The organism is Enterococcus sp. S53 (assembly GCF_016516865.1).
Taxonomy (GTDB): Bacteria; Bacillota; Bacilli; order Lactobacillales; family Enterococcaceae; genus Enterococcus_D; species Enterococcus_D innesii.
In genome coordinates, this window is record NZ_JACVUH010000019.1 from 1 (window position 1) to 47,133 (window position 47,133).

Below are 47,133 nucleotides of genomic sequence, written 5' to 3' on the forward strand. Positions count from 1 at the left end.
GAGCCTTAGAGCCCCAACGGGTTTTTAATGAAGTTATTTCACTGCGTCTTTAAGAGCTTTACCTGGTTTGAATGCAGGTACTTTGCTAGCAGGGATCTTGATTTCTTCACCAGTTTGTGGGTTGCGTCCTTTGCGTTCTGCACGAGAACGAACTTCAAAGTTACCAAAGCCGATCAATTGAACTTTTTCACCGTTAGCTAAAGCGTCTTGAATTGTTGAGAATACAGCGTCTACTGCTGCAGTTGCGTCTTTCTTAGTTAAGTCAGTAGCTGCTGCAACTTTTTCGATTAATTCTGCTTTATTTGCCATGGATGGTTTCACCTCCTGATATTTTTTTTGATGTCATGCATCAACAAAAATCTTGAGTGGTCCAAGGTTTTTGTCAAATATTGATTACCATCAATATTCTGATATAACGTTATCATAAGAACCTTGTAATATCAAGGATTTTAACGTTTTTAGGGGGTTTTTTTTTGGTTTTTTCCCATTTTGCTAGAAAAGGACAGATTTCTTTGTAAAAAGAAACAAAGTATGATAAAATCTCTATTTTCTTCTGCGAGGAATGATCCGAATCGGCGTTCCTTCAAAAGTGAATGCCTTGCGGATTTGATTTTCTAAGAAACGTGCATAAGAGAAATGCATCAGTTCTTCTTCGTTGACAAAAATAACAAAAGTTGGCGGTTTGACAGCTACTTGCGTCGCATAAAAAATCTTCAAACGTTTGCCTTTGTCTGTTGGTGTTGGGTTGATCGCCACAGCGTCCATAATGACGTCATTCAACAACGCAGATGGAATACGCATGTTTTGATTCATGCTGACTTCTTCAATCAATTGCGGCAGCTTATTCAAGCGCTGCTTCGTCACTGCGGAAACAAAAATGATTGGCGCGTAATCCAAATATTGGAATTCATCTCTGATCTCTTCTTCAAAATCACGCATCGTATTCGTTTCTTTTTTCAATGTATCCCATTTATTGACAACAATAATGATTCCACGGCCTGCCTCATGGGCATAGCCAGCGATCCGTTTGTCTTGCTCGCGAATTCCTTCTTCGGCGTTCAAGACCATCAAGACGACGTCTGAGCGTTCAATGGCCCGCATTGCTCGCATGACACTGTATTTTTCAGTAGATTCGTAGACCTTCCCTTTTTTACGCATGCCGGCGGTATCGATCATGGTAAATTCTTGACCGCTTTCGCTAGTAAAATGGGTATCGATCGCATCACGAGTCGTTCCTTCGATATCTGAAACGATCACTCGCTCTTTTCCAAGAATCGCATTGATCAAAGAGGATTTCCCGACGTTTGGTCGACCGATCAAACTAAACTTGATGATGGAATCGTCTTCTTCTTCCGCTTCATTGGTGAAGTGTTTGACTGCTTCATCAAGAACATCACCGATCCCTAATCCATGACTTCCTGAGATCGGGTATGGATCGCCCAGACCTAAACCATAGAATTCATAGATATCGTTACGCATCTCGGGATTATCAACTTTGTTGACCGCTAAAATCACGGGTTTGTTGCTTTTGTATAACAAACGAGCCACAAGCTCGTCCGCATCTGTTACTCCTTCACGAGCACTCGTAATAAAAACAATGACATCTGCTTCATCGATGGCGATTTCTGCTTGATGCTTGATTTGATCCATAAACGGCTCATCACTTAAATCGATCCCACCTGTATCGATTACGCTAAACTCACGGCCTAGCCATTCACCAGTGGCATAAATACGATCTCTGGTCACTCCTGGAGTATCCTCAACGATCGAAATTCGTTCTCCAGCTATCCGGTTGAAAATGGTCGATTTCCCCACATTCGGACGTCCAACGATCGCTATTGTTGGATTTGACATTTTTTACCCTCCATTTAAAAAAGCAGTCCTTGTACGCTGCTTCTTGTATTCAATCTTACTTAGTTTACCTAAAGCCATGGAAAGTTGCAAGCTTTCCCAGCAAACAAAAAATCAGCTTATAACAAATTCAAACATCGAATCGTTATAAGCTGATGGCATACAATTACTCTTCGTCGCTGTCTTTTAAGGCATCGCCTAAGATATCACCCATGGTAAACCCGGTTGATTCTTCTGGCAATTGATAATCATCCTCTGAAACTTCTTGTGTTTCATTGGTGTTTTCGGCTTTTTCTAATGCTTTGATACTTAATGCAATTCGATGTTCTGAAGGGTTCACTTCGAGCACTTTCACTTGCACTTCATCGCCTTCTTGTAAGACTTCATGTGGTGTCGCAATGTGTTTATGGGAGATTTGTGAAATATGGATCAGCCCTTCAACACCTGGGAAGACTTCCACAAACGCACCGAAGCTTGTCAAACGTTTAACAGTCCCAGTTAAGACACTGCCAACAGCCGCTTGTTCTTCGATATTGGTCCAAGGTCCAGGCAATGTGTCTTTGATTGAAAGAGACACACGTTCTTTGTCTGCATCAACAGATAAGATACGGACGTTGACGGTATCGCCAACAGACAAAACGTCACTCGGTTTGCCCACATGCCCATGCGAAATTTCAGAGACATGGACAAGTCCATCGATGCCGCCTAGGTCTACGAAGGCACCAAAATCAGTCAAACGAGCTACTTTTCCTTCTACTTCTTGTCCTTCATATAAATCAGCTAATAATGCTTCTTTTTGTTTTGCTTTTTCTGCTTCAACAACAGCTTTATGAGAAAGGATCAAGCGGTTTTCAGAAGGCTCGATCTCAACGATTTTAAAGGTCAATGTTTTCCCTTTGTAATCTTCAAAATCCGCAACAAAATGATCTTCGACCATTGATGCCGGAACAAAACCACGAACACCTACATCAACCACTAACCCGCCTTTAACGACGTTGGTGACTGGTGCTTCGATGATTTTTCCTTCTTGGAAATCTTTTTCGATATCTTCCCAAACTTTTTTCGCATCTAAGCGACGTTTAGAAAGGAGATAGCTGCCGTTTTCTTTGTCTTTACCAATTGCTGAAATCACAACTAATTCTAAGACATCCCCTACTTTGACTGCTTCGTTGATGTCTTCAACAGGTAAAGTCGATAATTCTTTTGCAGGAACAACGCCTTCAACGCCGGCGCCTTCGATCCCTACGATCGCTTGTTTATCCTCAATGGCCAATACCTCGCCTTTAACGATATCTCCAACTTTTACTTCTTGGAAATTGTCTAAAGCGGCTTCCATTGATTCATTTCCACTCTCAACCTGATTATTTTCAAATTCTGTCATCTCTCATGTCCTCCTAACCAACAATTCTGCAATAATTGCACTACATCTTTTAGTTTAAAATAGAATGAAAAAAAAATAAAGCGATTTCTCTTATTTTCCTAAAAAACTACGGTTTTTTCGTTGAAAAAGTCTTTTCACGTCTGTTTTCTTGCTTGCTTTCATCTTTTTCGTAGGAAAAATAAAAAAACAATGGGGAACACCCACTGTTTTCGTTAGTTGATCTTTTCTTGGATCGTTTTTTTGATTGCTTCTACGACTTGCTTGATCGTTAAACCGGAGGTGTCGATTCGAACGGCATCTGTTGCTTGTTTCAGAGGGGAGACTTCCCGATGGGAATCCAAATAATCTCTTTGCTGGATCTCTTCTTTCAAGGTCTCATAATCGGTACCGATCCCTTTTTGCTGATTTTCTTTGAAACGGCGCTGCGCCCGTTCTTCCACACTTGCTACAAGAAAAATCTTGACTTCTGCTTGTGGTAAAACCGCCGTACCAATATCGCGGCCATCCATCACGACACCGCCATCTTTAGCGATCATCTGCTGTTGTTGGACGAGTTTTTCGCGGATCGCAGGGTATGCAGACACCTTCGAAACTGCGTTGGTTACTTCTGGCTGACGGATCGCTTCTGTGACTTGCTCTCCTCCTGCAAAGACCTCTTGACCGTGTTCAGTCGGTTCAAAAGTGATGGGGTATTGATCGATCAAAGCAGCGATCGCCGCTTCATCCTCTAATGAACAGCCGCTTTTTAAGGCCAAATATGTGATGCTGCGATACATGGCACCGGTATCTGTATAAATAAACCCTAAATCATTGGCGATGATTTTTGCCACTGTGCTTTTTCCCGATGACGCAGGACCATCAATAGCGATGTTGATTTTTTTCATTTTTCTTACTCCTCGTTTCCCAACGATGTGTATTCCTTCATCGTTTCTGCTTATCGTTCACCTTGGCTTCTTCCTACCAAGAAAAAAAACCGCCAAAGCGGTTTTTTATTTAATTCGTAATGTGTCGCCAGGGTATAGCATGTAGTTGTTTGGATCAATCCCATTTAATTGATATAGGGTTTCAACTGAGATGCCTGTACGGGCTGCCACTTGTTCAGGACCTTCACCTGCTTGCACCGTCGTATATTCCTCGGTACCAGTCGCTCCTTGCCCTTGATTATTTTGCGTAGTGTCTTGACCTGCATTGTTTTCTTGTTGAGCCGGCTCACTACTACTTGATGGCGTCGTTGAAGCTGGTGCAGAACTGCTACTGCTTGATGAAGAACTTGATTCACTTGTTGACGAACTTGTCTCACTTGTCGATTCAGTAGTGGATGATTCCGTTGTTGATGACTCGGTTGTCGAAGATTCTGTCGTACTTTCTACTGTACTGCTTGAACTTGCTGCGGTCGGGGCATCACTGTTATGATTCAATACCCAAATACCGGCACCAACCGGAATTGCCACGATCAAGAAAAGCAAAACTAAAACGATCGTCAAAAAGAGTGAATTCCCACGCTTTTGTTTTCTTTGTTGGGATCTTGATGCAGAATCATCGTATTCTGTATCATAGATTGGTTGTTCCCACGGTTCTTGATTTTCTGAATTGTAGTCATTGTCTTTCTTGCTCACTCGTATTCCCTCCTAGTTTCCTTCCGATGTATTATACCATAGGTAAATAAAAACTGTCCTGCAAAATACGATTCAATTTATATCTTTAAAAATTTTTATTAAACGTTCTTGCCAATGAAGGATGACTTTTTTTTCTAAAAGCTCTTCTTCTACTGCCAATTCGATCCCGTCATTGTCGCAACAATAAGGATTCTGTTGCACTTCTTCTCCAAAATGCGCCAATAAAAACTGACGGCGGCAACCGGTAAAATGAATATAAGCCAACATTTTTTGTAATTGTTCTTGCTTTTGCTGTTCGTTTTGTTTTAGCGTTTCCAGCCAAAACGCAGCCCCCAACTCCTTCATCTTCTGCTGCCATTTTTCTTGCAGCGGTGTCAAGGGTTCTTTCCTCTTTTCCTGAGCCATTCGTTCTAAAGCACGGCGTTCTTCTTTGTTTTCTCGCTGAAAGAAGTAGTGGATCTGCTCATCGTGTTCCTGATAAAGCAAGATCGCACTGCTTTGTTTGCCATCGCGGCCTGCTCGACCGATTTCCTGACTGTAGTTTTCCAGCGAATCAGGCAAGTCATAATGGATCACAAAACGAATATCTTCTTTATTGATCCCCATCCCAAACGCATTGGTTGCGACGAGCAATTTTAATTTATTCTGAGAAAACTGCTGCTGCAACGTTTTTCTTTGATCACTCGCTAAACCACCATGATAATAACCTACCGTATAGCGCTGACGCAGTTTATTATAGACTTCTTCGACTTTGCTTCTTGTGGAACAGTAAATGATCCCAGCCCCGCCTAAGCGGCTGAGATAGTCTGCTAATGCCGCATCTTTGTCTGTTGTTTGCTCTACGAACAAGCCGATATTGCTGCGGTTCATCGAATAACGATAGACATTGGCGTTCTTTGCTAACAACACTTGCCGAATATCTGCTTCGACTGGTGCCGTAGCAGTAGCCGTCAAAGCTAATGTGACGGGTGTCTTCAAGCGTTTTTTTACTTCACCAAGCTGCAAGTACTCTGGTCGAAAATCAATGCCCCATTGGGAAACACAATGAGCTTCATCCACCACGAGCATAGCGATCTTTGCTTGTTCGAGTTGTTGCAAAATGGCTTCTTGCACGATCATTTCTGGACTTAAAAACAAAAATTTGTACTTCTGCAAGTGCTGCATCACATAGTGACGATCGGCAAGGTCCAGTTGACTATTAAATGCAATCGCGCGTTTTTCCCCTTGCTTTTGTAAGCCATAGACTTGATCTTCCATTAAAGAAACAAGCGGTGAGATAATGATCACGATGCCATCTATGAGGTACCCTGGCAGCTGATAACAGAGACTTTTGCCATTCCCGGTAGGCAGAATCGCTAACGTATCTTGCTGCGCTAAAACACTTTCGATGACTTCTTTTTGTCCTTGACGAAATGTTTTGAAGCCAAAGTACTGATTCAGTGCGTTTTCTAACATCGAATCCCCCGTTTCTGAGCAATCTGTAACAAACGGATCGTCAAAAAATCTGTCGCCAGAAGTTCCTGTAATTCTTGATAGCTGTTTTTCCAAGAAGTTGCTGGCAGCTTATTCAGCAACGCTGTATCAAAGCGCTGATACGGAAATGTCGGATCAAGCAGTGCCCATTCAATCAAATGATCATTAACGGTTCCTCGTTTGATCCTTCTTTTTTCCATGATCTGCTCAACAGAAGCTCCTTGCAAGAATAATGCACGACTTTCCAGCATACTTTGATTCAGATTCCTATTTAGAAAAGGCGATAATCCTTGAAACAGTACCATCTGCGGCTCTTTTTCGACCAGGGCTAAAAATTGATGGATCGCAGCTCCTACATAAAGATTGTCCCAAGGCTTACCTTGTACAGATTCTGGCAAAAGTTGGAAAAACGCCTGCCCAAGAAGATCAGGACCAGATAAGGTGCCCGCTAAAAAATCTGCAACTTCTGCGGGAAGCTGGTCAAAAACTGCCGAAAGTTCTCGATGAGTGATCTTTTTGATTTCAGGGTATTGATGGATCAGTCGACGCACAGGTTCTGTATATAAGGGCGTGTTCTCAACAGGAATATACTGATTGGTCACCCCTTGATATGCAGCTGCTTGAACCAGCAGTCGGACAAAACGCCAAGCCTCCTCCGTCGTTCGTCCATACCGAAAATAATCCATCTGATGCAACAACATTTCTCTGGACTGCTCATAATTTGCAACGGTCCTTTTGAGCAGCAGACCATCTGAATCCCGACTTAACATCCCTTGTTGGATCAAGTCAGCGATCGTCTGTTGATACTCCCTCTCATTCAACTGTGGCATCGCTTGAAAAAAACCTAAGCGATCATAAAAAAAGGCATAACTCAAAACAGAGCTAGTACGCTTTCCAATGAGAATTTGATAAAGTGTCGATGGGCGTAGCTTGTCAGTATCAGAAAACAGCGCTAAAATAAAAGAATCCATATCTTCCCTCCAGAAAGGACTAAAAAATGTCACAACGCTGTAAAATTGTTCCTGAGCGCTGCATTGCTTGTGGCCTATGTGCGATCTATGCCCCCGAGATCTTCGATTATGATGAAGATGGGATCGTTTTATTTGCCCAAGAACCGAGTGCTCGGCAACAGTTTATCATAGAAGAACAACAAGAAAAAGTCAAAACTGCTTATCGCAAATGCCCTACCCGTGCGATTATCATGGAAAAATAAAAAAGCCGACCTGCCATTGACAGACCTTTCGTCTGCAACAGCAAGTCGGCTCATTTTTTATTTTCCTATAGCAGAATGATGGGGCTGCTTACGAGCCAACCATGGCAGCAGCTTGGCATGTAGTGCTAAAAAGACGGCACTGACGATTGCGCCTTTAACCAAATTGAAAGGTAAGATCCCGATCGCCACATATTGCGGCAAAGACATTCCTAAAAATTGATCAGCTGTGACCCCGAAAAAGCGTAGGTAAAGCGGTGTGATCACAAATAGGTTCGCCACACTCATAAAAATCGTTACCGACAAGATACCGCTGATGACACCAACCATTTTATTTTTGGTGTGGATACCTTTGCGGAAAAAGTAGTACATTGGTAAAGTAAAGGCACATGATGCTAAAAAGCTTGCCGTATCCCCCACCATATCAGCAGGTGAAAAACCAGATAAGAACAAATGTAGGACCGAACGAATGAAGGCAGTCACTACCCCACTCCAAGGACCAAATAAAAACATCATGATCATGACGGGAATATCACTAAAATCGATCTTTAAAAAGCTGAATGCCGGAAAAATTGGAAAAGCGATAAATTGCAAAATTGTTCCCATAGCAGCACACATGGCGATTGTCACCATTTTTCTTGTTTTGTTGTTCATCAGTATAAATCCTCCTAAGTTCAGGATTCCTCTTCAAACGAACCTATTAAATTTCCTCGGCTTTCTTGTCGGCGCCAGACAAAAAATGCCCTCTTTTTTCCACAGGGAAAAAAGAGGGCATTCGAAATAGCCATAAGCAAATCAAATACGCTCTATCTTCTTTATCCAGACTGTACTGTCGGTATCGGAATTTCACCGATTCAGCTATTTCCGAAGAAATAGGTCGTGGACTATAACCACCGGTCGGGAATTGCACCCTGCCCCTGAAGACGAACCTTTATTCTATTTATTACATGTTCTATTATACACAAAATCTAAAAATTAACAATAGTTACGTTTTCAGATACTTTTCAACTATTTTGCACTATTTTTCAGCTGGCTGACTTCTTTCTTCGACAATTCTCGGTATTCCCCTGGACGAAGACCTTTCAGATCTAACGGACCATAGTTTTCCCGTTTTAATTTTTGCACAGGCAAACCAACTGCTTTTAGCATGTTTTTGACTTGATGGTTGCGACCTTCGTGGATCGTCAATTGCACAATACTAGATTGCGCTGTTTGGTCTGTCGATAAGATTTCAAAGCGAGCAGGTGCCGTCTTACGGCCTTCGATCCGAATCCCTTTTGTCAATGGGAGCAGCTGCTTTTTATCCGCAATGCCTTTGACCTTGGCAACATACACTTTGTCGACTTCGTGTTTTGGATGCATCAGTGTCTGTGATAATTCCCCATCATTTGTCAGGAGCAGTAAACCGGAGGTATCATAGTCCAAGCGTCCGACTGGATACACTCGTTCAGGGACTTCAGCAAAATAATCCAAAACGACTTTGCGCTTTTTATCATCCGTAACAGCTGAGATCACGCCACGAGGTTTGTAGAACAAATAATAGACGTGTTGTTCTTGTTCGATCGGTACGCCATCAACTTCAACGACGTCTTTTGAACTGACTTGGACCCCTAATTCTTTGATTACTTGTCCATTAACTCGCACTCGGCCTTCGGTTATCAATCCTTCAGCTTTTCTTCTTGAGGTGATGCCGGCATGGGCAATCACTTTTTGCAAACGTTCCATCTTCATTCTCCTTCTGTTTCTGCTTGTTTGTAGCGGTCGTAAAAAAGATCAAACGGTGCATCTTCTTCAAGTTCATCTTCCATTGATTGGATGTCAGGCAATTCAGCCAAACTTTTTAAGCCAAAATAATCCATAAAGTATTCCGTCGTACCGTATAAGATCGCTCGTCCTGGTCCGTCCACGCGGCCCTTTTCTTCAATCAGCCGTTTTGCCACCAGTTTTTGAACCGAGCCGCTGGATTGGACGCCGCGAATCTCTTCTACTTCCATCCGAGTGATCGGTTGCTTGTAAGCAATGATCGACAAAGTTTCCAAAGCCGCTTGCGACAATGAACTGCCCATCGGTGATTCGGCATATTTCTTCAATAAAGGGGCAAATTGTTTCTTAGTGGTTAAGATAAAATGATTGCCGACTTCTAGAATATGCAACGCAGTATGTTCATTTTCTTCATATTGCTGATTTAATTCCTGCAAATGCTGATAGACACTGGCAGTATTACTTTTGACTAAATAACTTAGTTCTTCAAGTCCGATCCCCTCATCACCGACGACGAATAAGATCGCTTCTAATTCACTATATTTACTCATCTTCTTTACCTGTTGGATAGAGCAGAATCGACGCATAATTGTCTGTTTGCTCTACTCGAATCGTTCCTTTTTTCATTAATTCTAATAGTGCCATAAAGGTTACCACAACTTCTGTTTTATTGTAAGAGGTAAAAAACGAATCGAAGCTGCGGCCTTTTTTGGCACTGACATGCTGCATCTCCAACTGAATCGCCGCCATCTTTTCATCGATGGTGCTTTCATCAGGAGAAATCTTGGTTTCTAGTACTTGGCGATTTTTCTTTTTCTCGACCATTTTTTGAAAAGCCAAAAAGAGATCGACCGTGTTGAATTGATTGGCTCTTAATTGATCTTCTTCCTCTTTGTATTCATCGACATCCATTGGATCTTTCGTGTAATACAAACTGCGCTCTTCCGCTTTTTCTGAAAGCTGTTCAGCTGCGTACTTAAATTTCCGGTATTCTAGCAGTTGTGCCACCAGCATATCCCGCGGATCTTCTTCGTACTCTTCGACTTCAGCAATCAATTCTTGTTTAGGCAATAGCATCTGGCTTTTGATCGCCATCAAAGTCGCCGCCATAACTAAATATTCTCCAGCGACTTCTAATTCTAAAATTTTCATGGCATGGATGTACTGCATGTATTGTTCGGTGATGGTAGCAACTGGAATATCATAAACATCGATCTCCAGTTTTTTGATCAAATGAAGCAGCAAATCCAGCGGTCCTTCAAAGACAGCCAATTTTATTTTGATTTCTTCCATTCCATCCTCGATTTCTAGGCGCGCGGAAAGTGCTGCTTGTACACTTCCGTCATCCGTTTCTTCGTTATATGCGTGTAAATTTGAGTGGTCGAGATATCTGCGTGTCCTAGCAACTCTTGAACCGTTCGCAGATCTGCCCCGTTTTCTAATAGATGGGTCGCAAAACTATGGCGCAACGTATGGGGAGTCACATTCTTGGTGATCCCAGCTTGTCGAACCAAGGCCTTTAAATTTTTCCAGATTCCTTGACGAGACAGTTGCGTGCCGTGGTTGTTCACAAACAGATGGCTTTCATCTGGCGTTTTTCTCGTCAAATACGGACGCGCATCGCTGAGATAGGTTTCGATCCATTGAATCGCTAGATCCCCTAATGGAACGATCCGTTCTTTGTCGCCTTTCCCGGTTGTTTGCAGCAACCCCATACTTAAATGCAAATCGTTTAATTTCAAACCGATCAACTCGCTGACACGTAAGCCCGTTGCATACATCACTTCCAAAATCGCTCGGTCACGGATGCCCAACACCGCTCGCGTATCCGGTGTTTCGATCAACCGCTCCACTTCTTGTAAACTCAAGGTATCAGGCAGCTTCTGCTGTTTTTTCGGGGAATCAATATGCTGCATTGGATCATGATCGGTAAACCGTTCTTGACGCAAAAATTGATGGAATCTTCGCAAACTAGAGACCATCCGAATCACGGTCGCCGAGGATTTTCCCGCTTCTTGCAGACTTTGCAAAAAAGACAAAACGATCACTCGGTCGACCTGCTGCCACTGAGTGACTTGTTTTTTTTGTAAAAACGCAAGATACTGTTGCAGATCTCGTTGGTAGCTGGCACGGGTATTTTGGGATAGCCCGCGCTCAATGGTCAAATAATGAAGATAATCAATGATTTGTTCGTTCATGGGGCTCCCTCTACTTTCAGCTTTTTTATCATATCAAATTCTGGCTCGTTAAGATAGTAGCTTGCCAATAAAAAAGAGGCACCTACCCATATCGTTTGCCCAAGGAAACACCCGAATCATAGCAGATTTTTCGGTTTCTTTCAAATTGGAAAAAATAGCGCTCTTCCTATTGGAAACCATCTGACTATCATTCGGGTGATAACAAACGTTTATTTAAAATTGCCAAAGTACAATTACTCGGCTTTGCTTTGGCATTTTTGGCAGACACCATGAAATGTCAACCGATGATCCTTTACTAAAAAATGGTACTTTTGTTCAACGATCTCTTCGACACTGCCCAGCAAATCCTCTTCAACCTCTTCAATATTGCCGCATTCCAAACACAACAAGTGATGATGAAAGTGTTTGGCACCTTCTTTGCGTAGATCATAGCGAGCGACACCGTCATTAAAGCTGACTTTATCGACGATTTTCAAATCCGTTAAGATCTCCAACGTTCGATAGACGGTTGCCAAGCCAATCTCAGAATTTTTTTTTCTCACAAAAAAGAAAATCTCTTCGGCGGATAAATGGTCTTTCTCATTTTCTAATAAGACCAATAACGTCGCTTCTCGCTGAGGAGTTAATTTAAACCCCGACTCGTGCAATTGTTTCTTGGTCTTTTTTAATGCTGCTGTTGTGTTCATAGTTGCCTCCGTATGCCGTTAATTTATAACGATTCTAATCTGAGTGAGAATCACTCAAGACAAACATTGTAATCATTATAAATTAGAACGATAAAAGAAACAAGTATTCTCAATTAGGTTTTTTGATAAGAATCGTAAAGCCGTCTTTTTGCTCAATCAAACGCTGTTTCATTAAGGTTCCTAATGCCCGTTTAAATTGGCCTTTACTAATACCAAATGTTTGTAAAATCTCTTCCGGTGCTGATTTGTCGGTGAAAGGAATTTTGTTCTCAGGTGCTCGTTCTAAAAAGGTTAGAACCATGGCGGCATCATTTGAGATCGCTTCGTGGGCTCTTGGTTTCAATGAAAGGTTCAAGACACCATCTGGACGAATCCCAATCACTCGCCCTTTGACCACTTCCCCAAGGCGCGGCTCTTGATACCGTTCTGATGGATGGACGAAGCCAATATAAAAATCATCCGTCAGCAAGTAAGTACCCGCTAACTTCAAACGGTACACGGTACCTGTAACATCTTGATTCTTCATTTGCTCCGTACCATTTTTGCTCAATGCCTTAAAAATTTTCTCGTCTGCTAATGAAGCCCAAATACGCTCTTTGTCATCGACCCGCAAGCTGACCATCAAGCGGTCCCCTTTTTTAGGCCAAAGTTCCCGCATCGTTGGCAATTCATCTAATGAAACCACCATATCTTTGTCTTTTAAACCGATATCGACGAAAACGCCTAAGTCGCGACGGCTTCCTGTGACTGTACCAAAGGCATAATGCCCTTTGCGGCTTTTCGGAATGTTCGTAGTGAGCACATTTTCTTGCTTTTGATTTTGATAGCCAAACCCTTCGACTGCTTCACCTAAATGATGCTCGCCTTCTTCCTTGGCTAGTCGGAAGGTAACCCCGCCTTTTTGAACAAAATAATTTTGTTCATTTTCATCAATGATCAATCCGCTAAATACGGATGCTAATAAGTCTTTCATCTATTCTCTCCTTCTTCATAAAAACTGCCCGTTGCTATACAAAGAAACGCAGCAGTGCCATAGCAATAACGCCTGTAATAACGATCTTCATCAAATCTTTGGTATAATACCCCACCAACAATGCTGGGATACAGGCAACAGCTTCTTTGACTTTCAAGAGGGGAAATTGCCCTTCACGAAAGATCAACAAATTTTGCACCAACAATGCCGCCAAAATACACAAAGGTAAATAACTCAAAAAGATGGTGAAGGACTTCGGAAAGACCAGCTTTTTAGAAAATAAAAAAGGAACGATCCGCGGAATCCATGTAACCAACCCACATGCTAGCATTAGTATAACAAAATTAGTCATGATGTGTCACCGTCCCAACCAAACAACCTGCCAAGGTCGCCGCAATTACCGCAATCTCAGCTGTCGAAAAACGCATAAATAAAATTAATGTCCCCACAACTGCCCCTAGTACTAAGAGGGTTTGCTGGGTTTTCTTCTTAAGCGGTCGCTCTACTTGAAATAAAAAAAGACCAACAAACATGGCTACCAAGGCAAAATCTAAGCCTAACGCTTCCGGATCTGGAATAAACGAGCCTAATAATCCGCCTAAGAAGGTCGCGAAGATCCAACTCAAATAAGCCATCACGTTCAACCCGTGGGTCCATTTCGCTGTGATTGGTTTGTCTTGTTGCAGTGCTGTCGTCAAAACACCATAAGATTCATCGGTCAAAAGCGTCCCAATCCCAATAGCAGAAAGCAAAGGTGTCTTTTTAAAATAGGAAGCTACTGACAAGCTCATCAAAAAGTGTCGTAAATTCACTAAAAAAACTGTTGCGACGATCGTCATGAAGGGTGCTTGAATCGCTAGTAACGCGCAAATGATAAATTGGGCACTGCCAGCATAGACAATAATAGACATTAAAATAATTTCTAAAATAGACAACCCAACGCCTTTTCCCACAACCCCCATCGCAAAACCAATGCCCAGATACCCAAGAATCGTTGGTACACAAGCAATGACTCCATCTTCAAACCGATCATATCTTTCCATTTTCTGCACAAAAAACCCCTCCTTGTTAGAACGATTATCTTTCATCATATCGAAAACAGGGAGGGGAAACAAGAGTTTTTCACATGTGCATGTAATTACTCTGAAATTTTGCTAGTGACTCAGGGGATTTAGCGAACGGTGTGATCGTTCCCATTGCCTCTGAAATAGCCGGTTTTGGCGTTTACCGTAAATAAGTATAGCGGGAAGGCTGAATCGTCCGTTCCTTTGAGCAAGCTACCTTGGGCATTTGTCGCATAAAAATTGTAATAGCCTTCACCATTGACGATTCGCACACGTTCAAAAGTATAGCCGCCTTCCACCACATAACCACGGGCAATCGCTGTGGCGATGATTTTTTCTTGGACGCCATCCGCCCACACCCAAGCACTATTGTTCACATCATCCAAATCACTTTGACGAGCTGGAATGATTGGTTGATTGTTAGTATTTGTTGGCGTATTTGGCGAAAGGACATACTCTTCTTCAGAAGTACTTTGCGCTGGTGCCGCAGCGCTTGAAGAACCACCGCTCGAAGCTGAAGAATTGTTCTCAGAAGCCGCTGCTTGTGCTGCTTGTTCGGCTTGTTGTTGCGCCGCTGCTTGTTGGGTAGCTGTTTCACGCTTCGTCAAGGCAGTATCGACTTTACGCAGTTCAGTCGTAAGACTTTCCACCAATGAATCGATTGACAATGCTTGGACTTTTTTCATTAAAGCATTGTAGTTCTCGCGGGTGACACTTGCCGGAGCTTCCCCATCACCACTTAAAGCCACCATGCTCTTCACTGCATTTTGAACTTCCTCGATCGCGCTGAACTCTTTTTGTCCCATGTCGATGGCTTGATTGATCAACTCATCAAAGGCATCCCCGTTCTCACGCTTCGCCATTGTGACAGCAGCAGCTTCTTTCAAGGGGACTTCTTCCAACTGATCCCCCACAACGGCAGGACTGCTGAAATAGCTGTTGATCTCTGTTAAAGCCGCTAGTTTGTCAGCGATCGTCTCTGCTTCTTGTGACAAGGCATCGTATCGTTCGTGGTCTTGAAAATCTGCCAACTGATTCGTCACAGCCGCCAACTGTTCTGCTGTTTTGTCGCTTTTAATGAACACACGCTCATCATCTGTATAAAAATCATTCAGCTCATTTTCGATCTGATCTAACGTGCGGTTCTCTTGTGCCAGTTGCGTTTGTCGGGCAGTTTCTTGTTGCTGTTGTTGATAGTAATACGCCCAACCACCACCTGCTGCCACTAATAGACAAGCCGCTGTAATGTAGAGTGCTTTACGAGGGCTCTTCTTGTTTTCGGTAGAAACAGGTGTTTTTTCTTCAGCAGTCGCCTTTTGCGGTGTTTCCTCCGCTATGGTGATTGGTTCAGGAATTGGATCGATGACTGGCTCTGGCTGCTTCCCAGCTTCTTCAATAACTGGCTCCATCACTGCTTCCTCTTCACTTGCCGGCAGAGATTCCTCGCTGGCTTGCACCTGACTTTCTGCTACAGCAGAGGATAGATCAACAGCGGTTTCTTCTGCTTCCAAAGCTGCAGCTGCCTTGGCTTCTTCATCAAGTTTGTGCTGCCGGATATAAGCAGCCAAAATCTCAGAGTCATGCTGATCATCCGTATTTAATGCATCGGTCTCATTTACTTCTTCGCTGGCTGATGTTGTTTGGTCTTCTTTAGACCCAGAGTTTTCCGCCGTTTCTGGTTCTTTTTTGGACTCTGATTCAAGTGCTACTTTTTGCTTATCGGGAAGGGCCTCCTGCTGAGCAAGGTCGATCGTTTCTTCATTCGAGGACGGCCGATCACCTAAATGCTCCTCCATTTTTCCGATCGGAACATTTTTAAAGTCAGACCAGCGAATATCATCGTTTTTATTTTGTAGCTCTTCTGGCGTAACGGAAGAGTCAGATGCTGGTTCCTGTTGGTTCTCCTTTGCTTCCTTCCATTGAAACCCGCAATTGGGACAAACGGATGTTTCTTCTATTGCTTGAAATCCACATTCAGGACATGTCTTCTTCATTGATTCAAACTGACTCCTTTTGTTTTTTGCAATTCCTTTTTATGGAGCAGTAACCTACCAGATCAAACGCTTGATGCGCCCACTGCTCCCTATTTCAAAGACCGACAAATAATAGGTCTTCTTCGCATTTCTTTTTAATTACTCAATTATGCAGATGCACAAAATTAAATTTATCACATTCTAAGCAATTAGCCAACACTTGCTTGGTTACGTTTTTATTAAGTTCTTTACTGATCCTGTGAAGAGATGACAGAACGAGAACAAAAAAGACTTTCCAAAGAGGACCTTTGGAAAGTCGATAAAACCTTGATTATTCTAAGAAATCTTTCAATTGTTTTGAACGAGATGGATGGCGTAGTTTCCGTAACGCTTTTGCTTCGATCTGACGAATCCGTTCTCTCGTTACCCCAAAGACTTTGCCGACTTCTTCTAATGTCCGAGTACGACCATCATCGATTCCGAAACGCAAGCGTAGCACGTTTTCTTCACGGTCAGTCAAGGTATCCAGTACATCTTCTAATTGTTCTTTCAAAAGCTCATAAGCCGCATGCTCTGCTGGACTTGTGGCATCTTGGTCTTCAATAAAATCACCTAGATGAGAATCATCTTCTTCACCGATCGGTGTTTCTAATGAAACAGGTTCTTGAGCGATCTTCAAGATTTCACGAACTTTTTCCGTCGGCAGATCCATTTCTGCACCGATTTCTTCCGGTGTCGGTTCGCGTCCTAAGTCTTGCAATAATTGCCGTTGGATACGAATCAATTTGTTGATGGTTTCTACCATATGCACTGGGATCCGAATGGTGCGGGCTTGGTCAGCGATGGCACGGGTGATTGCTTGACGGATCCACCAGGTCGCATACGTCGAGAATTTGAACCCTTTGCGGTAGTCGAATTTCTCAACGGCTTTCATCAACCCCATGTTTCCTTCTTGGATCAAATCAAGGAATTGCATTCCTCGACCTACATAACGTTTGGCAATACTAACGACCAAACGTAGGTTGGCTTCTGCCAAACGCTGTTTTGCTTCTTGGTCGCCTTCTTCGATTTTCAGTGCAAGAGCCACTTCTTCTTCTGCGGTCAATAGTGGCACCCGACCGATTTCTTTCAAGTACATCCGAACGGGATCATTGATTTTCACACCAGTCGGTGCAGACAGATCTTCTTGAGGTTGGGTTTCTTGTCGTTTTTCATTACTCTTTAAACTATGGACTGAAGGCTCTCCATTTTCATCCACGACACTGATGCCTGAATCCTCCAGTTTTTGAATTAGTTTGTCCATTGCATCAGCATCCAAAGTATACGGCGTTGCTAAACGATTCGTAATGTCATCGTAAACAACTTGCCCCTTTGTTTTGTTTTCTCGGATGTATTCGGCAACTGCTTTGTCATACGTTTTTTTTGTTTCTTCTGCCATGAAAGAAAGCCCCTTTCAGTTCGCTATTTAGCTTGTTTCAACCGTTTGGTCAAATCAATGATTTCGATCGCTAGTTCAAGTTCTAATTGCTGGTTTCCTTTTTGTCTTGCTTCTTGCTGCTGGATTCGTTTTTCATTGATTTCTTCAGCAATGCCCGACTTTTGAAAGACCTGCAGAATGTCCTGAAATTCTTGTTCAGTCCCTTCCTCAGAAGCTTTAAGATCTGCAATATCGATCACCATTTTTTTCATTGAATCTTCTTTTAAAAAATCTAAGAACTTTGCTAAAACAAAGTGTTCTTCTGTTTCCATATACGCATCAAACAGCAGATACAGCTGTTGATAACGATCGTGGATAAAGGATATACCACTCGCTCGAAAGCGATGATTTAATGTACTGTCATGAAACAAACGGTACAATAATAATTCTTGTGCTTTTTCTACCTGTGTTTTGGGCTGCTGCCGCGTTGGCGGCGTAAAGACCACAGGATTATCTGCTGGCGGTGGTGGCGCTATATCTTGCATCGGCCGCTGTTCTTGCCGATTTTGCTTGAGTTGCTGCTGCAGGGTTTCACGACTCAAATTGAACTCTGTAGACAGCTGGGTCAAATAACGGTCTTGCTCCAACAAAGAATCCACACGCTGCAATTCATTTAACACAACTTGGACATAGTCCAATTGTTCTTTCTCATTGGCTAAATTGCGATTCGTCCGATGATAATCCATTTTGAATGCAAAAACCGTTTCTTTGCCGTGGACAGCTAATTTATAAAAAGCTTCTGTCCCATATTTGCGCAAATACTCATCTGGGTCCATCCGTTCCGGTACTCGAACCACCGATAGTTTCAAACGGCTATTGTTTTGCAAAAGATCGATCCCACGGTTCGTTGCTTCAACCCCTGCACTATCTCCATCGTAACAAAGAATCACTTCTTGTGCCACTCGTTCGATATGGGCGATCTGCTGATTGGTTAAGCTGGTTCCCATTGAGGCGATCCCATTTTCGATTCCTGCCTGCCAAGCGGCGATCACGTCCATAAATCCTTCAAATAAATACACTTGGCCATCTTTGCGCATCGCACGGCGTGCTTTGTCAAAGTTGAAGAGAACCTCGCGCTTGTTGAAAAGGATCGTTTCAGGACTATTTAAATATTTCGGCTGGTCTTGATCACCAACTTTTTCGCTTGCCAGCCAACGACCAGAAAAACCAATCGTTTTTCCTTGAGGATTACGAATCGGAAACATGATTCGTTGGTAAAAGCGATCCGCCAATGAACCATCGTTTCGTTGAACAAAGAGCCCTGTATCAGGAAAAAATTCAGCTTTGGCTTGTTCATTCAAAAAGACTTTCTCCAAAAACGAGCGTTCGTTCGGCGCAAAACCAATATTGAATTCTTCAATCAATGCCATCGTCAATCCGCGATCCAACAAATAATCAAGCGCTTCTTGTCCAGCAGCCGTATTCACCAACATGTGATGATAGACCTCGGCGGCTTTTTCATGCAGCGCAATCAGTTGACTCGTTTGTGAGGTCGCCTCATTGATACCTTCTGACTGTTGATATTGCGGATCAAGAGGAATATCGTTCATTTCTGCTACTTTGACGACTGCTTCAGGAAAACTGATGCCTTCAAGCTCTTGTAAAAAACCGTAAACATTTCCCCCACGACCACAACCAAAACAATGAAAAATTTGTTTGTCTTCTGCAACGGAAAAAGAAGGTGATTTTTCATTATGAAAGGGACACAAACCAAAATAATTCTTTCCGGATTTCTTTAACTGGACATACTGTCCCACGATATCAACAATATTGCTGCGTTCGCGAATATCGTCAATGATCGTTTGAGGAATTCGTGCCATCCACTCACCTCCATTTGGTAAGTATTCATCGTTTACTAGGTAAAAAAACGCACTAATAGGTATCAGTGCGAAGAATAATTAGACAGAATCACTCATAATGATTTTACCATATTCTATTTGTATTTCAAGCTTTTTTGCTTGCGTTGTTTCTTGACGATCAAGAAAAAAACCGCGCCGTAACGTCGATTTTCCACCGGTTCATTTTTATTAGATCCGCATAGAACATATTGCCGCCATTGTGATACAAATGACCGCCATTATAAAAGACCGATTGGATGCCCCAATAACGATAGGTTTGTTCTGTATCATTGCCTAACAACGGGGATAAAACCTCTCTGGAGTATGTTTCAGCTAATTCTAAGGTGTTCACGCCACCCCGTTCAGCGACATAATCAATATAATCTGTCCCAAAATTATAAGCCTGGACCGCGGTCCAAAGATCACAATTCATTTGCTCTGCTTTTTCGATCAACTCGGCTAAATAAGAAACCCCTTGTTCGATGCTTTGTTCTGGCGTATCAAATTGATTTTGTTTTCCATATACACTTTCAGAACTTTGCATCGGGTCATTGCCTTGTCCTTTTGACTCCGTCAGCATGATACTCATTGCTAAAGACTGATATTCAGAGATGTCGTGGGCTTGTGTCTGCTGTGCGATTTCCTCTTCATACGCATAGACAGCTTTCAATGCCGTGTAATTCCGATAGCCCCAAACCCCTGCTCCGATCAGCAGCAGCAAGAGCGCAAGCTTCAGTACAAATCCTAGGAAACGTCGAATTTTTCTCATCAAATACATCCCATCTTTTCTAAGTCAGAATCTATCGTACTATGAAATGAACAGGCTGACTAGAATTTTTTCTCTCCTAAAAAATCCTTAATAAAATCACAAGATTATTTAGAAAAAAACAAGCAATCCTAAGCTGATGGAGGGATTGTTGATAGTTTGACATGAAAAAGGAAACAGTGCTCCTTCAGATAAAGGAAGCACTGTTTCACTGATTTTTATTTTTCGATCGTGGTCACGATACCAGAACCAACTGTTCGTCCACCTTCACGAATGGAGAAGGTCGTTCCATTTTCCACAGCGATTGGATGGATCAATTCCACATCGATCGTTACGTTGTCACCAGGCATAACCATTTCCGTTCCTTCTGGTAAAACGATATTCCCAGTTACGTCCGTTGTACGGAAGTAAAATTGTGGGCGATAGTTATTAAAGAATGGGGTATGGCGACCGCCTTCTTCCTTTGTCAACACATAGACTTCTGCTTGGAATTTCGTATGTGGTGTGATGGAACCTGGTTTTGCTAACACTTGTCCCCGTTCAATTTCATCACGGATGATTCCCCGTAATAATACCCCTACATTATCACCAGCTTCGCCAAAGTCCATCGTTTTACGGAACATTTCTACTCCTGTTACGACTGCTTTTTGTGTTTCAGGTTTGATTCCGACGATTTCTACTTCATCACCGACTTTTACTGTTCCGCGATCGATCCGACCAGAAGCAACGGTTCCCCGTCCAGTAATTGAAAAGACATCTTCGATTGGCAACAATAATGGTTTGTCAGTATCTCGTTCAGGTGTTGGGATATATTCATCTACCGTATCCATCAGCGTTAAGATCGCTGCTTCTGCTTCTGGATCACCTTCCAAGGCTTTTAAAGCAGAGCCTTTGATCACAGGAATGTCATCCCCTGGAAAATCATATTCAGTCAGCAATTCTCTGACTTCCATTTCAACTAAATCGATCAACTCATCATCATCGACAAGGTCCGTTTTATTCAAAAAGACGATCAAATGTTTCACACCTACTTGACGAGAAAGCAAAATATGTTCCCGTGTTTGTGGCATTGGGCCATCTGTCGCTGATACGACCAAGATTGCGCCGTCCATTTGGGCAGCCCCTGTAATCATATTTTTCACATAGTCCGCATGTCCTGGTGCATCGATATGGGCATAGTGCCGTTTTTCTGTTTCATATTCTACATGGGCAGTATTGATAGTGATACCACGTTCGCGTTCCTCAGGAGCCGCGTCGATACTTGCGTAATCTTGCGGATTGGCAAGCCCTTTTTTCCCAAGAACTGTGGTAATAGCAGCAGTCAAGGTTGTTTTCCCATGGTCAACGTGTCCAATTGTTCCGATGTTGACATGGGGTTTGCTACGATCATAATGTTGTTTTGCCATATTGTTTCCCTCCTAGAGAAAGTTGAGTCGCTGTTTGACTCGAATCATATTTTTGCGATTTACGCTTCCAAATTCATAAGCCTTAACTTATTTTTTGTAAGTTTAAATCTACTCTTATTATAGGTCAAAATTAGTCAAAGTCAAGTCAGAGGACTCAGCTCCCAATCCCTAAGAATTTCTTTGCTTTTTAGCGATCTATTGGACGTAGGACAATTTTTATGAATAATAGAAGATGAGGTGAGAGATGTGAAGAAAATCATGGCAGCGCTGGTTTTTACAGCAATTTTCCTTGGGGGCTGTTTTGCTACTTATCATTATTACTATGGTGGAAATGAGTACTATACAGTCATCACGGATGCCGGCGAGCACGATACAGAAATTAGTGATAACGGGGTTGCCGAAGATGTCTACCGTTACACACAAGACGCTTACAGTTCCTCTGGAGAAGTCAAAAGGGTCAAAATGAATGAGCACCGTTCCGCTCCTTTAAGAGAAGGTGCCTATTTAAAATTATTGGTCAATCCTAATAAAGGTGTTCTGAGCTGGGAAGAAGTTTCTGAAGAAGACGTTCCTAAAGCCGCCCTTGAGAAACTGACCGATCAATAATTGCTGATATTGATCAAAGATATCCAGAAAAAAGCAGAGACTCCTCATTTCTTAAAGAGGAATCTCTGCTTTTTTTTGTTGTTCTATGTTGTTAGCTCCGTATCATCCCCACAGAAGCCTCTTCTCCTACATCCGATTAATTACTTCTTCTACATTTTTGATCGTTACAGAAATCGTTCCGTCTGGGTTATTGATAAATTCAATCAAATTTGGATCTCGGTAGACATCCAAAGGAACGATCAATTCGATCCCGTTAGATAATTTCAGTTTTTGTTTCCCAAATTTTTTCTCCGAAATCTCACGGACATCCCGCATCATTGGCGCCTGATTGACGAATCCTTTTTCAGCCACTTCTTCTTGAAAAGAAAGCTGAGCGGTAATATTGTCTTTAAAGACTTTTTGCGCTACTTCGCTGACATCGATATGACCAGATTCTTCGATCGTGTCGTAGACCGCTTCTTTTAAATCGGCAACAACGTTATAGGTAGGTGTTTCAAACTTCTGCCCAATTTTTTCCGCCACTTTTTTGATGACTTTGACGTTTTCTTCTAACGAAGGAATCGGTTCGGCATCAATGACTTTCGTTGAAAAGTAAGCATATTTTTCCCCTGAAAAGCTATATTTCTTTTCAATCAGTTCAAAGTCTAAGCTCTCCACATCAATTGTGATCCCTTCATCGGCCTTTTGGGTTTTACCTGCTAGTAAAGCACGATGCAAAATCAAATTGTTTTCGATCCCAGCTTCCCCATTATCAATAAAATGCGTATAGCCGTCTTGATAGTTGACCTTCAAAAATGCCAACTGCATTCTTGTATCAAATTCATACAAGACGACAAAGGCATCCGCACTTGGTGCATCTTCACTTTCCTTGTAGGCTTCATACCACCGTTGGACGATCGCTTCACTGGCTGCGACAAAATCATCAGGTGCTTGTTTGACCAGTTGAGCGATCGTTGATGTTTCGAGTAAACGCCCTGTTTTGGTTTGCGGTGTTGCAAGTTTCTGTATTTTTTTCGTCAAATAATCACGAATGTATTCCGTTGTTAAATCAAGTTCAACTTGTGAAAAAACCGGATCGCCTGTTTGACGGTCAATAATGTGTAAAATCGCATGTTTCAAATAAATATCCATTGGTTACGCTCCTTATCCATTTGTCTAGTGTACAAAAAAAATAGGCGAACTGACAAGAGTCAAACGTCATTTTTCTTGTTGGACACTTCCTTTTTGAAAGATGCATTCATTGGAAAATCCGTCTTCGTCTGCTAAACTAAAGGTATCACAGAAAACGGAGGAATGAACATGAACAGCTATACGTTATCAAACAATGTGACCATCCCTGAGCTAGGCTTTGGCACATGGCAAACACCAGACGGCGACGTTGCCGTAGCATCAGTCAAAAAAGCACTGGAAGTAGGTTACCGCCATATTGATACAGCACAAGGCTATAAAAATGAAGCCAGTGTTGGTCAAGCGATCAAAGAAAGTGGCATTCCCCGCGAAGAGCTTTTCTTGACTACAAAATTGTGGAATGCAAACCATTCCTATGATCTTGTGATGTCTTCTTTTGAAGAGTCCTTAGAAAAACTACAAACAGACTATATCGATCTTTTCTTAATCCATTGGCCAAACCCAGTAGCCTTTCGTGACAACTGGCAAACAGCGAATGCAGAAACATGGCGCGCTTTTGAAGAATTGTATCAAGCAGGCAAAATCAAAGCGATCGGCGTCAGCAACTTCTTACCACATCATTTTGAAGAATTGAAAAAAACAGCGACCATCTTCCCAATGGTCAATCAGATTTTCCTTGCACCTGGCGAGTTACAAGAAGAAGTCGTGACCTATTGCCAAGAACACGATGTATTGCTTGAAGCATATAGCCCATTAGGTACCGGGAAGATATTTGATGTACCAGAAATGAAAGCATTAGCTGAAAAGCATCAAAAATCAATCGCTCAAGTTGCATTACGCTGGTCTTTACAACATGGTTTCTTGCCATTACCAAAATCAGTCACACCAAGTCGGATCGAAGAAAACATCCATGTCTTTGATTTTGAGCTATCTGAAGAAGACATCAAAACGATCGATCAATTAGATGGCGTCGTTGGGAAAGCGACCAATCCAGATACGACAGGGTTTTAATTTTACTCTCTATAAGGAGAAGCCTATGAAGACAACTGATTTGATTCACCTCTCCCCTGCTGTTCAAAAAGCCTTACATGCTGATTTTGTTTTTCTTGTATGGCCAGACAAAGTCCAACATTTTCCGGCACGTCAATGGTCAACCAGCGACCATCAGCAGATGCTAGCTGAGAAACTCACTGGAGAGATACGCTTTTTTCTTTGGGAAAACTACTTAGTCGCCACTGGAGACAAGGAGCTTTTGATCCTGATGCCTAAGTACCATCAAATCAATGATCTAGTAGAAACGCCAGCGCCGCTTCTTTAGCAGCGCTGGCGTTTTTTCAGGAAGTATATAATTTTTTTTGTATTTTTCATGAGAATCACTGTTCTTTTCTGCAAATTTTCCTTATAATCGATAGTGATCGAGAGGAGAAGATTATGAAAAAGAAACAATTAGCAAAATTGAAACAACAATTCCGCCCGTCTTATGAAACAGCTCGACAACAGTTGTTTACAGCGATCGAGCGCAAAACAGCAGATAAGTTCGACCTTCCGACAACTGTTTATATCAATCCTAAAAATCACGAGGAATTATTGATTGAATTGTTGAAGGAAACACCAAAAGAACAAAAAATCGCTGTTCCTTTAGATGAGAACTTCAAAATCGTCGTGAAACGAATCCAACGCTTAGAAGCTGGCTTACTTGATCGTTTCAGCGATAACTTAGTCGATGAAATCGCCGCCTACTGGTTGCCGACCAATACACAAGTAAGTGCGACGCCTGCTTCCGCTCCTGTCACAGAAACAGCAGAAGTGAAGGAAGAATCAACACCAACCGAAACGGCTGCACCAACTAAAGAAGTAGAAAAATCAGAGGAATCAACGGCTGATGATTCTGACGAATCCATGACTTTTTCAGCATTTGCCGAAAAAATCGCAGCATTCCCTAAATTTTCTGCAAAACAATCTTCAGGAGAAACGATCGTAATCGAAGCTTCCCCGAAAGAAGATCGTGTTCTAGCAACAATTTCTGAAACAGAAAGTGATACTTTTACTATCGAAACCGCGCTAGAACGCAAATACAAAGTAAAATTAGAAGTCATTCCATTGATCGAGGCGTATGCCCATACGGCGATTACTGAACGATAAACAAAAGGTTCTCTAGGAATTTCCCTAGAGAACCTTTTTTAATTGCGTATTTCTGTTAAATATTTACGGGCTTGCTCTTGATTCATTTGACTCGCCGCTCGCAGCTTAGCTGCCAGCTGCTCGATCTCGTTTCCTTTTGCCCCAACTGAAATAGCTAATGAACGGGCTTGCATGCTCATATGGCCTTGCTGAATCCCTTCTGAAACCAATGCCCGCAAAGCTGCCAGATTCTGAACCAACCCGACACTTGCCGCCAGCGAAGCTAACTCACTCGCCGTTTCAACACCAGTCAGTGCCAAAGCCGCTTGGGCTTTCGGCAATACTTTCGTCGCCCCCCCGACCGTGGCGATCGCCAACGGGAGTGTAATACTGCCGATCAGTCGGTCTTCAGCGATTTTCCAAGAAGTTAAGCCTTGCACCCGACCGTTACGTGCGGCATACCCATGACAAGCAGCGGAAAGTGCGCGGGTATCATTGCCGGTAGCCAAAATCAGTGCTTCGACACCATTCATGATCCCTTTGTTATGGGTAGTCGCTCGATACGGATCAATCTTAGCGAAATCAGCTGCATGAACGATTTTTGTTGCGACTTGTCTGCCATTTCCGGTCTTGCTCAGTTTATCAAAAGGTACGGAGCAAGTGGCTGTCACTAACGATTCCGTAGCAAGATTACTTAAAATACTAAAGAGAATTTCTTCTTCTGGGAACCACTTCCGAAAGAGGTCGGCTACTCCTTCTAAAATCGAATTAATGATGTTGGCGCCCATGGCATCTTTGACATCAACCAACAAATCGATTGAAACATAGGCTGTTGCTAATTCAGATTCTGTTGGGGAGAAGTTCCGACCAATCACTCGTCGCAGTCCTCCGCCGCGTTTTACGATCGAGGGATATGCCTCGTTCGCCACTGCAAAAATCGTTGCTTGCTCTGTATTGACTTTTGCCAAAATGGCATCTGGGTCTTGAACACCCATAAAGACGATCTGTCCTCGAAGCAAACGTTCTTGGCTAGTTGTTGTAATGGGACCAGCCATTTTGGCACCGTTGCTCATCGCTGCAACCACAGAGGGTTCTTCTGTGGCTAACGGGACATTGTATAACTTGCCATTTACCTGCAGATTCAACCCCACGCCTAAGGGGATTTCCACTTCACTGATCTGGTTTTCGATCAAGTGATTGGCGGTTTCCTTGTCTAATGCCATTTCTTGAAAAACCAAGGATTCGGTTGCCGTGATCGCCCCTTGTGCTTCGAGAAAGGCTAGCCGTTCGTTAGGCGTAAGGGCGTAGAACTTTTTTTTTTCTGTTTTTTCTGATGCTGACTCCTTATGAAAATCAGTTTGACTTGATGCGACCAAAGGGTTTTCTAACAGCATCGCTAGCCCTAACCCACCACCGACACATAAAGAGGCGATCCCATAGCGCTCTTGGGTGTCTTTTAGCTGATAAGCGACCGTCGTTGCGATCCGAGCGCCAGTCGCGCCAATCGCATGGCCAAGAGAAATGCCCCCGCCGTAACGGTTGACTTTCTTGGGATCCAAACCAAGTTCACGTTCTACTACAATTGAGGAAGCTGCAAAGGCTTCATTGATTTCAAAAATACCGATCTCTTCAATCGACAGTGCTTGCTTTTTCAGCAAAGTATCGATTGCTTTGATTGGTGAGATTCCCATGATCTCTGGAGCAAAGCCAACTTCAACAATCTCTTTAATCACTGCCAGATAAGGAATCTGATGCTCCTCACAGTAGCTTTTTGAGGCGATCAAGACCATGGCAGCCCCATCATTGATGGTTGAGGCATTCCCAGCAGTCACCGTACCGTCCTTTTTGAAAACCGTTTTAAGTTCAGCTAATTTTTCGACCGTCGTAGCGGCGCGAATGCCTTCATCCTGTAAAACGGTCCCTGACTTTTCAGTCAAAGGTACGATCTCTTGCTCAAATTTCTTTTCTGCTTGTGCCTTGGCAGCTTTCATTTGGGAGTGGTAGGCAAATTCATCTTGTTCTTGTCGAGTGATGCCGTATCTTTCTGCAACAGTTTCAGCCGTTAAGCCCATCGGTTTGCTGCTAAAAGCATCCGTTAAGCCATCATGCATCATTGTTGATATTGGGGCTGAATACTGATCTTCTGCCTTGTTATAATAACTGAAAAGCGGCGCATTCGTCATACTTTCAATCCCACCAGTCAAAACGACGGATGCCTTGTTTAACTGAATTTGCTCCATGCCCATTAGAATCGCTTTCATTCCCGAACCGCAAACTTCGTTGATCGTTGAGGCTGGGATATCTGAAGAAAGTCCACTTTGCAGGGAAACTTGACGGCTTGGATTTTGACCACTGCCTGCTTGTAGGACATTTCCGATAATCACTTGTGCGATATGTTCTTTTGCTTGTTGGTTTCTTGCCAACAAGGCTTTTGCAGCAACTGTTCCTAATTCTACTGCTGAATATTCTTTTAATGACCCATGGTATTTGCCAATTGGCGTTCTTATTGCGTCGATAATGACAACTTCTTCCACGTACGTCACCTCCTCTTGAAATATATCATTAAATCCTCCAAAAAAGAATACCCCACATCAGCTTGCTGCGCCCTTTTCTACTTTCTTTAATAAAGTTTAAATTCTAATCAATTCTTTTTCATTTTTTTCAAAAAATATGATACCTTAGAACGTGTAGCCTACTAAGTACGTAGAACATAAAGGAGCGACGGAATGAACGTTGGTATTGATAAAATAAATTTTTATGTCCCCCCCTATTTTATAGATATGGTTGATCTAGCTCACGCCCGAGAGGTCGACCCAAATAAATTTACGATCGGGATCGGTCAAGATCAAATGGCGGTCAATAAAAAAACACAAGATATCGTCACCTTTGCCATGCATGCGGCAAAAGATATCCTCACAAAAGAAGATTTACAAGCAATTGATATGGTGATCGTCGGCACAGAATCCGGCATCGATGAATCAAAAGCTTCGGCAGTGGTTTTGCATCGCCTATTAGGTATCCAACCATTTGCCCGCTCCTTTGAAATCAAAGAAGCGTGTTATGGCGCAACAGCAGGCTTGCAGTTTGCTAAAGCCCACGTACAAGCCAATCCAAAAAGCAAAGTGTTGGTGGTGGCTTCAGACATCGCCCGTTATGGCTTAGCCTCCGGTGGAGAGCCAACTCAAGGCGTAGGTGCAGTTGCCATGTTGATCTCTGCAGATCCAGCGATTTTGCAGCTTGATAACGATAACTTGATGTTAACACAAGACATTTATGATTTTTGGCGTCCGGTTGGCCATCAATATCCAATGGTAGATGGCCACTTGTCAAATGCCGTTTATATCGATTCCTTCAAACAAGTTTGGCAAGCCCATTGCGAAAAAAATCAACGCACAGCAAAAGATTACGCTGCATTGAGCTTCCATATTCCTTATACAAAAATGGGTAAAAAAGCCTTGTTGGCTGTTTTTGCTGAAGAAGAAGAAACGCAACAAGAACGCCTGATGGCTCGCTATGAAGAATCGATCGTTTACAGCCGTCGTACCGGCAACTTGTATACGGGTTCATTGTACCTAGGCTTGATCTCTTTATTGGAAAATTCCTCCAGCTTGCAAGCCAATGATCGGATAGGACTGTTTAGTTACGGCTCAGGAGCGGTTGCTGAATTTTTCAGCGGCATATTGGTACCTGGCTATGAAAAACAGTTAGCACAAGCTGCTCACCAAACGTTACTTGATGCCCGGCAAAAACTAACGATCGCTGAATACGAAGCAATGTTCAATGAGACCATCGATATTGATCAAGATCAATCCTTTGAGGATGATCTGCTTTACAGTATTCGTGAAATCAAAAATACCATTCGTTATTATAAAGAAGAAAACGAGTGATCCTAAGAAAAACTTTGTTTATTTTCAAGCAAAAAAAGCTTGATAGAACAAAGTTTTTTCTTTTGTTCAATAAAATTGAAACAAATCTGCATTTTCAGTCTTTTTTCAGATTGTTATTCAAATATTTTCAGATAATTCAGGAAAAACATTTGACAGTCTGTTTTTTTTTGTCTATACTAAAATCAATTCAAGTTTGGAGGAACATTTATGTTAAAAACGACCGTATCCCCACAACTGAATATCTTTTACTTTAGCTACTTTAGATAGTTTGTATTCATATCACATTATGGATGCAAACCCCAAAACAAGTTTTGTTTGTATCTATGATGGCTAAAGCATTTTAACTTGAACTTGCAGCCATGTAGAAAATCTTCTAAATGGTTGCCAATATACGTTCACGCTTAGTATAGGATCGAATCCATTTAGACGATTGTCTGAATGGATTTTTTTGTTCAGGTAAACCCCAATAAAAAAAAGAAACGTTTATAGGAGGAGTTACAATGAAAATGAAAAAATGGATCACAACTGGGTTACTTACGGCTTCCTTGCTGGCATTAGCAGCTTGTGGCGAATCAAACAATGCTTCGGAGGAAAACGATGGAACAAAAACAGTCGGTGTTTTACAACTTGTGGAACACGGCTCCTTGAATGCCGCCTATGAAGGGTTCAAAGAAGGCTTAGCAGAAGCGGGCTACACAGAAGGTGAAAACCTGACGATCGAATACCAAAATGCCCAAAATAGCCAAGATAATTTAAAAAGTATGAGTGAACGCTTAGTGAATGCCGATCCTGATCTTCTATTAGGCATCGCTACCCCTGCTGCTGTTTCATTGGCAAATGAAACTACGGATATCCCAATCGTGGTTACTGCAGTTACTGACTTAGTTGGAGCAAAATTAGCAGATTCAAATGAAGAACCCGGTCGCAACATCACAGGTACTTCAGACATGGTGCCTATCGAGCAGCAGATCAATTTGCTGTTAAGTATCGTCCCTGACGCCAAAACGATTGGCATCATGTATAACGCAGGAGAAGCTAATTCAAAAATCCAAGCAGACTTGGCAGAAGAAGCCTTAAGAGCTGCTGGGGTTGATGTTAAAGTATTGACAGCCAATACGACCAATGACGTGCAGCAAGTGACCACTAGCCTGGCAAAAGACGTCGATGGCATTTATGTCCCAACAGACAATACTTTTGCCTCTGCTTCAGCAATCGTTGGTGAAGTGGCCAAAGAGACCAAAACACCGATCGTCGCAGGTTCCGTGGAACAAGTAGACGATGGCGCCCTAGCAACTTATGGTATTGACTATAAATCACTTGGTATTCAAACAGGGAAACTAGCAGCGAAAATTTTGGATGGTGATGCACAACCAGCAACCACGCCTGTTGAAACAGCAGAAAATTTAGAGTTAGTCGTCAATGAAGAAATGGCTGCTGCTTTAGGAATTGATCCTGCCAGCATCACTGCTCCAGAATAACCATACTAATTTAGATTTGAGGAAAACATATGAATTTAGTCGACACGTTCTTGCTATTACTACAATCTGCCACCTCTCAAGGGATCCTTTGGGCATTGCTGGCGATCGGGGTATTTTTGACCTTCCGTATTCTGGATATTGCTGATTTAACTGCAGAAGGAAGTTTTCCCTTGGGTGCAGGGATCGCAGCAATCAGTATCACGAATGGCGTCTCCCCCATATTAGCCAGCTTGATGGGCTTTGGGGGCGGCATGTTAGCTGGCTTGGTATCTGGTCTACTGCATACAAAACTAAAGATCCCAGCCTTGTTGGCCGGGATCATCACGATGACTGGGCTTTATTCCATCACGAATCGTGTAATGGGTGCTCCCAACATTGCCCTATTAGGACAAGACACGGTCTTCACCCAATTTCAAGCCATGGGTCTAACCAAAAACAATGCCGTGATTCTTGCGGGCTTTCTCTTCGCAGCTGTCGTCATTTTGTGCTTGTTCCTTTTTTTCCGTACAGAGATTGGCTTAGCATTGCGAGCGACGGGCGACAATTTAGCTATGAGTGAAGCCAACGGTATCAACACCGATAACATGAAGATCATCGGTTACATGATCTCTAACGGCTGTATTGCCCTCTCAGGTGCTCTTTTAGCCCAAAACAACGGTTTTGCTGACCTAAACTCCGGAATCGGTACGATCGTCATCGGCTTGGCATCGATCATTATTGCAGAAGTTTTATTTGCCAATAAATCTTTGCTGTTACGGTTGATCACCATCGTGATCGGAGCGATCGTTTATCGCTTTATCCTGGCCGTCGTTTTCGAGTTCAATGTCGAAGCCAATGATATCAAACTGGCATCCGCAATCGTCTTAGTCATCTGCCTCTCGTTACCGCAGCTTCGTTCAAAACTAGGACTTAAAAAGATGCTGCCAAAAACCAAAGGAGGCCAATCCTAATGACTTCAGTCTTAACAATCGAAAATCTACACCAAACCTTTGAAAAAGGAACGATCAATGAGAACCATGTCTTGCGAGGCATTGACCTGACGATGAATGCCGGTGATTTTATTACGATCATCGGTGGCAATGGTGCCGGAAAATCGACCCTTTTAAACAGTATTGCAGGAACGATCCCAACAGAACAAGGAAAAATCACCTTAGATGGAAAAGACATCACCCGTTTATCCGTTACGAAACGTTCAAAGGATATTAGCCGAGTCTTTCAAGATCCACGTATGGGGACAGCCGTTCGTTTGACTGTTGAAGAAAACTTAGCACTGGCTTACAAACGTGGCCAAGTCCGAGGGTTTGCAACAGGCGTCAAAGCGAAAAACCGCGCGTTTTTCCAAGAGAAATTAGCCAGCCTAAACTTAGGCTTAGAAAATCGACTTTCTGCCGAGATCGGTTTGTTATCAGGCGGACAGCGTCAAGCGATTACCCTCTTGATGGCGACATTGCAACAACCTAAATTGATTTTATTAGATGAACATACCGCTGCCCTAGATCCAAAAACCTCGTTGACTGTCATGGCATTGACCGATCAATTGATTCGTTCACAACAGTTGACGGCCTTCATGGTTACTCATGATATGGAAGATGCCATTCGCTATGGCAATCGCCTGATCATGCTTCATCAAGGCAAGATCGTCGTGGACATTGCCGGTGAGCAAAAGCAACATTTAACCGTCCCTGAATTGATGGAAATGTTCCATCAAAATAGCGGTGCTGAATTAAAAGATGACCAACTGCTACTACGCTCTTAACAAGCAAAAAGACACGTAGAAAGGAATCCCCTTCTACGTGTCTTTTTTTGATTTTTCCAAGTGATTTGCAAAAGCCTCACTTTGCTTCATTTTCCGCAATGATATCTGTGACCTTCATCAAGCGGGTCAATGTTGCTCGTTCGTCTTCTGCCAGATTGCTTTCGATGTATTGAATGGTTTCCGTCAGTTTGGGAATCGTCATATACTCTAACGCATTGACTCTTCGTCTCGTCCGCTCAATCTCATTGGCCATCAGTTGACAGGTTTTCTCGATCTCTGCCAATTGCAGCATTACTGGCAGCATTTGGTCGAGATGAGACAATGAGAGATCCAGCTCACTGGTGGTACTTACAAAACCATAGGAAAAGTCATCATCAGAGCTTTCTTCTTCGTAAACAGGATTTAACACTGGCACATCCATATTCATGATGGTCCGACTTTGTACATCTAGTGTCACTTTATTTAAAGGGATCATAAATGCTTCTTGCAAAACGACATCGGGAATACTACTAGAAGCCAGCACATACTCTTCCATCCCTGCTTGCAGCGCAGTTTCCATTTTTTTACGAAGTTCCTGGTTTTTCTTTACTAGCTGAATGAATTGGCGCACCAGCTCATCTTGCTTGTCTTTCAATAATTTGTGACCACGGGTTGCCGTCGTCAGCCGTTTTTTCAAACGACTTAGTTCCATCCGAGTTGGATTGACATTTAAGATCGCCATTAAGAACTCACATCCTCGTCCGTTGGGTAATAGGCGTCGATAAATTCTTCTTTGATACGGCTCAACTCTTGTTTTGGCAAGGTAGCTAATAGCTTCCAGCCTAAATCTAACGTTTCTTCAATCGTCCGGTTGGTCTCAAATCCCTGGTTGACATACTCTTTTTCGAAAAGATCAGCAAAACGCGCGTACTTTTTATCAAGATCAGACAAGGCAGACTCTCCTAAAACGATCGATAACTCTTTGGCAGCTTTCCCATCGGAATAGGCGGCATAAATTTGATTCATCGTTGCCGCATGATCGGCACGGGTCTTACCTTCTCCCGTTCCTTTGTCCTTCAACCGGGAAAGACTTGGCAAAATATCCACTGGCGGGTTGATATTGCGTTTGTAAAGGTCCCGCGACAAAATGATTTGTCCTTCCGTGATATAGCCGGTCAAATCAGGAATTGGGTGGGTTTTATCGCCATCAGGCATCGTTAAGATTGGAATCTGTGTGACCGAGCCTTCTTTGCCCATCAAACGTCCTGCACGTTCATACAACGTCGCTAAATTGGTGTAAAGATAGCCTGGGTAGCCACGACGTCCCGGAACTTCTCGGCGAGCAGCGGAGATTTCTCGCAATGCTTCGCAATAGTTCGTCATATCGGTCATGATCACTAAAACGTGCATGCCTTTTTCAAAAGCCAAATACTCTGCTGCGGTCAATGCCATCTTAGGGGTAGCGATCCGTTCGATTGCCGGGTCATTGGCAAGGTTCATAAACAAAACAGAACGGTCTAACGCACCGGTTTTACGAAATTCATCTACGAAAAATTCTGCTTCTTCAAATGGAATTCCGATAGCTGCAAAGACGATCGCGAAATTACCTTCTTGGCTGGGTACGGTTGCTTGTCGCGCAATTTGAGCAGCGATCTCTTTATGAGGCAAACCGGAGGCGGAAAAGATTGGTAGTTTTTGTCCACGAACTAGGGTATTTAAATGATCGATGGTTGAGATTCCCGTTTGGATAAATTCATCCGGGAAGTCCCGTGCCATTGGATTGATGGCTTCACCATTTACATCGATGCGTTTTTCTGGCAAGATTCTCGGGCCATTATCTTTGGGTTTTCCTAAACCATCAAACACTCGACCCATCATATCTAGAGAAACCCCCAAAGTCAAACCAGTTCCTAGAAATCTTGCTTTACTTTCTTCGGCACTCAAGTTGCTAGTACCTTCAAAGACTTGGACAACGGCATTGTCATCACTGACTTCCAGTACTTGTCCTTGACGGATCTCACCTGTGTCCATGCGGACTTCGACGAGTTCATCAAATTTAACGCCTCTGACGTTCTCAACCACCATTAAGGGGCCGGCGATTTCGGAAACTGTACGATATTCTTTTAACATCAATGAACACCTCCAGTTTCAATGATTCGTTGTAACATTTCTTTGATGTCATGCTTGATCGTATCCAAGTGGGTCAATTCTTCTTCAGGAATGTATTTGCTGCGGGCGATGCGCTCACGCAGATCAACCGTTCCTTTGGTGATCTCATCTAAGTAAGCACCTAGCTGCAGTGCACGTTGCGCTTGTTCATTAAAGTAAAGAATATTCTCTAACATTTTGAACTGCTTATTACGAGATGTATACGTGTCAACGTCATCAAAGGCGTTTTGCTGCAAGTAATCTTGTCTCAAAGAACGGGCTGTCATCATCGTCAAACGGTCTCTTTGAGAAAGAGAATCCATCCCTACCAATTGAACGATCTCTTCTAAACGGCTTTCTTCTTGGAGAATCGCCATTGATTCATTGACTAGCTCCGACCAGCGATCGCCTAATAATTGATCTAAATAAGAATTGATTTGATCTTCATAAAGGGAATAGGAATTCATCCAGTTGATGGAGGGAAAATGCCGTTTTTGCGCCAGCATGCTATCCAATGCCCAGAAAACTTTCACGATTCGTAAGGTATTTTGGGTGACTGGTTCTGAGATGTCTCCACCAGCAGGTGAAACCGCGCCAATTGCGGTAATGCTTCCTTCCCGAGGCTGCGTGCCTAATGAATGGAAACGCCCTGCTCGCTCATAGTATTCCGCAATTCGACTTCCAAGATAAGCCGGATAACCTTCATCTCCGGGAATCTCTTGCAATCGTCCACTCATTTCCCGCAGCGCTTCTGCCCAACGTGATGTTGAGTCTGCCATGATGGCCACACTATAGCCCATGTCACGGTAATATTCTGCAATCGTGATTCCTGTATAGATTGAGGCTTCCCGAGCAGCAACTGGCATATTCGACGTATTGGCGATCAAGACCGTTCGTTCCATGATCGACTTGCCGGTATTTGGGTCGATCAGTTCAGGAAATTCATTCATAACATCCCGCATTTCATTGCCTCGCTCGCCACAGCCGACATAGACAACGATATCCACATCTGACCATTTAGCAATTTGGTGCTGAACGACCGTTTTTCCGGCACCAAATGGTCCGGGAACGGCAGCTGAGCCGCCTTTTGCTACTGGAAAATAGGTGTCGATGACGCGCTGTCCAGTGACCAACGGTTCGCCTGGATTTAACTTAGCAGTAACGGGACGTGGTTGACGAACTGGCCATTTCTGAACCATCGTCAAGGATTTTTCCCCCTCAATGGTTTCTATAACACAGATCACTTCAGTAATCGCAAAATTCCCTACCATGATTTCTTTGACGGTTCCTTCATAGTTTGGTGGAACCATGATTTTATGCTCGATCACCGACGTTTCTTGTACTGAACCTAAAATGTCGCCGCCTTGTACGGTATCACCGACTTGTACTTGAGGGACAAAGGTCCATTTCTTTTGGCGATTCAGTGGATCGATGGTGACCCCTCGTTCCAAAAAATCACTTTCTGTTTGCGACATAAACGTATCTAATGGTCGTTGGATCCCATCAAACATCTGAGTCAACAAACCTGGTGCTAGTTCGACAGACAATGGTGCGCCTGTCGTTTCCACGGGTTCGCCTGGTCCGATTCCCGCTGTTTCTTCGTATACTTGGATCGAAACCAGCCCTTTTTTGATCTCAATGATCTCACCGATAAGGCCCTTGTCACTGACTTTGCAGATTTCATGGATTTTTGCGCCACTCAATCCTGAGGCGGTGACCAGTGGTCCCGATACTTTTTCAATTGTGCCAAATGCCACATTTATTCCTCCTAGCTGGCTGACTTGTCTGTTATGAATCTAAAATATTCATTCCTACCGCTTTTTCCACATTTTGCTGAATGCGTGCCATACCGATTCCTAGACTACCTGTACTACTTGGAATCGGAATGATTGCTGGTGTCGGTACTTCTTCATAGCGGCGAACGATCGGTTCTAATTGTTCGATCAGTCGCTCAGTCAAAAAGATCACCCCATAGGCTTCAGCCATTTCTTCTAGTTGTTGGGCGGCTTCATCCAAATCGCTGACTGGAAAGATGTCGATCCCCAGCCCTTTGAAAGGCAAGATCGAGTTCTTACCACCCATCATTGCTATTTTTTTATGCATAACTATCACGCACCCGACTTCTTAAAATCTCTTCCGGCACCTTATTGATTTTCCCAATCAGGAGAATTCGCAAGTTCTTGCTTTCAATTTCCTTGGCGTACAAGTACCCTGCCAATGCTGAAGGGCCAAAAGGAACAATTTTATGTTCTTTGAGCTTCGCCATCAGAAAATTGTCTTTGCGTATATCAAAGGTATTCAAGGTCTTCTTCTCTACCAACTCTTCATAGCTGTGATTGATCAGTTCTTTATAAGGAGTTCCTTGCAAATATGCCACAAATGCCTCAAGAGAAGTCGTGATCTCAGCTAACAGTTCTTTTGCAGGTAGGTTCCCATGATCGGCTAAAACTGCGCTGATAAAGCCGCGCTTGCGTTTCATCGCGTAACTGCGCAACGTTGTTGAAATGTTGAAGATATCGATCTGTCGACGAATCAAGCTTTGCAGCAAATCGTCGTCGTATTCTTTGCCGATCGTCCACAATTGCTCCCAATAATGGTTATCAAAGATGATATCGATCGATTGGACCTCATGGTAGTTCTCAATATAAGAGAAGACTTCTTCCACACAATCAACCATCTCTTTGGCAACAAGATTGCTTTTTCTGGTCTTGACCAGATCCTTAAGGACGGAAAGCGGCTGGGTGCCGATTGGGACAAGGTATTCAGAAAAATCTTCCTGCATATACGCCGCTTTTACCAAGACTTTCAGATTTTGATAGTCATATTTCAAAGCAAAGAAATCAACGATCGCTTTTTCCGGTGTCAGCTGATACATCGTGTCGTATACCCGTTTCAACTCCGCCATCAACACATCTTCAAAGTCGTGTACACGATCATCCTCGTTGATGAAGTCACCATAAACCGTTTCTTGCAACATACTGTAGATTTCCTCTGCGCTAGCAGCCGAGAGCATCCGCTCATAGCGGCTGCGATCGAATAATTGCGATTCATACGTCCGAATTCTCGTATTTAAGGTATTGTATTTGATGTCATTCATCTGTTTGCACCTGCTTACTGTTCAAAAATCAATTGCAGTAACGTATTGCTTAACTCTTCTTTGTTGGCTTCTAGCAGCGCATCAAAAGTAAAATTCAACTCAATCGCTTCTTGTCGCAACAAAAAGCCGCCCTTACGAGGGATCGTTTTATTTACCAGTTTCAGCTGAACATCTGGAACCGATGCTTGCAACTTAGTGAAGAGTTCCTCATCTACTAAATGGCGGGTCTTCTCACCTAAAAGCAACTCAACCTCACCAGTTAACCGTGCATTCGCCAAGCCTTTAGCGATAAACGCATAAAATGCTGCTTGATCCATTGTATTTAAACGAGTCAGAGCCTCAGAAAACAGCTCATCTAAGACAGACTGCTTTGCTGCCAAGACCTTGTTTCTTGATTGGATATGCACATCTGAGATTTCCAAATACATCGCCGCACGTTTTTCTTTTTCGTAGAAAGCTAGTCGTTCGTTCAGCTCTTTTTCTAATTGCGTTCGCTTTAAGTTTTCTTGATTTTCACTTTCTTTTTTTGCTTCTTTGATTTGCAACTGGTATTTCTTTTCCGCATCAGCGGTTATTTTGTCAGTTAAACGTGTAATATCAGACATTCACTTTCCCTCCTCTTAATTCAAGACAAGCAAGAAGGAAATTACGAACCCTAAAATACAATACGTTTCCATCATCGCTACTAAGATAATTCCTTTGGTCACATGTTCTGGTTTTTTGGCTAAAATCTGCATCGCAGCACTTGCGGCACGTCCTTGCCATTTTCCGGCTACGATTGCTGTTAATGCGATTGGCAATGAAGCAATAAACAAGTACAATCCGCGATCGAATGAGAGCGAACCGCTGATCTGACCAAAGATCATAAAGGAAATTACGAACCCGTATAATCCCTGAGTACTAGACAGCAATTCCAAGATCAACGCTTGCCCGAATTTCTCTGGCTGCTCAGAGATCAAGCCTGACGCTGCTTCACTGGTCATCCCAACACCGATCGTTGATCCGATACCGCCGCAAATCGTTGCGGTCGCCACACCTAAAGCTGCAAAAACAATTCCACCATTTTCGTAAAAGAAACTAATCCAATTTTCCATTATTGTCCTCCTGTAACTTCTCTTCTGAGATGATCTCTACATAGTTTTCATTTGATTTGAAGGGGGCAAAAGCACGTCCGCCCCCCGTAAAGAATTTTCCAAAATACTCTAAATACTGCAAACGGATACCATGAACATACGCACTAAGGTAACTTAAGAAAATATTTAGGCCATGCAATGCCACAAATAATAAGATACCAACGGTAAACCGGGCTGCCGGCGGTAGGTAGCTGATGATCAAATTGAAGGCTGAGGCGATACTTCCGCCGGCAACCCCTAACGCCATCAGACGGGTGTAACTGATCAAGTCACCAACATAATTGGTCACATCCATCAATCCGTACAATCCAGAACCGATTTTTCCAGCTAAGGTCTTTCCTTCTAAACTGCCTCCGATCGCCACTGCTAAAAGACTGGCAGCGATCATCACGATCCCAATCGTTAGCAACGGTGTATCAGGGAAAAGCAGCATTCCTGCGGCAACAAAAACCACACTGATCAAAAAGACGATCCACGAACCGGCTTGGAACATCGCAGCCAGTTTCTGGTCTTTTTTCTTCCATAAAATATAAAATTTTAGCGCCAATCCAAACATGATCTGAATGTACCCAAAGATCACGGATAAGACTAAGATCTGATTGACATCATCCTGGGCAGACAACAGTTGGAATGAGAATTCAAATCCGAAGAAGTTGCCATAGATCAAGCCCCAGATAATCGTAGGGATCGAGCACAACTGAAAGAGGGTCAAATTTTGTTCCAGCCCTTTGCTGAGGTGAAACAGCTTTTTCCCCAGGAATGTCGCCAGAAACAAGAGCAACCCATAGCCAAAATCGGCAACCATCATCCCGAATGCCACCATATAAAAAGGCGCCATAAATGGTGTCGGATCTAACTCATCATATTGCGGCAAGCTGTACATCCGAACAAGTCCTTCAAAAGGTTTGATCCAACGTGCGTTTTCTAATAAAATCGGCACATCAGCGATCTCTTTTTCCGTCACTTCTTGGTATTCGAGGTAATAGTTATCCGTGGTTCCTTTTTTGATACGTTTTTCTAATTCGGCCGCCCCATCAACAGGAACCCAGCCAGAAATCGAGACCGCATGAGTTGAACGTAAAAGCATTTTATTGCTTTTTAAACGGGTGATCGCTCCATCTAAATATTCGGCAACGATCCGCAACGTTTCTTGCTCGTTTGTCATTGCGCGAAGAGCGGCTTTGATCTCTTTTTCTTCATCAATTAGACGTTGGGATTTTTCTTTCATCGTTTGCAGATCTTCTTCTGGAATGCCCTCATAAGGGTAGATGTATTGCTCAAAGGCTGCTTTCTTTAGAAGAGTAGTTACTTTTTCTTTTACATCTTTATGGAAAAGCACCAACAAGTAAGTTGTCGTTTGTGATTGATAAATGGTTTCGACATAGACAAGCGGCAGCTTTTCACTGTTGGTCGTAAAGTCAGCCATTTCAGAAGTAGGAATCGATCCTAACATGCCACCTGATTTTTTTAATTCTTTTAAAACAGCCGGCCGTTCTTTGAAGTACTTCCAGATCGACAGCTCTGCTTCTTGTGCTAATACATCGCGTTTTTCTTGATCAATCAAGCGAAGACGTTTGTCTTGTTTACGAAGGGTTTGGCATAATTCTTGCCAAGGATAGGTGTGGGCTGTTTCAGCCAATTCTTGAAGGGTATATTTTTTGATTGGTTGCCGCAGTTGTGCCAGCATTCCTTTTTTGGGTACATATTCTTCTAAAAAATTTAAGCTCCAGTTGACTTGACCAAACTGGTTCTCCATTTCTTCTTCAGACTGTTCCTCGCGAACCGGTGCTAAAACACCCGTCGTTTCTTCAGAATCATAATATTTTTCCGAAGAAAGCAGTTCTACGCCTTGAAAGTCTTGCAGCTGCTCTAAAACAGCTTCTTTCTGATCGTAAAAGGTCAACAGACTGAACTTTTGCATTTTTGCAATTGCCATTTATGTCACAACCTTATTTATTATTATTGCTAATGCTTCTTCTTTTAACTCATTAGGAATCGTTCTTAGTGTTTCTACTTCTGCTTTCGTTTTAGCCATGAGCGGTTCTTTTGATTGTACCAACTCAGCTGCGATTTTTTGATTGATTGCTTCTTTTTGTTGGGCCTCTTTTTCTGCCAACTCTTTTTTAAACGCCTTCAACCGTTCTTCGCGTGCTTGTGCCAAATGTTTTTTTTCTGCTTCTGCTTCTTTATTTTTATTTTCCGCAAATTGCTCTGCTTCTTGTAATAATCGAATGGCATCTACTGTCATTTTCTCACCTGCTTTCACTTTTTTTCCGCAAAAAAAACCACTACAAATCAAGCATATGGCATTCGCTGATCGTAGGGTGTCAAAAATCAATAAGTGGCAAATACCTTCACCTATTTCCGTTTTCTAATATAACCGTAACATAAATCTAGCGATAGAACAAGGTTCCTAGCGTTTTTTTATAGTCTTTACATACAAAAGTCACAAAAATTACACATTTTCACAAAAAGAAATCCTTTTCAATTTAAAGTGGGTTAAATGAGGACAAAAAAGGAAGATTAGAAATAGAATTCCGTTTCAAATCTTCCTTTTATTTTTTTCTCTTCCATTTCTTAACTTCCATAATTTCAAAGCAAGTTGCCGTATTTTTAAATAACAAAGAACTGTCCTACTCACGAATAAACGGCATACTCATACAGCGGGGACCCCCACGTCCGCGAACCAATTCGCTGCCTGAGATCTCATTCAACTTAACGCCAGCCTCTTTTAACAGCCGGTTGGTAATAGTGTTGCGGTCATAGACCACGACCTCCCCTGGGGCGATCGCCAGTGTATTGGAGCCATCATTCCATTGCTCTCTAGCTGCTGCTGCCAAATCGTCGCCACCACAGCGGATCAGGAGCACTTCAGGCAGATCTAAATAACGACAAAGAATATTTTCCAATGTATCTTTTTCCTCAAATACCCGAACACTGTCCTTGTGTTTAGTGATGGAATACAGCGAAAGTTCTCCCTCGATTTCTGGATGAATCGTGAACTTATCATGATCCACCATCGTAAAGACCGTATCTAAATGCATAAATTTTCGTTCCTCGCCGATATTAAAGGCCAAGATATGTTCAAAACTCGGTTCTGTGGCAAAAATCGTTTCGGCAATTTTTTCGATTGAGGCAACTTCGGTTCGTTGAGAAATCCCGATCGCCACGATTTTATCAGATAAAATCAGCTGATCGCCGCCTTCCATCCGCGTCGTTTCGTCCCGATGATACAAAAAGTTCGTCTCATTGCGGGCAAACATCGGGTGGTGCGTGAAAATTTGTTTTCCGTAGAGGGTTTCCCGTCTTCTCGTTGCAGAATACATTCGATTCAAGGAAACACTATGACCAATCGTTGCAAAAGGATCTCGTGTGAAGTACAAGTTAGGCATTGGATCAATCAAGAAAGGATATTCTGTTTCAACGATTGCCGTTAAGTTACTGGCTTTTGAAATTTCTACCTCACTTTTTTTCAAGCCCGCCATCGTATGATCGATAAAGGCGCGATTATCTTCGATCGAAAGGTAAAAATTGCGTACTTCGTTGCGAATCTCTTCATCAAGGATCGTAGTTTCATTTAAATAGTCTTCTAAAAAGGCCTCTTTGGCACCAGTTTTTGTCAATGTTTCAGCAGCTAGATCCTCCAAATAAAGAACTTCCACTCCTCTGTTTCTTAACGTCTCGGCAAAAAAATCATGCTCTTTTTGCGCTTGGTCTAGAAAAGGAATATCATCGAACAACAAGCGATCAAGATAATCCGGCATCAAGTTTTCCAATTCTGCGCCTGGACGATGCAGCAGCACCCGTTTTAAAGGGGCAATCTCAGAAAAGATTTGTATTGGCTGGTTCATGGACGTGTCTCTCCTTTTTTGCATTTTTTGTAGAATAACTTATGTCATTCCTTTTTCATGACTTCTCATCACATAATTATTCATTTCTTTGTCTCATAGTGTTCTTCTGCTAATGTTTAAAAGTTTTTTGGATCTGTTGGTTATAAACATGCATTTTTTTATAAAGAAACGATCAATAAAAAAACAACTAATTAGAGAGATAAAGTTTAGATGTTTTAATTTACCGCCTTTTTCAATTGTATATTTTTGTTAAAAAAACAGCAAGACAAAAGAACTGTTGGCCGATAGACGCTGCTCTGAAAATGGATTGAACTATCTTTGTTTTTTTGGATCATTTCATGATTTTCAAATGGTACCGCTATCAAACAGATGAATATTTGCTATGATTCAAGTATCTTGATGCTAAAGAAGCGTCTATAAAGGAGCGATTTGATGAAAATGCAACGTCATCTTTACTATGGTGCCGACTACAATCCTGAACAATGGTCTAAAGAAGTCATTCTTGAAGATATGCGCTTAATGAAAGAAGCAGGTGTGAACTATGTAAGTATCAATATTTTTGGCTGGGTCAATCTGCAGCCAGATGAATCCACCTATGATTTTGACTTTCTGGACTGGTTGATGGATCTTTTATATGAAAACAATATCATGATCGACCTAGCCAATGGAACGGCTTCGCCTCCCGCTTGGCTTGTTCAAAAACATCCTGAGATGCTGCCTATGACCATTCATGGCAATCGACTGGTTCATGGGGCGCGCCAGCACTACTGTCCGACTTCCCCTATCTATCGTCAATATGCCGCCGATTTGTCTGAAGCAGTCGCAAACCGTTATGCTAATCATCCAGGGCTGGTCATGTGGCATATCAATAATGAATATACCTGTCACATCCACGAGTGTTATTGCGATCATTGTCGGAAAAGATTTCAGACATGGTTAACAGAAAAATATCAGACGATCGCTGGATTGAATGATGCTTGGTCAACGAAGTTTTGGAGTCAATCCTATGGCAGCTGGGAGGAAATTTTTTTACCTGAGGCAATGCCAACCTTCAAAAATCCTGCGCAGCAATTAGACTATCGTCGGTTTCTTTCCGACATGAATCTGGAACTTTATCAACTCGAAAAGGCGGCGATTGCAAAATATTCGCAAGGCATCCCTTATATGACCAATCTTATGGGCTTACACAAATACGTGGATGGATTTAAATGGGCCCCTGAAATGGATGTGGTCAGCTGGAATTCGTATCCGAATCCCTTTGAAAAAATTCCTTACCCGCAATTTCTTGCTAACGATTTAACCCGCAGCTTGAAGAAAAAGCCTTTCTTGATCATGGAGCAAGCCACCAGCGCCGTTAATTGGCGGCAAATTAATGGGGCAAAAACACCCAACCAGTTGCGTCTTTGGAGTTATGAAGCGCTCGCTCATGGCGCTGATGGTATCATGTTCTTCCAATGGCGACAGTCTCGTGGCGGTGCGGAAAAATTTCATAGTGCGATGGTGCCTCACGGAGATCCTCAGTCAAGCCGTATCTTTCGTGAATGTGCACAATTAGGCAACGAATTTTCGCAACTGTCGGAAATCGTTGGGACGCGCTTCTTGGCTGATGTCGCGGTTGTCTTCGACTGGGAAAATTGGTGGGCGCTGGAATTGGATGCCAAACCAAGCACCTTAAAGTACATTCATCAGTTACGCAGCCTGTATGCCGCGCTAAGGGCGTTAAATCTGAGCGTAGACTTTGTCCATCCTTCCGAATCCCTAGACGGCTATCCTTTAGTGATCGCTCCGAATCTCTATTCAGCACCCGAAGCCTTCGGCAAGAAGATCCATGATTACGTGCGACAAGGTGGCATCTTCTTGACGAATTTCTTTAGTGGGATCGTCAATGAATATGACCAAGTCTATCTTGGTGGCTATCCAGGCTTGTTTAGAGACACCTTAGGGATCATTGTAGAAGAGTTTTACCCAATGAAAGCCGCTACCCATCACCAAATTGACTTTCAAGGCCGTCGGTACGACAATTCTCTATGGGAGGAAGTCATTCATCTAAATGGTGCTGAAGCTTTAGCAACCTTCCAATCCGGTTATTTGTCCGATAAGCCAGCCATTACTATGAATCAGATCGACGATGGGTATGCGTATTACATGGGAACAGAATTGTCTCTTGAAGGCGTGACCACATTTTTAGCGACCATTTTAGAAAAACACAAAATAACGACTCATGCCCAGCACTTCTTGGCTGCTCCTACTGGAGTCTCTATTACCTGCCGCAAAGGTGATGGCTATACACTCGTCTTTCTCTTAAACCACACCGAGCAGACAACAGAAGTGAAGCTGAAAGCCGCTGGAGTAGACCTTCTTACTAAAGAAACCAAACAATTGGCAGTTCTGAAACCAAAAGAAGTCGCCGTTCTTAAGTATATTGATTGATCTAAGGAAAGAACCTCCATGAAGCGATCGCTTCATGGAGGTTCTTTTTATAGTCGTTACTAGATTCAAGAAGATTCATTAGACAAACGATAGGCATTTTCTATACAAGAGGCTATCTTTTGTCTTAGCTTTCCATCTCTTTTTTCTGAATAGTGATACTCTGGATTACTCCAATGGGATTTGTCATACAGCCAAACAGGCATTTTTTTCGCTTCGTCGGTTTCCCATTCATAACGAGGAAAAAGATGTGCATGAAGAAAGTTATCGGTATTTCCTAATAGTTCATAATTGATTCTCAATGGAGAACAAGCCTGTATCATAGCATCTCCTAAAAGAGTCATATCAGTTAAGAAAACCTGTCGCTCATTTAAATCTAGATCATTTAAAGAAGCCACCTCTCTTTTAGGTAATAATACACAATATCCAGGAAGAAATTGGACATCGCCATAAACAGCAAAACTGCCAGGCAATTCTTTGATCACCATTGGATTTGTCCCATCTATCGCCGATTTGATTCTATTCTCATACCATTTCAATTTGATCACCCTCTTTCCTGTTCCTTGCAGCTATTCATGTAAAAACTATAAAAGATTAAGGGAAGGCTTTCAATAGTAACAAAACAAAAAAAATCTTTGCTATATAAGTTGTCCTCCAAAATCGTATTTGTAGACTTTTATAAACAAAAAAATGTATCAATCTTATAAAAGACTGATACATCAATGATACCGGCGGCCGGGGTCGAACCGGCACGCCCTCAACGGGCACTGGATTTTGAGTCCAGCGCGTCTGCCAATTCCGCCACGCCGGCATGTTGAAAGGTTAGTATTTAGTACTAAGGCGGTAACCGGATTTGAACCGGTGATGAAGGTTTTGCAGACCTCTGCCTTACCACTTGGCTATACCGCCATTATACTATTGTTGCAATCTACAATCAAGTGAAGATTGTACTGGGGTAGCTGGATTCGAACCAACGCATGACGGAGTCAAAGTCCGTTGCCTTACCGCTTGGCTATACCCCAAAAATGAAAGGGCGAGTGATGGGAATCGAACCCACGAATGCCGGAGCCACAATCCGGTGCGTTAACCACTTCGCCACACCCGCCGTGATAAGAAACTGTTAAATATATAATGGCAGGGGCAGCAGGAATTGAACCCACACTAACGGTTTTGGAGACCGCTGTTCTACCTTTAAACTATGCCCCTATGAATGGAGGAGAGTGGATTCGAACCACTGAACCCTAAGGAACGGATTTACAGTCCGTCGCGTTTAGCCACTTCGCTACTCCTCCATGGTGGCGCGGGACAGAATCGAACTGCCGACACATGGAGCTTCAATCCATTGCTCTACCAACTGAGCTACCGAGCCATATAAGAAAATATAAGTTTTACAAAATTAATGAAACGGTCTGGACGGGACTCGAACCCGCGACCTCCTGCGTGACAGGCAGGCATTCTAACCAACTGAACTACCAAACCGTAATGGGGGTTAACGGGATCGAACCGCTGACCCTCTGCTTGTAAGGCAGATGCTCTCCCAGCTGAGCTAAACCCCCGAAGGTTGTTCATTAAATTGTAATGATCCGTACGGGATTCGAACCCGTGTTACCGCCGTGAAAGGGCGGTGTCTTAACCACTTGACCAACGGACCTAAGTTTAAAACGGAGAGTAAGGGATTCGAACCCTTGAGACAGCGATAGCCATCTACATGATTTCCAATCATGCTCCTTCGGCCACTCGGACAACTCTCCAGCCTAAAAGAAGCTCATTACTCTTGCTTGTTTTCTCTTATTAGAGAACTCCGGCAGTAGGACTCGAACCTACGACATCATGATTAACAGTCATGCGC

General features: G+C 42.8%; 44 protein-coding genes, 11 tRNA genes and 1 riboswitch. Of the genes, 10 read left to right on the top strand and 45 right to left on the bottom strand.

Features of this window, described 5'->3' with window-relative positions; translation table 11 throughout:
* Positions 1-33: 33 nt before the first annotated feature.
* The 7 genes from IAE45_RS16365 to IAE45_RS16395 all read right to left on the bottom strand — a co-directional run bounded on the left by IAE45_RS16365 (position 34) and on the right by IAE45_RS16395 (position 7,292).
* On the bottom strand, positions 34-309 hold the full coding sequence (locus IAE45_RS16365; RefSeq protein ID WP_003126821.1) for an HU family DNA-binding protein: 276 nt from the start codon (positions 307-309) through the stop codon (positions 34-36).
* 234 nt (positions 310-543) lie between these two features.
* The gene (gene der / locus IAE45_RS16370; protein ID WP_200127301.1) at positions 544-1,854 is read right to left on the bottom strand and encodes a ribosome biogenesis GTPase Der; all 1,311 of its coding nucleotides are present in this window, start codon (positions 1,852-1,854) and stop codon (positions 544-546) included.
* Positions 1,855-2,017: 163 nt separating this feature from the next.
* Positions 2,018-3,232 carry a 30S ribosomal protein S1 gene (gene rpsA, locus IAE45_RS16375; protein ID WP_005229333.1) on the bottom strand — a complete coding sequence of 405 codons (1,215 nt, stop codon included), beginning with the start codon at positions 3,230-3,232 and terminating at the stop codon, positions 2,018-2,020.
* Positions 3,233-3,444: 212 nt separating this feature from the next.
* Positions 3,445-4,116 (bottom strand): (d)CMP kinase, encoded by a 672-nt coding sequence (gene cmk / locus IAE45_RS16380; RefSeq protein WP_200127303.1) that lies wholly within the window; start codon positions 4,114-4,116, stop codon positions 3,445-3,447.
* Positions 4,117-4,221: 105 nt separating this feature from the next.
* Complete coding sequence (locus IAE45_RS16385) at positions 4,222-4,848, bottom strand: SAG1386/EF1546 family surface-associated protein (protein WP_200127304.1); 627 nt, start codon at positions 4,846-4,848, stop codon at positions 4,222-4,224.
* Between the two features lie 72 nt (positions 4,849-4,920).
* Positions 4,921-6,303 carry a RecQ family ATP-dependent DNA helicase gene (locus tag IAE45_RS16390; protein WP_200127306.1) on the bottom strand — a complete coding sequence of 461 codons (1,383 nt, stop codon included), beginning with the start codon at positions 6,301-6,303 and terminating at the stop codon, positions 4,921-4,923.
* Positions 6,297-7,292, bottom strand: a complete 996-nt coding sequence (locus tag IAE45_RS16395; RefSeq protein WP_200127308.1) for a helix-turn-helix domain-containing protein — start codon at positions 7,290-7,292, stop codon at positions 6,297-6,299. Before IAE45_RS16395 ends, IAE45_RS16390 begins: the two co-directional genes overlap by 7 nt.
* 26 nt (positions 7,293-7,318) lie before the next feature.
* Here IAE45_RS16395 and IAE45_RS16400 point away from each other — a divergent pair, with 26 nt between their 5' ends.
* Positions 7,319-7,534, top strand: a complete 216-nt coding sequence (locus tag IAE45_RS16400) for a ferredoxin (protein WP_077452650.1) — start codon at positions 7,319-7,321, stop codon at positions 7,532-7,534.
* Between the two features lie 57 nt (positions 7,535-7,591).
* Here the strand turns inward: IAE45_RS16400 and IAE45_RS16405 are convergent, their stop codons facing one another.
* The 14 genes from IAE45_RS16405 to tuf all read right to left on the bottom strand — a co-directional run bounded on the left by IAE45_RS16405 (position 7,592) and on the right by tuf (position 21,673).
* Positions 7,592-8,185, bottom strand: coding sequence for an ECF transporter S component (locus IAE45_RS16405; RefSeq protein ID WP_016613081.1), 594 nt, complete (start codon positions 8,183-8,185; stop codon positions 7,592-7,594).
* 150 nt (positions 8,186-8,335) lie between these two features.
* Positions 8,336-8,460: riboswitch (FMN riboswitch) on the bottom strand.
* A gap of 79 nt (positions 8,461-8,539) precedes the next feature.
* A complete protein-coding gene (locus IAE45_RS16410) occupies positions 8,540-9,256 on the bottom strand; it encodes a pseudouridine synthase (RefSeq protein ID WP_060792339.1) in 717 nt (238 codons plus the stop codon).
* Between the two features lie 2 nt (positions 9,257-9,258).
* Entirely contained in the window at positions 9,259-9,843 is a 585-nt protein-coding gene (gene scpB / locus IAE45_RS16415) for an SMC-Scp complex subunit ScpB (RefSeq protein ID WP_005229316.1), read from the bottom strand.
* Positions 9,836-10,585 (bottom strand): segregation/condensation protein A, encoded by a 750-nt coding sequence (locus IAE45_RS16420; protein WP_200127310.1) that lies wholly within the window; start codon positions 10,583-10,585, stop codon positions 9,836-9,838. Before IAE45_RS16420 ends, scpB begins: the two co-directional genes overlap by 8 nt.
* Positions 10,586-10,599: 14 nt before the next feature.
* Positions 10,600-11,490 (bottom strand): site-specific tyrosine recombinase XerD, encoded by an 891-nt coding sequence (xerD, locus tag IAE45_RS16425; RefSeq protein ID WP_096742418.1) that lies wholly within the window; start codon positions 11,488-11,490, stop codon positions 10,600-10,602.
* A gap of 233 nt (positions 11,491-11,723) precedes the next feature.
* The gene (fur, locus tag IAE45_RS16430; protein ID WP_005237105.1) at positions 11,724-12,176 is read right to left on the bottom strand and encodes a ferric iron uptake transcriptional regulator; all 453 of its coding nucleotides are present in this window, start codon (positions 12,174-12,176) and stop codon (positions 11,724-11,726) included.
* 109 nt (positions 12,177-12,285) lie between these two features.
* The gene (locus IAE45_RS16435; protein ID WP_077452652.1) at positions 12,286-13,149 is read right to left on the bottom strand and encodes a CvfB family protein; all 864 of its coding nucleotides are present in this window, start codon (positions 13,147-13,149) and stop codon (positions 12,286-12,288) included.
* 34 nt (positions 13,150-13,183) lie between these two features.
* Positions 13,184-13,501 (bottom strand): AzlD domain-containing protein, encoded by a 318-nt coding sequence (locus IAE45_RS16440; protein WP_081118792.1) that lies wholly within the window; start codon positions 13,499-13,501, stop codon positions 13,184-13,186.
* Positions 13,494-14,201 (bottom strand): AzlC family ABC transporter permease, encoded by a 708-nt coding sequence (locus IAE45_RS16445; protein WP_081118793.1) that lies wholly within the window; start codon positions 14,199-14,201, stop codon positions 13,494-13,496. Before IAE45_RS16445 ends, IAE45_RS16440 begins: the two co-directional genes overlap by 8 nt.
* A 119-nt stretch (positions 14,202-14,320) precedes the next feature.
* Entirely contained in the window at positions 14,321-16,207 is a 1,887-nt protein-coding gene (locus tag IAE45_RS16450; RefSeq protein ID WP_200127312.1) for a cell division site-positioning protein MapZ family protein, read from the bottom strand.
* Between the two features lie 310 nt (positions 16,208-16,517).
* Positions 16,518-17,624, bottom strand: coding sequence for an RNA polymerase sigma factor RpoD (rpoD, locus tag IAE45_RS16455; RefSeq protein WP_005229298.1), 1,107 nt, complete (start codon positions 17,622-17,624; stop codon positions 16,518-16,520).
* A 23-nt stretch (positions 17,625-17,647) separates the two neighbouring features.
* Entirely contained in the window at positions 17,648-19,483 is a 1,836-nt protein-coding gene (gene dnaG, locus IAE45_RS16460; RefSeq protein WP_200127314.1) for a DNA primase, read from the bottom strand.
* Positions 19,484-19,640: 157 nt separating this feature from the next.
* Positions 19,641-20,270, bottom strand: a complete 630-nt coding sequence (locus IAE45_RS16465) for a lysozyme family protein (protein ID WP_077452682.1) — start codon at positions 20,268-20,270, stop codon at positions 19,641-19,643.
* A 215-nt stretch (positions 20,271-20,485) separates the two neighbouring features.
* Positions 20,486-21,673, bottom strand: coding sequence for an elongation factor Tu (gene tuf / locus IAE45_RS16470; RefSeq protein WP_200127316.1), 1,188 nt, complete (start codon positions 21,671-21,673; stop codon positions 20,486-20,488).
* Positions 21,674-21,919: 246 nt separating this feature from the next.
* Here tuf and IAE45_RS16475 point away from each other — a divergent pair, with 246 nt between their 5' ends.
* Positions 21,920-22,279: a YxeA family protein gene (locus IAE45_RS16475; RefSeq protein WP_140965396.1), complete on the top strand. Its 360-nt coding sequence runs from the start codon at positions 21,920-21,922 to the stop codon at positions 22,277-22,279.
* 126 nt (positions 22,280-22,405) lie between these two features.
* Here the strand turns inward: IAE45_RS16475 and IAE45_RS16480 are convergent, their stop codons facing one another.
* Positions 22,406-23,410 (bottom strand): nucleoid-associated protein, encoded by a 1,005-nt coding sequence (locus IAE45_RS16480; protein ID WP_077452659.1) that lies wholly within the window; start codon positions 23,408-23,410, stop codon positions 22,406-22,408.
* Between the two features lie 162 nt (positions 23,411-23,572).
* Between IAE45_RS16480 and IAE45_RS16485 the strand changes: the two genes are divergently transcribed.
* The 3 genes from IAE45_RS16485 (at position 23,573) to IAE45_RS16495 (ending at position 25,549) form a co-directional block, all read left to right on the top strand.
* The gene (locus IAE45_RS16485; protein WP_442784175.1) at positions 23,573-24,418 is read left to right on the top strand and encodes an aldo/keto reductase; all 846 of its coding nucleotides are present in this window, start codon (positions 23,573-23,575) and stop codon (positions 24,416-24,418) included.
* A gap of 25 nt (positions 24,419-24,443) precedes the next feature.
* The gene (locus IAE45_RS16490) at positions 24,444-24,725 is read left to right on the top strand and encodes a hypothetical protein (RefSeq protein ID WP_200127320.1); all 282 of its coding nucleotides are present in this window, start codon (positions 24,444-24,446) and stop codon (positions 24,723-24,725) included.
* A gap of 113 nt (positions 24,726-24,838) precedes the next feature.
* Positions 24,839-25,549: a hypothetical protein gene (locus tag IAE45_RS16495; RefSeq protein ID WP_200127322.1), complete on the top strand. Its 711-nt coding sequence runs from the start codon at positions 24,839-24,841 to the stop codon at positions 25,547-25,549.
* A 38-nt stretch (positions 25,550-25,587) separates the two neighbouring features.
* Here IAE45_RS16495 and IAE45_RS16500 read toward each other — a convergent pair whose 3' ends face one another.
* Positions 25,588-28,062 carry a hydroxymethylglutaryl-CoA reductase, degradative gene (locus IAE45_RS16500; RefSeq protein WP_200127324.1) on the bottom strand — a complete coding sequence of 825 codons (2,475 nt, stop codon included), beginning with the start codon at positions 28,060-28,062 and terminating at the stop codon, positions 25,588-25,590.
* A 192-nt stretch (positions 28,063-28,254) separates the two neighbouring features.
* Here IAE45_RS16500 and IAE45_RS16505 point away from each other — a divergent pair, with 192 nt between their 5' ends.
* From IAE45_RS16505 to IAE45_RS16520, 4 genes are all read left to right on the top strand, one after another.
* On the top strand, positions 28,255-29,415 hold the full coding sequence (locus IAE45_RS16505) for a hydroxymethylglutaryl-CoA synthase (protein ID WP_077452663.1): 1,161 nt from the start codon (positions 28,255-28,257) through the stop codon (positions 29,413-29,415).
* A 500-nt stretch (positions 29,416-29,915) separates the two neighbouring features.
* Positions 29,916-30,893: an ABC transporter substrate-binding protein gene (locus IAE45_RS16510; protein ID WP_081118802.1), complete on the top strand. Its 978-nt coding sequence runs from the start codon at positions 29,916-29,918 to the stop codon at positions 30,891-30,893.
* A 29-nt stretch (positions 30,894-30,922) separates the two neighbouring features.
* On the top strand, positions 30,923-31,843 hold the full coding sequence (locus tag IAE45_RS16515; protein WP_077452666.1) for an ABC transporter permease: 921 nt from the start codon (positions 30,923-30,925) through the stop codon (positions 31,841-31,843).
* On the top strand, positions 31,843-32,649 hold the full coding sequence (locus tag IAE45_RS16520; protein ID WP_005237149.1) for an ABC transporter ATP-binding protein: 807 nt from the start codon (positions 31,843-31,845) through the stop codon (positions 32,647-32,649). The genes IAE45_RS16515 and IAE45_RS16520 overlap by 1 nt, the downstream gene beginning before the upstream one ends.
* Positions 32,650-32,725: 76 nt before the next feature.
* Here the strand turns inward: IAE45_RS16520 and IAE45_RS16525 are convergent, their stop codons facing one another.
* From IAE45_RS16525 to arcA, 10 genes are all read right to left on the bottom strand, one after another.
* The gene (locus IAE45_RS16525) at positions 32,726-33,370 is read right to left on the bottom strand and encodes a V-type ATP synthase subunit D (RefSeq protein ID WP_005229243.1); all 645 of its coding nucleotides are present in this window, start codon (positions 33,368-33,370) and stop codon (positions 32,726-32,728) included.
* The gene (locus IAE45_RS16530) at positions 33,370-34,758 is read right to left on the bottom strand and encodes a V-type ATP synthase subunit B (protein WP_005237151.1); all 1,389 of its coding nucleotides are present in this window, start codon (positions 34,756-34,758) and stop codon (positions 33,370-33,372) included. Before IAE45_RS16530 ends, IAE45_RS16525 begins: the two co-directional genes overlap by 1 nt.
* Positions 34,758-36,533, bottom strand: a complete 1,776-nt coding sequence (locus tag IAE45_RS16535; protein WP_200127326.1) for a V-type ATP synthase subunit A — start codon at positions 36,531-36,533, stop codon at positions 34,758-34,760. The genes IAE45_RS16530 and IAE45_RS16535 overlap by 1 nt, the downstream gene beginning before the upstream one ends.
* A gap of 31 nt (positions 36,534-36,564) precedes the next feature.
* A complete protein-coding gene (locus IAE45_RS16540) occupies positions 36,565-36,879 on the bottom strand; it encodes a V-type ATP synthase subunit F (RefSeq protein WP_005229240.1) in 315 nt (104 codons plus the stop codon).
* Complete coding sequence (locus tag IAE45_RS16545; RefSeq protein ID WP_086292902.1) at positions 36,872-37,873, bottom strand: V-type ATP synthase subunit C; 1,002 nt, start codon at positions 37,871-37,873, stop codon at positions 36,872-36,874. Before IAE45_RS16545 ends, IAE45_RS16540 begins: the two co-directional genes overlap by 8 nt.
* 14 nt (positions 37,874-37,887) lie before the next feature.
* Positions 37,888-38,478 carry a V-type ATP synthase subunit E gene (locus tag IAE45_RS16550; RefSeq protein WP_077452669.1) on the bottom strand — a complete coding sequence of 197 codons (591 nt, stop codon included), beginning with the start codon at positions 38,476-38,478 and terminating at the stop codon, positions 37,888-37,890.
* A 15-nt stretch (positions 38,479-38,493) separates the two neighbouring features.
* Positions 38,494-38,967 (bottom strand): V-type ATP synthase subunit K, encoded by a 474-nt coding sequence (locus IAE45_RS16555; protein WP_005237160.1) that lies wholly within the window; start codon positions 38,965-38,967, stop codon positions 38,494-38,496.
* The gene (locus IAE45_RS16560; protein ID WP_200127329.1) at positions 38,951-40,942 is read right to left on the bottom strand and encodes a V-type ATP synthase subunit I; all 1,992 of its coding nucleotides are present in this window, start codon (positions 40,940-40,942) and stop codon (positions 38,951-38,953) included. Before IAE45_RS16560 ends, IAE45_RS16555 begins: the two co-directional genes overlap by 17 nt.
* Positions 40,943-41,254: a hypothetical protein gene (locus IAE45_RS16565; protein ID WP_077452671.1), complete on the bottom strand. Its 312-nt coding sequence runs from the start codon at positions 41,252-41,254 to the stop codon at positions 40,943-40,945.
* A 385-nt stretch (positions 41,255-41,639) separates the two neighbouring features.
* A complete protein-coding gene (arcA, locus tag IAE45_RS16570; protein WP_200127331.1) occupies positions 41,640-42,857 on the bottom strand; it encodes an arginine deiminase in 1,218 nt (405 codons plus the stop codon).
* A gap of 432 nt (positions 42,858-43,289) precedes the next feature.
* Between arcA and IAE45_RS16575 the strand changes: the two genes are divergently transcribed.
* Positions 43,290-45,287: a beta-galactosidase gene (locus IAE45_RS16575; RefSeq protein ID WP_200127333.1), complete on the top strand. Its 1,998-nt coding sequence runs from the start codon at positions 43,290-43,292 to the stop codon at positions 45,285-45,287.
* Positions 45,288-45,352: 65 nt separating this feature from the next.
* Here IAE45_RS16575 and IAE45_RS16580 read toward each other — a convergent pair whose 3' ends face one another.
* The 12 genes from IAE45_RS16580 to IAE45_RS16635 form a co-directional block, all read right to left on the bottom strand.
* Positions 45,353-45,823 (bottom strand): HIT family protein, encoded by a 471-nt coding sequence (locus IAE45_RS16580; protein WP_200127335.1) that lies wholly within the window; start codon positions 45,821-45,823, stop codon positions 45,353-45,355.
* Between the two features lie 187 nt (positions 45,824-46,010).
* Positions 46,011-46,095: transfer RNA gene (locus tag IAE45_RS16585), tRNA-Leu, on the bottom strand.
* A 27-nt stretch (positions 46,096-46,122) separates the two neighbouring features.
* Positions 46,123-46,193, bottom strand: a tRNA-Cys gene (locus IAE45_RS16590).
* Positions 46,194-46,234: 41 nt separating this feature from the next.
* Positions 46,235-46,306, bottom strand: a tRNA-Gln gene (locus IAE45_RS16595).
* Between the two features lie 10 nt (positions 46,307-46,316).
* Positions 46,317-46,389: transfer RNA gene (locus IAE45_RS16600), tRNA-His, on the bottom strand.
* Between the two features lie 27 nt (positions 46,390-46,416).
* Positions 46,417-46,490: transfer RNA gene (locus tag IAE45_RS16605), tRNA-Trp, on the bottom strand.
* A 5-nt stretch (positions 46,491-46,495) separates the two neighbouring features.
* Positions 46,496-46,576 (bottom strand) — tRNA-Tyr (locus tag IAE45_RS16610).
* A gap of 1 nt (position 46,577) precedes the next feature.
* Positions 46,578-46,653: transfer RNA gene (locus IAE45_RS16615), tRNA-Phe, on the bottom strand.
* Between the two features lie 36 nt (positions 46,654-46,689).
* Positions 46,690-46,763: transfer RNA gene (locus tag IAE45_RS16620), tRNA-Asp, on the bottom strand.
* Between the two features lie 4 nt (positions 46,764-46,767).
* Positions 46,768-46,840: transfer RNA gene (locus IAE45_RS16625), tRNA-Val, on the bottom strand.
* A 23-nt stretch (positions 46,841-46,863) separates the two neighbouring features.
* A tRNA-Glu gene (locus tag IAE45_RS16630) sits at positions 46,864-46,935 on the bottom strand.
* A gap of 11 nt (positions 46,936-46,946) precedes the next feature.
* Positions 46,947-47,035 (bottom strand) — tRNA-Ser (locus IAE45_RS16635).
* Positions 47,036-47,133: the final 98 nt, after the last annotated feature.

Coding starts and splice junctions, on each gene's coding strand:
- der (WP_200127301.1), bottom strand. CDS start 1,854: ATGTCAAATCCAACAATAGCGATCGTTGGACGTCCGAATGTGGGGAAA.
- cmk (WP_200127303.1), bottom strand. CDS start 4,116: ATGAAAAAAATCAACATCGCTATTGATGGTCCTGCGTCATCGGGAAAA.
- fur (WP_005237105.1), bottom strand. CDS start 12,176: ATGAACACAACAGCAGCATTAAAAAAGACCAAGAAACAATTGCACGAG.
- scpB (WP_005229316.1), bottom strand. CDS start 9,843: ATGAGTAAATATAGTGAATTAGAAGCGATCTTATTCGTCGTCGGTGAT.
- IAE45_RS16495 (WP_200127322.1), top strand. CDS start 24,839: ATGAAAAAGAAACAATTAGCAAAATTGAAACAACAATTCCGCCCGTCT.
- arcA (WP_200127331.1), bottom strand. CDS start 42,857: ATGAACCAGCCAATACAAATCTTTTCTGAGATTGCCCCTTTAAAACGG.
- IAE45_RS16560 (WP_200127329.1), bottom strand. CDS start 40,942: ATGGCAATTGCAAAAATGCAAAAGTTCAGTCTGTTGACCTTTTACGAT.
- IAE45_RS16480 (WP_077452659.1), bottom strand. CDS start 23,410: ATGGATATTTATTTGAAACATGCGATTTTACACATTATTGACCGTCAA.
- IAE45_RS16485 (WP_442784175.1), top strand. CDS start 23,573: ATGAACATGAACAGCTATACGTTATCAAACAATGTGACCATCCCTGAG.
- IAE45_RS16440 (WP_081118792.1), bottom strand. CDS start 13,501: ATGACTAATTTTGTTATACTAATGCTAGCATGTGGGTTGGTTACATGG.
- IAE45_RS16520 (WP_005237149.1), top strand. CDS start 31,843: ATGACTTCAGTCTTAACAATCGAAAATCTACACCAAACCTTTGAAAAA.
- rpsA (WP_005229333.1), bottom strand. CDS start 3,232: ATGACAGAATTTGAAAATAATCAGGTTGAGAGTGGAAATGAATCAATG.
- IAE45_RS16365 (WP_003126821.1), bottom strand. CDS start 309: ATGGCAAATAAAGCAGAATTAATCGAAAAAGTTGCAGCAGCTACTGAC.
- IAE45_RS16420 (WP_200127310.1), bottom strand. CDS start 10,585: ATGGAAGAAATCAAAATAAAATTGGCTGTCTTTGAAGGACCGCTGGAT.
- IAE45_RS16490 (WP_200127320.1), top strand. CDS start 24,444: ATGAAGACAACTGATTTGATTCACCTCTCCCCTGCTGTTCAAAAAGCC.
- IAE45_RS16550 (WP_077452669.1), bottom strand. CDS start 38,478: ATGTCTGATATTACACGTTTAACTGACAAAATAACCGCTGATGCGGAA.
- IAE45_RS16410 (WP_060792339.1), bottom strand. CDS start 9,256: ATGGAACGTTTGCAAAAAGTGATTGCCCATGCCGGCATCACCTCAAGA.
- IAE45_RS16515 (WP_077452666.1), top strand. CDS start 30,923: ATGAATTTAGTCGACACGTTCTTGCTATTACTACAATCTGCCACCTCT.
- IAE45_RS16395 (WP_200127308.1), bottom strand. CDS start 7,292: ATGGATTCTTTTATTTTAGCGCTGTTTTCTGATACTGACAAGCTACGC.
- IAE45_RS16390 (WP_200127306.1), bottom strand. CDS start 6,303: ATGTTAGAAAACGCACTGAATCAGTACTTTGGCTTCAAAACATTTCGT.
- tuf (WP_200127316.1), bottom strand. CDS start 21,673: ATGGCAAAACAACATTATGATCGTAGCAAACCCCATGTCAACATCGGA.
- IAE45_RS16530 (WP_005237151.1), bottom strand. CDS start 34,758: ATGTTAAAAGAATATCGTACAGTTTCCGAAATCGCCGGCCCCTTAATG.
- IAE45_RS16575 (WP_200127333.1), top strand. CDS start 43,290: ATGAAAATGCAACGTCATCTTTACTATGGTGCCGACTACAATCCTGAA.
- xerD (WP_096742418.1), bottom strand. CDS start 11,490: ATGAACGAACAAATCATTGATTATCTTCATTATTTGACCATTGAGCGC.
- IAE45_RS16465 (WP_077452682.1), bottom strand. CDS start 20,270: ATGAGAAAAATTCGACGTTTCCTAGGATTTGTACTGAAGCTTGCGCTC.
- IAE45_RS16400 (WP_077452650.1), top strand. CDS start 7,319: ATGTCACAACGCTGTAAAATTGTTCCTGAGCGCTGCATTGCTTGTGGC.
- IAE45_RS16505 (WP_077452663.1), top strand. CDS start 28,255: ATGAACGTTGGTATTGATAAAATAAATTTTTATGTCCCCCCCTATTTT.
- IAE45_RS16450 (WP_200127312.1), bottom strand. CDS start 16,207: ATGAAGAAGACATGTCCTGAATGTGGATTTCAAGCAATAGAAGAAACA.
- IAE45_RS16510 (WP_081118802.1), top strand. CDS start 29,916: ATGAAAATGAAAAAATGGATCACAACTGGGTTACTTACGGCTTCCTTG.
- IAE45_RS16405 (WP_016613081.1), bottom strand. CDS start 8,185: ATGAACAACAAAACAAGAAAAATGGTGACAATCGCCATGTGTGCTGCT.
- IAE45_RS16565 (WP_077452671.1), bottom strand. CDS start 41,254: ATGACAGTAGATGCCATTCGATTATTACAAGAAGCAGAGCAATTTGCG.
- IAE45_RS16540 (WP_005229240.1), bottom strand. CDS start 36,879: ATGCATAAAAAAATAGCAATGATGGGTGGTAAGAACTCGATCTTGCCT.
- IAE45_RS16435 (WP_077452652.1), bottom strand. CDS start 13,149: ATGAAAGACTTATTAGCATCCGTATTTAGCGGATTGATCATTGATGAA.
- IAE45_RS16555 (WP_005237160.1), bottom strand. CDS start 38,967: ATGGAAAATTGGATTAGTTTCTTTTACGAAAATGGTGGAATTGTTTTT.
- IAE45_RS16545 (WP_086292902.1), bottom strand. CDS start 37,873: ATGAATGACATCAAATACAATACCTTAAATACGAGAATTCGGACGTAT.
- rpoD (WP_005229298.1), bottom strand. CDS start 17,624: ATGGCAGAAGAAACAAAAAAAACGTATGACAAAGCAGTTGCCGAATAC.
- dnaG (WP_200127314.1), bottom strand. CDS start 19,483: ATGGCACGAATTCCTCAAACGATCATTGACGATATTCGCGAACGCAGC.
- IAE45_RS16525 (WP_005229243.1), bottom strand. CDS start 33,370: ATGGCGATCTTAAATGTCAATCCAACTCGGATGGAACTAAGTCGTTTG.